The following is a 56,809-nucleotide window of genomic DNA, read 5'->3' as shown; positions in this document are numbered from 1 at the left end:
CGAATACTTTCAAGCCGTTCAGTGAGGGAAGTTTCCCCGCCATTGCATTGCACCGTGTATAGCAAACCTGTAGACAGACCACGCTCGTTAAGCGGTCGATTCGGCATCTCGCTGCCGTCATGACAATTTCTCATATCGTAGCAGGCGAGATGTCGTTTGCCAGGAGACCAGCTTGTTGCGATGCTTCGCGCTCGATCTGACCGCAACAGAAGGACCTAACTCATGAAACTCTATTTCGCCGCCAATGCGTGCTCTCTGTCGCCGCATATCGTTCTGCGCGAACTCGGCCTGCCGTTCGAACTGGTCCGCGTCAACAACAAGACGAAGCAGACGTCCGAGGGCCGCAGTTTCCTCGACGTGAACCCGAAGGGCTATGTCGCCGCGCTCGTACTCGACAACGGCGAAGTGCTCACCGAAGGGCCGGCGATTCTTCAGTACCTGGCGGACCTGAAACCGGAGAAGATGCTCGCGCCGGCGAACGGCACCTGGGAACGTGTGCGACTCCAGGAAACGCTGAACTTCATCACGTCGGAAATTCACGCTGGCTGCGCCCCGCTGTTTAGCAGCGAGATTCCTGGGAGCGTGAAGGACATCGTCAAAGAGAAGTTCTATAAGCGCCTCGACAATCTCGACGCCACGCTTTCGCGCAAAGACTACTTGCACGACGAGTTCGGCGTGGCCGACGCCTATCTGTACACGGTGCTGTCGTGGCTGCCGATATTCTCGATAGACATCAAGCGCTGGCCGGCACTCGCACGCTTTCAGGACCGCATTGGCGCACGCCGTTCAACTCGAGCCGCGTTGGCAGCCGAGGAAGCCGCGCCCGCGGTCTAAAGCTACGCGAGAGCGACAGTATCGCGATCGATCTGCAAATAGCTTGCGCTCTACGATGATGCCTGTTAGAACGTCGGCGATTTCCTATATGAGCGCGGATACAGCGTCCGATCCCAAGCGCGGCATAGAAGGATTGATGACCAGTAGTACCGAGAGAGAGATAAAAATGCAGCTTCAGTCAAACTACGCCAAGACGTTTAGATGCGTTCGGCAGAATGAAAGGCGCTTGCCTTATGACATTGGTTATCACCTCATTCAGCGCGACGACGGTACCTTCATCTATGGCTTTGAAATCGTACAGGAGAAGGGCAATGGTCGCCTCGCAAGCGGCGCGACTACGCTTGACTTCCGGGGATCGCTCGAAGAGGCGGAACGATACCTCGTAAACAAGCTGGAGCTGATAGTCGAGGGTTTGCCGGAGTCGTGGGAATCGGACCGATACAAGAACCGCAAGGAAACGGACGAGAGTGCGGTCAAGCATGCCTGGTTGATACGAAGTATCTTTGGTTATTGGCCCAACTTTCACGATGCCGAGGTACTTGAAGTAACCCTGCGCCGGGTGAATGCGAACGGAGCATGGCATACCGATATGGAGCTCGTAATCCGTCATAGTGGACAGGACAATCCGGCATGGAACGGGCATCATGCGCCTTGCAGGATTACATTCTTTCTTGAGGAAGTAGAGGGAAGCGGGTTCACAACTGAAAACGTGTCTGATCCGTCGTGGATTTATGATTTGCGGTTTTCTCACTGCGACGATGGTCGCATCCAGGTCGACCTGAATCCGTCGACAGGTTTGGACATTCTGCTTTACTGCCGTGCTGCAACCGTGACACGTATCGAGCCGTAAGTCATCTCGTCCCCGGGACTTTCCTGCTACCCGCCGCACGGCTCTTCACATGATCGATGAACGCGCGCAGCTTCGGCATGATCTGCCGGCGGCTCGGATAGTAGAGAAACACGCCCGGCATCATCGGTGCGAACCGCTCCAGCACAGCTACCAGTTTCCCGGTTCGCAGTCCTTCAGCGACCATCGGCTCAGGCAGTTGGGCAAGGCCTATGCCTTCGACGGCCGCGCCGAGCATCGTGGGGAAATCATGGGCGATGAAAGGGCCGCTTACGGCGATCTCGATCGCGTTGCCGTCGTCGTTGAATGACCACGGCGCCAGCGCGCCGCCGGACCTGCGCCATCGCAAGCACGCGTGCTGACGCAGATCGTCCGTGTGCTCGGGCCGGCTGCGCGCCGCGAAGTATGCAGGGCTGCCGACGACAACAAAACGAAACGGCGGCGTCAACGGCACCGCGACCATGTCGGCGTCGACGAACTGACCGAGCCGTATGCCGGCGTCGAACCCTTCGCTTGCAAGGTCGATCAGCTCGTTGCTTGCGGCGATCTCCACTTCGATCTCGGGATAAGCCTCGCAGAAAGTTGCGATCAAGGGTTCGAGGAGGATCGGCACCACCGCGCGCGGCACTGAAAGACGCAGCAATCCGGTGGGCCGCTGCCCGAGGCCACGCGCAACCTCGCTGGCGGCGACAAGCTCCTCGAAGGCGGGCTTCGCGCGCGCAAGAAATTGTTCGCCGGCTTCAGTCAGTCCGACGCTGCGCGTAGTCCGCATGAAGAGCGCTGCGCCAATGCGTTCTTCCAGTACACGCACCGCCTGGCTGATGGCCGACGGCGTCACGCCGAGTTCCGCGGCTGCCCGGCGAAAACTGCGATGCCGGGCAACGCTCAGAAACGCCTCCACGCCATCCAGCGCGCCCTGCCTGACTGTGAAGATCTGCTTCATAGCCCGTCAACATTGTGAGGAATAGTCGCTCGCGAGTGACGATGGTACACCTATGTCTGTCGACGAGCAGTCGCGCCAACGCCGGCTCGCAAGCCTTCGACAACCCGCCAGGACCGTGGAGAAACCTGCAATGAACGATGCACTGGATGACGTGCGCGGTTACTATCGCGCGACCGGCCTGACCGGGCGGCTGAGGGTCGCCCTCAGTGCCTTTGGACCGGAGGATCAGCCGCTAACACCGCAGCAATTGGCCGCCCTCGACCAGTTTCACACACGCGGTCTTGCCGCCACCGCCGAGCTTGCCGGATTGGCCCGAATCACCGCGGATATGTCGGTGCTGGACGTCGGTTCGGGCGTCGGCGGGCCGGCCCGTTTTCTGGCCGCTACGTATGGTTGCCGCGTGACAGGCATCGACCTCAGCGAGCCGTTCGTGGATGCCGCACGTTATCTCACGCAGCGAACGGGGCAAAGCGAACAGGTGTCGTTCCATACGGCGAGCGCGCTGGAACTTCCCTTCGAAGACGCCCAATTCGACGCCGTATTCCTGCAGCACGTGGCGATGAACATCACCGATCGCGCACGGCTTTACCGGGAGATCGAACGCGTGCTGAAGCCAGGCGGCAGGTTTGCGACGTTCGACGTCGTCGTTGCAAACGGCGGCGAACCACACTACCCCGTGCCTTGGGCACGAACGCCGGCAACAAGTTTTCTCCTGACCGCCGATGCAACGCGCGAGGCGATCGAGCAAGCAGGTCTTCGCACGCTGGCATGGCAAGACGACACCGACACTGCAAAGGCCTGGTTTGCAGAGCTGCGTGCGTCAGGGCCGCCGCCCTCGCCCAATCTCGGCGTGGTGATGGGTCCGGACTTCGCGCAGCTTACGACCAACCTTGGGCGAAATATCCTGGAAGGCCGACTCGGCATACTGACAGCGGTGTTCGAGGCGGCATCCGCGAAGACTGCGCATCACCTGGAGAATGGTCAATGACCGTCGTCCGCGTTCCCGTCGATAGCGTCTCGCCGGGTCCAGCGTGGCGCAGCCTGTTTTGGCTCGTCCCGTTGGTCGCGCTATGGATCGCGTTGATCTATTGGCAGCCGATCATCCCGACCAGCGGCGTTCCGACCACAGTTCATCAGTTGAGTGCTCATGCGCTGATTGCACTAGGTTTGTGGCTCGGCCTCGAAAGCACAGACCTCACGCCGGCCCAACGCCGTGCCACCTGGCTCGCGGTCATGATCCCAGACACGCTTTGGTTCGCTGTCGTCTGGAGCGCGGCGATCAATGGCGCTTTCCGCGCAGGCGTCTCACCATTGCCGTTGTTGCCGTTGGCGATCTTCCTGCCGGTGATGATCGGCGCACCGCTGTTGCTGTTGTCGAAGCGGGTGGGACGCGTGCTCGATGGGATGCCGGCCAGTTGGCTCGTCGCTCTTCAGCTTTACCGCGTATTCGGCAGTTGGGCGCTCGCTGCCTGGCTGCATGGACTGCTGCCAGGCGTCTTCGCGTTGCCGGCGGGAATTGGCGATGTGTTGACCGGCCTGTTCGCCGTGCCGGTGGCAATCGCCGTGGCGAGCGGTGCGAGTCGAGGGCGGAACGCTGCGATCGCCTGGAACCTCTTCGGCCTCGCCGACTTCGCCGTCGCGATTACTTTGGGGATGCTCACCTCGCCCGGCCCGTTGCAGTTGATCCATCCGGCTATGCCGAGCATCGGCGCGGGCGCTTATCCCGACGTGCTGACACCTGCGTTCGTGGTGCCGGGCTCGATCCTGTTGCACGCGTTGTCGCTGCGTCAGTTGATCCGGCGACGCGCCCGCTGATTTGCATCATGGACTTCAATGCGCGAGACAACATCTGACAGGAGGCAACATGCCACCGGAACACATGTTTCCGCGTTCTTTTTGCTGCTGCGCCATCAGCGTAAGGCGGCTCGCAGTTACTCGTCTTTCTGCAAGTCATGACATTGCCGAGGCATTTTCGGTCCGAATCAGCATGGCGCCAATCAACGAATCGCTAAAGAAAATTCGCGTTTTACCGAAATCCAATAAGAACGTTTTTTATCGATGCGGAAATTCATGAACTTGCGATTGAAATCCTGGCTACTGGCCCTCGCACTGAGCGCTGCCTGTGCCGGTATCGTGGCCTACGTCAATCTCATGCTCGTCAACCCAGGGCATGCCCAGCCGCTATGGCTGATGCAGCTGCATATAGTTTGTGCGTTCGTCGGGGCACTAACCGGTACCCGTTTCGTGCAAGGGGCGCCAGCCGCACTGCAGGGACCCACCTCGCGAGCCACGATCGCGCAGGGCGTCGTCGCCGATAACAGAACAGTTACCGTGAATTTCATCGTCCCCGGAAAGAGTGCCTTCTTCTCGACGGGCCGCTGCTTCATGATTCTCTGCTTTGTACTGTGCTTCATGGTGCAGTTCGTCACCGTCGGTGAGCCGTCCGACGACGCGCTGCGCTCGCCGACCGCCCCGGGTCAGCAAATGCGGAAGCTGAGCACGTGAGGCCGATTGGTAAGCCGCGCGAGGAATTGCCGGCGGCAACGGCGGACGTTCCCCGCAGGTCCCGGCTTCAAACGCTCGCTGTCTCCTTGCTCGCATTGGGCATCGCGTCGATCTGCTTCGGACTCTTCGGCCTGATCCAGGCGTTCGACGTTTTTGACGTTGCGATTGCGTTCAAGGTGTGGTTTTTGCGCGCCGTTGTCGCGCTTGTAATCGGCGTGATTGCCGTGCATTTCGGCGGTAAGTGTGTGGAAGCGCTTTAGGGGTGAGCTTAGCGAGCCGCTAGTTCTACTACGTTGAACGACTAGAACACCGCCAAGTCATCCGGTCGAAGTTTGCTCCGTTCTCGGAGTTGGAAAGAGACTCCAACGTTGAGCGATGTACTCCTGGCCGCCACCACTCCCGCAAACACTACCTACCGGCAATTCCAACTCCCCACACGCCATCCACTCACCTCGCCCGCAACGCATCCACAACATTCATCCGGGACGCGCGCAACGCGGGCAAAAAGCCGCCGACCAACCCCATCGTCACCGAGAACGCCAATGTCTTCCCGACAATCGCGGGCGTCAGGATGAAGCGGAACGACAGGTCCGCGAAGGTCTGGAAGTTGGTTGTCGAGAACGACGCGAACTGCATGAACGCTGCGCAGCCAAGCCCCGCGAGGCCGCCGACGAGCCCCAGTAGCATCGCTTCGATGAGGAACGCCGCGAGCACGTTCGCGCGCTTGAAGCCGAGCGCGCGCAACGTGCCGATCTCCGCCACGCGATTCGCCACGGACGCATACATCGTGATCATCGCGCCGATCATCGCGGCAATCGAAAAAATGGCCGACAGCGTGAAGCCGAGTATGTTGAGGAACGTCGACAGCGCCTTCGACTGGTCGCTGTAAAAAGTTCGCTCGCGTTTCGCGTCGTCGGCGAGGCGCGGGTCGACGTCGATATCGCTCCTGAAGCGCTCGAACTGATCGCTCTCTGAAAGCCGCACGACCATCGACGAATAACTCGTCCGGCGAAACGCCTGCATCAGCTGATCGGCATCGCCCCAGATCTCCGAATCGAAGCCGCTGCCGCCTGCGTCGAAGGTGCCGACCACGGTCCACTCGCGCTGCGCGAAACGCAAGTGCTCGCCGGGCTGCGTGCGCGCGAAGCCCTTCGCAATGCTGCTGCCGACCACGATCTCCGACGATCCCGGCGTGAAGAAGCGCCCCGATGCGAGCCGCACCTGCGGCCGCAAGCCGATGCCCGCCTGCGACACACCGCGTATCACCACGTTCGACGGTTTGCCCGAGCCGATTTTCGCGAGCGAGATCAGCACGACCGACTCTTTCGACGCGAGCCTTCGTCCGTCGCCGCCGATCGCGACGGCCGGATGCATCTCGATCACGTTGGCCTGATTGCGGTCGATCGCGCTCTGCACTTCCGTCTCCGCGCCCTTGCGGATCACGACGACGTTGTCCTCTTCGCCCGTCGAGACGAGCGTTTTCTTCAGGCCCGCGTCGAGCATCAGCACCGTCGAGAACACAAATACGACGAGCGCGAGTCCGCCCGCCGTGAGCGCCGTCGTCAGCCGGCGGGTCCACAGGTTGCGAGCGATATATGAAAGCGGAATGGCCACGATGCGCTACCCGATCGCCCGCAGGCCTTCGACGATCCGCACGCGCGCCGCCTGGATCGCCGGAATGATCGCCGCCGCCACGCCGACGACACCCGCACACGCCGCCTGCAACAGCACGGTGTCACGTGACACGTGGAAGACGGGGAATACACCGCCCGTCGCCTGCCGGAAGATACTGGCGGCGGGCGGCGTCAGCAGCATGCCGAGCCCGCCGCCCGCGATGCACAGCGTCAACGACTCGCCGAACATCAGCAGCGCGAGAAAGCCCGGTCCGAAACCGAGCGCCTTCAGCGTCGCGTATTCGACGGTGCGCTCGCGAGCGCTCATCGCCATCGCATTCGCCATCACGGCCATGATGATGACGATCACCACATACGACACGACGCGGATCGCCGCGATGATCTGATTCGACATCGCGACGAAGCCGAGCTGGAACGCCTGCTCCGTTTCGGTCAGCGTTTCTGCGAGGGAGTTTTTGAACACGTCGTCGACGTTGCGCGAGATCGCGGCGGCCTCCTCGGGAACAGCAATGCCCAGCACGTAGACACCGACCTGATCCGCGCGCCGCCCCGGCATTTTGCGCACCGATTCGTTCAGATAGTCCCAATGAAAAATGAGTTGCCGCGTGATCGTCGATTCGTCGCGGCCATCCATGATGCCGCGCACGACAAACTCCCAGGTGCCCGGATAGATCGTGCCTTTGATCGGGATGACGTCGCCGACCTTGAAGCCGAACTGCGTCGCGAGTTGCCGGCCGACGAGACAGCCCTTGCGGTCGCGTACGTAATCGCTGCGCTGTTGAGCGGGCACGATCAACTCGGGATAGAGGTCCAGATAGTTGTCCGACACGGCGAACTGCGCGAAGAAGTTCTTCGGCTCGCGATACACGCCGCCGAACCAGCTCGAGCGCGCAACCAGCGTCACGCCTTCCACGCCGCGAATGCGGTTCTCGTAGCTGAGCGGCAGCGAGAACGTCAGCGAAATGGCATTGCGCGTGACGAGGCGCGCGTTCGATGCGGCCGCGGCGCCCGCATACCACGCATCGACTACCGTATTGAGGAGCCCGTATGCGAGCACCGCGATGGTGAGCCCGAGCACCGTCAACGCAGTGCGCAGCTTGTGGCGCAGCGCGTTGCGCGTAATCAGCTTCAGCGCGTGCATGACAGGCTGCCGTCGCGCCGATCAGCGTGTGTCGCCATCGGTCAGCTCCCCTTTGTCCAGATGCACGAGCGCATTCGCGGCGCCTGCGGCATGCGCGTCGTGCGTGACCATGATGATGGTCTTGCCCAGTTCGCGGTTCAGACGTTGCAGCATCGCGAGGACTTCTTCCGCCGATGTGCGATCGAGGTCGCCGGTTGGTTCGTCGGCGACGATCAGCGTCGGATCGGTGATGACTGCGCGGGCAATCGCGACGCGCTGCTGCTGTCCGCCCGACAGCTCCGACGGATAGTGATGCGCGCGGTTCGCGAGATTGACCATCTCGAGCACCAGCTCGACGCGCTCGCGCCGCTCCTTGCGCGTGAGTCTCGTGAGCATCAGCGGCAACTCGATGTTCTCGAACGCCGTCAGCACCGGCATCAGGTTGTAGAACTGGAAGATAAAGCCGACGTTGGCCGCGCGCCAGTCGGCCAGCGCCGCTTCCGACAGTTGCGTGATATCGAGCCCGCCCACGCGCAGCACGCCGCCATCGGGCCGGTCGATGCCCGCAATCAGGTTGAGCAGCGTGCTCTTGCCTGAGCCCGACGGCCCCATCAATGCGATGAAGTCGCCTTCTTCGATCGAAAGCGTGATGTTCGACAGCACCGGCACCGTCTGCACGCCGCGCCGGTACGACTTCACGAGTTGCGATATCTCGACGAGCGGCGCAGCGCCATTCGCTCGGTTCATAGCTGGCTGCCCGCTCATGTTATGGCTTCGCCACGTTGACTTTCGCGCCGTCCGTCAACTGCGCGTCGGGCGCACGCACCAGCACGTCTCCTGCACGCACGCCGTCGAGCGCGATCAGATCGCCGAGTTTCGCGCCCGTCGTGACGGGCACCTGATGCACGGTCTCGTCCTTGATGACGAAGACGATGCTGCGTCCGTCGCGCTGAACGACGGCAGCCGGCTGCGCGGCGACGACGGGCCGCCGGTCCTGCGGCGGCACCGGCTTTGACAGGAAAGCGATCTTTGCGCTCATGTCCGGCAGCACGCGTGGGTCGCGATCGACGAAGCGCACCTTGACGAGCACCGTCGCCTTCGAGCGGTCGACGGTCGGCACGATGCGCGATACGCGGCCTGCGAGACGCAGTTCGGGGAGCGCGTCGAGCTGGATCTCGCAAGGCGCGTCGACGGCGATCTTCGCGATGTTCGATTCCGCGACATCCGCCTCGACTTCGAGCGTGTCCATGTCGGCGATGGTGACGACGGCCCCTTTGCTGTCGGACGCCTGAGAAAACGGCGTGATGTTGTCGCCGACGTTCGCATGCTTCTCGATCACCACGCCGTTGAACGGCGCGCGAATCACCGTCTGATCGACAGCAACCTGTGCGGCCTGCGCGTTCGCCTGCGCCGACACGATGGCCGCGCGGCTGTTGTCGATAGACGCCTGCGCCTTGTCGTAGCGCGCGAGATCGGCGTCGTACTGCGTCGCGGGCATCGCGCCGCTCGGCACCAGAATCTTAGAGCGGCGCAGGTTGAGTTCAGCGTTTTTCAGTTCGGCGACCTGCAGCGCGAGGTTCGCTTGCGCGACCTTCACCTGCGCCCTCGCCTGCGCCAGCGACGCCTCGACGTCCGCACTTTCCAGCCTGGCGATGACTTCGTCCTTTTTCACATGCGTGCCTTCGAGCACCCCGAGCCATTCGAGCCGCCCTTGTGCCTTCGACGCCAGGGCCGCCTTGCGTTGCGGCACGACGTAGCCCGTCGCGTTCAGCAAGGTGTAGCTCTGCGACGGATAAGCGGAGACGACCGACGTGGTTTGCACGGTGCGCGGGCTGGCGAAGCGCAAGCCCACGACGAGCGCGCCCACGACGATAAGCGCGGCCACCCCGTAGCCGGTCCAGTTGCGCCGACGGCGCGCAGTCACCGGCGCGCGGTCGATTTTGAGTCGTTTGAGATCGTGTTCAGCCAATTTTTTATCGGTTCGCCGGGCAGCGCTCGTGCTGCCCCGGCTACTCGCGCTATGGACGGGGAGTCAGTATAGCGCTGCGTCTGGCGTGGAAGCCTGCGGGTGGGGGACGGCGGCTCAAAACGACGATGCGCTGCGCGGCGGAGAAAGACTACGCGCCGCATTTCCCCTTCGGATGGCCGCTGCCTATCATTCTTTAGAAGGCCGAAGTGGCGGCATTGCCTCGCGGATAACGTCGGAAGAATCTGCGCCCGATGCAGGCTCTCACGCGCCGCATCCTGCGGCGCCTGCTGCGATGACGGCTTGCCACTGGCCGGCATCGTCGCGAGTCAAGTGGAGGTCCGCAATGAAATTCATTGTGCAGTGGAAGGGGCTACCGACGGCACAGCAATCGGCGATCGAACGTTTCATGAAGACGGGAGGCGCGCTGCCGCCCGATGGCATCACGATGCTCGGCCGTTGGCACGCAATCGGCGAGTTGAGCGGGTGCGCGATCGTCGAGGCCGACAGCACGGCCCCCCTGGCGGCGTGGGTGCTGCAGTTTGGCGATATCTTTACGTTCACCATTTCGCCCGCTGTCACCGACGAGGAACTCGGGAAGGCGTTGGCGGCGTTTCAGGCGGGGAGGTAAGGCCGGCAGACAGGGGCGTTAATCAGAATACCGATGCGCTTCTGTTTTTGTGTTCCAGGCTAGGGTCGGGCGCTGCCGATCGTCGTGCCCTCCACTCCACTCGGCCGTAGAATTGCTTAGCCCCTGCAGCGAGGGGTGCAAGGCGCTGATTTGGGCCGACTTGACCCAGTCACGCAAAGCCGCTGCTCATCCAGCACGCATCGACAGTGACCAGTCACCCTGTGCAATGTCTCCCCCAACCAAACTTCCACCGCTAACCGTCGGCTACCGAACGACACTTTCCCGCTCTCCGCACTGGCATACAACCCCACGCAGCCGCCGATAAAGGCACACCGTTCCATGGCACGGTCGATGCATAAACGACGCGGTCAAGAGTCGTCTATTGACCAACATCGGGCCGTACGAGGTGCGTCATGTCCAGTGCTCAGCAACAAGCCAGTCGCGGAACCCACCACGGCTTGCACGTCTTCTCCTGGCTGCGCGCCTTAAGGCTGATTTTCGGCGCGCCCAAAGCGTATTTGCCTTACGTGCTTCCGTGGCTGCTGGGAAGTCTCACTGTCGCGTTCTGCTATCTCGTCGTGCAAGGCGTGCTCAGGCAACAACTGCTGGTGCCGCCCGTGGCCACGCCGCCGTCTCTCGCCGAACGCGGCTACACATCCAGTTTCCTCGCCGAAAAGATCATGTCCGAGATGCGGGTGATCGGGCGCGATGCCGGTTCCATTCCCCACGACGCGCTGACCGCGAGCGAAGCGCAGCCCGACATCCAGATTCCCGGTCAGGACCTGTCCTATGCGACGACCGTGCGCTTTCTAAAAGAGGTCGTCGACCGGAAGGATGTGGTCGTTCATATCGGCATCACAAAGCTCGGCGATGCCGCGGATTCCTACATGGCTCACGTGCAGATCGAAGGCGGCGTGTTTCAGTCGCGCCAGGCCGAGGTGACGTTCGCGGGACGCGACATCGACAGGTTTGTGCGCGATATTGCCACTCAGGCGATGCGGCTTGCCGAGCCGAACATACTGGCCAGCCATCTGTTCACCGAAGTGCAGAAAACGAAATGCTCGCTTGCGCAATGCAATTACAGCGAGATCGTCGGCATCTACGATGAAGTGCTTGGGCTGCCCGCTTCGAAGCAGAGCGAATGGGCGGAGGCCGGCAAGGCGTGGCTGCTCGTGAGCCAGGGCCTCGCGAAAGACGCCGAAGCGCAGAGCCGCGAGGCGCTGCGCCGCTATGAAGGCTCGGCGATTCTGCGGGCCAGTCTTGGGATTGCGCTCGAGCAGCAGCACCGAATCGACGACGCGCTGGAACAACTCCAGGCCGGCGCAAAGAAATCATCGCGCACCGCCGAGAACTTGCGTCTCTTGGGCGACGTCATGTTGCACGCGCATCGTTATCCGGAAGCACTGAAGGCTTTCAGGGAAGCCGATCGTATGCAGCCGGACTCGGTCAACACATTGCACGACTGGGGTGAGGCGCTTATCGCGGTCGGGCGTCACAACGATGCGATTGCGAAGTTCTCTCAGGCCGTATCGCTTCGGCCGGATCTCGCGCCGTCGTATGCGGGATGGGGCCGTGCGCTCGAGCTAAGTGGCGAGATGAGCGAAGCGGCGCGCCGGTATGCGCAGGCATCGAAACTCGACAAGGATGTGCTCTCGCCGCACGAAGACCGTATCGCGCGGCTTAGCAAGGAGTATCAGGCGATCACGCGTTCCGACACGCCGGCTCCGGATGCGACGAGCCGCCCACGTTTAAATCAGCCCGCAAGACGTCAGCTCGAGGCAACGCAAAACCCGATCGCGATGCTGACGGCTTAGTGCAAAGGCATCCTCTTCAGCAATATCACGTAGCAGGCACGGAGACAGTAGATGAACAGCTTCGACGATGCGTTCAGGGCTCTGATCGGAAGCGAAGGAGGATATTCCTTCCATCCCGCGGACCCGGGCGGCGAAACGATGTGGGGCGTGACGGCACGCGTGGCGCGTAGCTCCGGTTATGCCGGCGCGATGAAGGACCTGCCGCTTGAAACCGCCAGGCAGATCGCCAAGGAAAAATACTGGGACCCGCTGCATCTGGATGAACTCGATCCACGGGTCGCCTTCCAGATATTCGATGCGAACTATAACGGCGGTCTCGTCGTGTTGTTGATGCAGAAGGCGTCCGGCGCTCAGGAAGACGGCAAGTTCGGCCCGGACACGCTGGACGCCGTCAAGAGCGCGGACCCGATGAGGTTTGTCCTGCGATTCGTGGCGTATCGGCTGCGGTATCTGCGAAACCTGCATACGTGGCCCACTTTCAGCCGCGGATGGACGGACCGTATGGCAACCAACCTTCTCCTTGGAGCAGCATGATGGACTGGTCAGAAGTAGCGTCGAGCATCGGCAGCACGGCCCCTTTGCTTGCGGGCCTGATAGGCGGCCCGAGAGGGTTGGGCGTGACTGCCGCCGCCGCCATCATCTCGCATACGCTTGGCATACCCAACGATCCGCACGCGATCGAAACCGCGCTAAACGACCCGACGGCACTCGACAAGCTCAGACAGGCCGAGCGCGCCAACGCGGTGCAGTTGCAGCAGTTGATGGTGACTGCGGCGCAGGCTCATCTTGCGCATGAGACCGACATGGCACGCATCCAGGCCGGCGATCGGGCCGACGCGCGCGCGATGGGCATTGCCAACAAGGATTGGGTGCCCAAGGCGCTCGCGATGGTGGTGACCGGCGGCTTCTTCGGCATCCTGCTGCTGATGGCCTTGAGGGAATTGCCTCACGAAAACCGCGATCTGGTGAACGTGGTGATCGGCGCGCTCGGCACGGCGTGGATCAGCATCATCGGCTATTACTTCGGTACGTCGGCGGGTTCGATGAGAAAGACCGAACTGCTCGCGAAGCCGAGTGTGCCAATCACCGCGGATAGTGCTGTTATGTTGAGGGAACCGGCGGCGGCGCCTCATCCGCATGCTGGGGGGAGTGCGCGGCATGTCGAGATGTTTCCGGCGTTTGTGCCGGGGGGACAGGGGCCGGTTTTTACTGGTGGAGCGTGAGGCGAAGGTGCGATGGTTGGTGTGTGCGGTTAGGAGTTGCGCTGGCGCGTGCGGTGAGACGGGAGTTGATATTCGCGGTTATCGCGATGTGCGAATGGCGGGCAAGCAATGTGTAGGCGGCTGGCTAACGACAATGCGCGGATGTGGGCAAAGGCAAAGATGGTGCCGGCCGCCGTGGGTTCATCGGTGCACGGCAGTTGAAGTTTGGAAGCCGCCGTTGATGTGCTGCGGGGTCCAACGGAGGTTGAGGAGCGTACGGAGCAGAGCGCGTTCGACGCAGGTCGGCCATCAAGCGACGTTCGCCCGCATCGGCACTTGGACATTCAGACGTCGAATCCGCCCTGCAAGCGGCCATTCAGCGCGCGGTCACACCTTGCTCCATCGGCGGTTGCGGTCATTTGTGGTGAGCGGCGAGGTCTACTTCCACGGCAGTAGCGACCGGGGTTAGACTTCGGTGCGCATTTATCGTGATTACTCTCGGGGAGCCTTGGTGGACCTACTGACTTTCACGCGGTGAGATCTGGTACCACGCAGACCAGCTGTCTGCGGCCGAAGCGAAGGCAATGGGTACTGAGCACGGTGCCGCCACGTAGCGACTTATATGTTCGGTGGCCCGGGATGTTCCCTGTGAAAGCGTATATGCTCTGCGCCGCTCATCTTGGGGTTCCCTTCCTTAAAGAATTTCCAAAGCGACTCGCAGGTATGCCCGGGCCACAGAAAATTGATCAAATGGATGTGGGGGCCACCTACCCGGAAGTGGTTTTCAAAAGGTGTGAGATCCCGGTTGTCGAAATAGAAGAAGTGCCAGTTTGAATGGTCCGCCGTATAGAACATATGGCCTACGAGGTAACGCCGATCCTGCAAGAGTTGGTGCCACTTCCGCCATGCTTTCATCGCAATTCGTGTCAGTGGACCTACAGTCGTGTGTCCAAGCGACTGACTATCTTCGTCGGTGTATTTGAGATTTGGCGGAAGAAAATCGCGATACGAGATCTGATGCCGCCACGGCAACTGACCAGCATCGCACGACGAAATAAGTGCGCCGAGTGCGTCCTCTGTGATGATCGCTGCTTTGCACAGCTTGCTCAAATCGCTTCTTTTATTGGCAACCAGGATTGCTAGGAGAGGCTCGATCTCCGTCATCGTCTGCTTTTGAAGGTCCATAACCCGCATCCAAAAACGCAATGCGTGCATTTTCGCATGGGCAGCATCGTCATCAGCATCGGACCGTGATCGGCCAGGAAGATACGTTGGACGGACCCGGAAGGATTATCGACAATCCACTCTCGCCTGCGGCGGCTACCATATGAATAGCCAAATCAGTCGCAATGATTGTTGAACGAAGGACAAATAGATGGCGCAATCTCACTCGACCACATACCCGCACGTAATTGAAATGAAGAACCTCACGCGGGATATTGATGGCCATTGGGAAACCATTGAGCCGCAGATTCAACAGTTTTGGCACAAGGTCCCAAAGGAATTGCGCCGTCGCGAATATGAACACGACGGATGCTCCGTTAGTGTGGATATCAATTGGCAACCGTTGGCGACCCGTCTTCGTCGTGATAACGAGCTTGTGCGGCCATTGAGAGAGAACCGGCCGCCAGTCAAAGATTGGCAGAAGAAGTTGTTACAGCCGACCCGGATCCGTGCAGAAGTCACCGTGAGCGGTGCCAACAAGGTTTGCTCCCACGATTGGTATCCAACTTTCTTTCTGGACACGTTCGTCCACGAAATATTCCTCATCGCTAATCTTTCCGTGCCCGGCTCGGCAGACTTTTACAGCGCGTCAATTGCTCGGCCGAACCAGCGCCATTCAACGGAAGTAAGACTGTCGGCGTTCGCATTTGATTGCGGCTGGACCGACTCACTGGATGGCGAGTGGCCCAGCCTGCAGGCGTTGCCACGCGAAGACGTCTGCAGATGGTTTGAAGCTTTGAACATCGGGTATAAGCAGCGAGCGGAAACGGGAATCGAAAGGGCGCTCTACGTGCTACTCCATTTGGCCCGCGACGATACACGAATCGACTCTGTGACGTGGCTCTTTCACGGACTTGAAGCATTAGTGTCAACAAAGGTTGGGGAAAGCGTCTCCGGGTTAGTGAGGCGCCTTGCAGCAGTTCTCGATCTCGACGAACTCAGCCAAAAGCGACTGAACAAGCGGTTACGCCAACTGTACGACTGGCGCAGTTCTTTCGTACACGGTGGTTACGCAGTGCCACATCCAGCCAGCAGCGAAGTGATTGACCGACGTCTGGACGCTCATCTGATGGAACTTCACAATCTCAGGCAGTTCGGTGCGTCTTTGCTCATCGCAACGCTTCAGGCTTTGATAAAAAAACGGATCGTTGAATTGCGTTTCGATGAACAGCTCGTGACCACGACCATTGGGGCTCGGATGGACGACAGATCAAAAACTTGATTTTGGATCCCGTCGGATTTGCTACAAAGTTAGGAGCCACTGGTTGACGAGCATCCCAGAGCGAAGAAAGCCCGCTTTTCTGTACGGCTAACTGCTTTCATAAGTGAACAAGACATCCGGAGCGTGGTGCATCCTCCTCGGTGAACGACCGCTTTTGAAAGATATGAGCATCTGCTCCGGGTCGATCTCGCCCCCTCACTGCCCCCCCATTTAACATTCCGAAGCATTCCCCCAACTCCCCCAAATTCAAGACAGTCCCACTCCCCTATAATCACCAAGTCGCCGGGAGACACCCAGCGACCAGGTTTAGCAGCCTGACGTTCCAACCGCACATCCGCCCAGGCGGGTGTGCGTCTACTGCTGCACGTCTATACTTTCTATGGGCGGGCTGTGGTGGGGGAGCCGCGAGGCTCGCCGGATTGTTGGAACGCCGGTCTGCTAACCCCGCCACGTGCCCGCTCACCCTTCCTCAAAAAAGCGCGTGTCCGGGCGATCCAAAGCAGCATCAGGGAGATCGCACCATGACCAAGCCCATCAAGAATCCCAAGCCTTCGCGCCCACCCGTCGACGCACTCCAGTACGAAAAACTCGCTCTATCCGCGTTCGATCTCTGCGACCGGCAGGTAGCGCAACTGGACACCTTGATCACACTTGCGTCGTCGATAGTTAGAAATCCTGCCGTTTCACGCGACGAAAGGCACCGCCGTCAAAAGCTCATCGAACTGTTGCTCGACACAGCAGAGCAGTATCAGCAGGAACTCGAATGCGACCGCGAGTTGTTCCAGGTGATCGCACTCGATGCGAAGGGCGTCCCGCGCAGCCGCATCACCGCGCAGCATGCGACGAAGCTGCTCACCGAAGCATCGCAGAGAGCAAAAGCCTCTTCGACCGCCGCGGACGGAAGCGCATCGCGCGGCAAAAACGCGTCCACGAAACGCGCCGCCTCCGTGACCGCAAACATCACGCAACCACCCGCAGCCGCACCACACTAAGTAACGGCCGCAACCCGCGCAAACTACAAACCAACCGCACAAGCAACAAAAAGCAAAATGCCAAAAAAATGGCCGCAGCACCCGCTGCGGCCATCATCCAAAAACCCAAAACCCAACTCAAACAATATTCATAGCCAACGCACTTTCCCGATAATGCAGGCTCGCCTTCTCCGCATCGCCAAGCTGCTCATGCAAGCGAGCCAACGCGCGATGCGACCGGATCTTCAGCGTCTCGTTATCGGCCAGCTTCAGCGCGCGCTCCAGGAACGACTGCGCCTTGCCCCACAACTGCTGATGCAGACACAAGCGCCCCAACGCGAACAACAAGTCGGCATCGTCGGGACGATCCTTCTGCCAGCCCTCGGCCTTCTGAATCAGCGGCAACGCGTCGCCGCCCGCCGTATCCGGATAACGACGCAACAAGCGCGCGTCCCAATTCTGCGCGAGCGCTTCCTCGACAATCTTGCGCGCTTCCTGCGGACGATTCAGCGCCACCAGCAGTTCGGCGGCGAGATCGGCGAGACGCGGCGAATGGCGCTCGGTCGGCGTCAGCGAATTCCATAGTTCGAGCAGCGCATCGGCGTTATGCCGACGATCGCGCAGCAGATTCTCCGCCGCGAGTTGCCGCAAACGGACGGCCACCGCCGGATGAATCGCCTCGCGCTTTTCCAGCGTCTTGACGAGCTTGAGCACTTCGCCCCAGTTCTTCAATTGCTGTTGCGCGCGCAACATGATCTGCTGCGCGTGAATGCGCCGCCCGCCCTGCGATTGCATTTCCTTGAGCGCGGCCAACGCGCCGTCGGCGTCGCGGCCGTCGGCGCGCATGTCGGCGGTGGCCATCAGACGCGCGTCCTGCCAGTCGGCCTCGTCGATCTGCGCGAGCCATTCGTCGCGCCGCGCATATTCATGCATGCGATGCGCCGCCGCCGCCGCGATCAGGCCAGCCGCGCCCTTGTTGTCGCCATTCGCGAGCGCGTCTTTCGCGGCCTTTTCCGCGCGCGAAAAACGCCCCGCGTACAGATTGCCGATCGCGTCACGCAGCGCGGCGTGCGCCTTCGCGACACGCGAGCGCGCGCGATACGCGGCCACGCGCTGCGGCATGCGCCAGATATTGCGCACGATGCGCAACAACGCATACAGCAGAATGAACAGCACCACGAGCGCGACCACGAACAGATTCAGCGACATGTCGACGCGGTACGGCGGATACACCAGCAGCACCTGTCCCATGTCGAAGCGTCCGACCACCGCCAGCACGACCGCGATGGTGAACAGCAACGCGAGCCATAGAAGTCCCCGGATCGCCATGATTAACCTCGGCTCCGGTATTGATTGACCGCCTGCAGGCTCGTATTCAGATTCGGCAATTCGACGGCGGCCGAACCGGCTTCCACCTGCTTGACGAGATCGGCCACGTTTTGCGTTTTCTTCGACGACGCATCGAAGTAGCGCGTCAGCGCCGTTTGCGCCGCCTGCAGGTCGGACTTGAGCGTGGTCTGGTTGCGCGACAACAGCGCGAGCCGCGCGGACAACAGACGCAGCTTCACGTTCTCACGCACGAAGTAGCCTTGATCGGGCGCGACCATCATCGCGTCCGCGTTGTCGATGCGGCGCACCTGCACGAGACTCGTCAACTGCTGGCCGATGCCGGTCGTCACCTCGCGCCACCACACTTTCCAGCGCGGCTCGCCAGTGGCCGCCGCGACCTTTGCCGTGTCGGCCCACGTCGCCGCTTGCGGCGTCGCGTGCGCGATCGGCGCCTCGCCCGAAAGCGGCAGACTGTCGATCTGATCGACCGCGTTGTCGAGCTTGATCGCGAGACCCGTGAGGTCGGTGGAAGGCGCGGCCTTCAGCTTGTCGATGTCCTGCGCAATCGCCTTGCGCACCGCAACCGCCTGCGTGCTGTCCGACGCGGCGAGCCGCGTGTCGGCGCTTTGCAGCGCGAAGAGCGCAAGCTGCGTGTTGCCGGTCAACTGCAACTGCTGACTCGCGGCCGACAGCATCTGACCCACTTCGGCGAGCGTCCAGTCGTCGCGATTGCGCGCGAGATCCGCGTATTGCTGTTGCAGCGCCTGCTGCCCGGCCTGCGCGTCGGCGAGCTTGCCTTCGAGCTGCGCGACCTGCGAGTCGGACTGGCGCACCGTGGCGAGCGCCTGCTCGGTCTTGATGCGCAATTCGTTGGCTTGCGTGTCGTTCGCCTGCTGACGTTGCGTAAGCTGCTGCTCGGTGCGCTCCAGCTTGCGGTTGAGCGCATAGCCGCCCACGCCCGCGGCGCAAGCCAGAATCACGACGACAAACCACAACAGCGGTCCGCTCGCGCTGCGGCGCTTTTGCGCTTCGTAGGGCGTGAAGGGTTGGTTCGGCGGCAAGCTTGCGGTCGCGGCCGGCTGGGGTGAAGCGTTCGTGGATGCGTTCGTTTCAGTCATGCGTGATTGAGCCGGTGAATGAGCCGGATTGGACGATACCGGTTGAACTACGGTCGGCAGGGCGGCGAGCAAGGCTTGGGCGATGCGCTCGTCGCCCGCGCCGGACACCGTAATCCTATCAAAACCCAATGCCCGCGCGGTCTGCGCGATACGGGGATGCGGCGCGACGATCGGCGCGCGCTTGAGCTGCGCGATTTCGTCGGCGGTGAGATGTTCTTGCGCGAGTTCGTGCAGGTTGCGCACGCCTTCGGAACTCGTCAGAAGCCATGCGTGCGGTTCGCCCGCCAGCAGTCGATGCACGCGCGCCCACGCCGCGATGGACGGCTCGGGCACGAGGCGCCGATACGCGGCGACCGTTTCGACTTCGGCACCGGCTTCGCGCAGGCGGTCGGCGAGCCATTCGCGGCCGCCGTCGCCGCGCACGATCAGCACGCGCTTGCCTTCGAGATTCGCCTCGCCGAGCGCCGCGTCGATCGCGGCGAAGAGGCCTTCGGAATCAAAGCGGCCGTTGTCTTCGTCGGCGTCCGACGCCGGGCTGATGACCTGGTGCGCCGGCGCATTCACGCCGTGACGCGCGAGCGCGCGCACGCTGCCGGGCCCGACCACGCCGACCGGCAATGCATGCGGCCAGATCGCGCCGCTCTGGGCGAACGCGTGATCGATTGCGTTCGGCGACACGAATACGACGAGCGCATAACGTTCGAGCGAGCCGAGCGCGGCGCGCAACGGCGCATCGTCGTCGACGGGGGCGATGTCGATCAGCGGAAAGTCGAGCGTGACGGCACCGGCCGCGGCAAGCCGCTCAATCAGTTCGTTCGACTGACCGGCCGGTCGCGTAATGACGACCGTGAACGCCGCCTTGCCGGCAGCCGGCGATAATGCCGACGCGTTGCCCGATGTGTCGGTATGGGCGGCCATCAGTCGCCGGATACCGCGCTGTTCGCCGCGCCGTTGCCGGACGATGCCGCGGCGCCATCCATGGCGCTCGCCGTACTCAACGCGCGGACGATGTCCATCGCGCCTTGCTGTTCGAGCGCGCTCGCCACTTCGCGGCCCAATGCGATGGCGCGCTCGGTGGTCGGCGCGGGGGCCGACGCCTGCGCACTCAGCACGCGTTGACCGTCGGGCGTGGCGACGATGCCGCGCAGATGCAGCGCGCCGTCATGCCATGTCGCGTACGCAGCGAGCGGCACTTCGCAACTGCCGCCGAGCACGCGCGACACCATGCGCTCCGCCTCGACGGCCGCCGCCGTATGTTCGTGATGCAGCGGCGCGAGCCACGCCGCGAGTTCCGCGCGGTCGGCGCGAATCTCGATGCCGAGTGCGCCCTGCCCGGCGGCGGGCAAGCTGTCTTCCGGATCGAGCAGCGCACGGATGCGGCCTTCGAGACCGAGGCGCTTCAACCCCGCCGCCGCGAGAATGATCGCCGCGTAATCGCCGCGGTCGAGCTTGGCGAGACGCGTGTCCAGATTGCCGCGCAGCGGCCGCACTTCGAGATGCGGATAGCGCATGCGCAACATCGCTTCGCGGCGCAGGCTCGAGGTGCCGACCACGGCGCCGGCCGGCAGCGCGGCGAGCGAGTCGTAATCGTTCGAGACGAGCGCATCGCGCGGGTCTTCACGCTCCATGATCGTGGATAGTGCAAAGCCCGCGGGCAATTCCATCGGCACGTCTTTCAGCGAATGCACGGCGAGGTCGGCGCGGCCATCGGCGAGCGCGGCTTCCAGTTCCTTGACGAAGAGACCCTTACCACCCACCTTCGACAGCGTACGATCGAGAATCTGATCGCCACGTGTCGTCATTCCGAGGATTTTTACGTCGCAAGATGGATATAATTTGTGCAGCGCACATCGCACATGCTCCGCCTGCCACATCGCAAGGCGGCTCTCTCGCGAAGCAATCACAAGCGTGTGGGGTGGCGCGGCAAACGTCTCGGTGTTCATTAGCTTGTCGATTGAATGACGGGATGGAATAACAAGGAATGTTAGCACGCGCTCCTGCGTTCTCCCCCTCGGTTCGCCCGCCTGCCGCCCTTACGGATCAAGGCTCGAGTAGAGGTCGAAGGGGCGCCGTGCCGACGCGGTATCGATGGAGGAGACGGGCGTCGCGCCATGCGCGGCTGCCCAGGACGTTGTGCGTGCGAAATACGGGCGACTTGCGGCTGTGGTGCGTTTGACTTTGCAGCAAGCTCTTCACGCACGGTCGTTCGCGCATCGCGGCGCCGCATGCGCGATGATTCAATGCGGCGCAACATGCGCCGTATGCGGACCTCGTCACGCGCGGCCATCCTCTCCGGCGTATCGCCATCGGTGCATACCGCTTCATGCAGTTCACGTTGCCGTTTCAGTGCAGTTCGAGTTCCGCAGTAGCAGTTCATCACTTAACAGACCCTGGCTTCCCTGAGGAAACCCATCGTGACGTCTTCCGGATCGGCGCGCTCCGCCCGCCGCAACACTGCATCGCCCAACGCTTCCACTGCCGACGTCGACGCGTCGACGGCTTCCGCCTCGTCCGCCGCGGACGCACACGCCACGCAGCCGGCCAAAGCCAAACGCGCGACGGCTGGCGCGAAGCCTGCGAAAGCCGCGAAGGCCGCCACCGCCGCGAACGCCGCCAAAGCCATCAAGGCCGAGAAAACCTCCGTGCCCGTCAAAGCGGAAAAGACCGTGAAGACATCGAAGGCGGGCAAAGCGAGCGAGGCCGCCTCCGCGATGAAGAACGGCAAAGCGAACGCGAAGGCGAAGACGAAGAGCAAAGCCGAAGACAACGCGGCGAACCTGCAAGCCGTGTCCTCGGAAAGCATCGTCATCGCCGCGCCCAAAACGAACGGCCGCACGCGCGACGACAAGGATCATCCGCTCTTCCAGGACATCCGCTATCTCGGCCGCCTGCTCGGCGACGTGCTGCGCGAACAGGAAGGCGACGCGGTGTTCGACGTCGTCGAAACGATCCGGCAGACGGCCGTGCGTTTTCGTCGCGAGGACGACAACGCCGCCGCGCAAACGCTCGACAAGAAACTGCGCTCGCTGAGCCCTGAGCAAACGGTGAGCGTGGTGCGCGCGTTCAGCTACTTCTCGCACCTCGCGAATATCGCCGAGGACCGTCACCGCAACCGCCGCCATCGTATTCACGCGCTGGCGGGCTCGGCTCCGCAGCCGGGCAGCATCGCCTATGCGCTGGAGCGGCTCGTCGAAGCGGGCGCCGCGGCAACGCCGGTGTTGCAGCAGTTTTTCAACAACGCGCTGATCGTGCCCGTGCTCACCGCGCACCCGACTGAAGTGCAGCGCAAGAGCATTCTCGATGCGGAGCACGACGTCGCGCGCCTGCTCGCCGAACGCGACCAGCAGTTGACCGACCGCGAACGCGCGCAGAACGAAACGATGTTGCGCGCGCGCGTCACGTCGCTGTGGCAAACGCGCATGCTGCGCGACTCGCGGCTGACCGTCGCGGACGAAATCGAGAACGCGCTGTCGTACTACCGCGCGACCTTCCTCGAGGAAATTCCCGCGCTCTACGCCGATGTCGAAGAAGCGCTGAAGGAGCACGGTCTCGAAGCGCGCCTGCCGCCGTTCTTCCAGATGGGTAGCTGGATCGGCGGCGACCGCGACGGCAATCCGAACGTCACCGCCGAAACGCTCGAGCACGCGATCTCGCGCCAGGCCGAGGTCATCTTCGAACACTATCTGGAGCAGGTGCACAAGCTAGGCGCGGAATTGTCGGTGTCGAATCTGCTGGCCGGCGCAAGCGATGAACTCAAAGCGCTGGCGGAAAGCTCGCCGGACCGTTCGCCGCATCGCACGGACGAACCGTACCGGCGCGCGCTGATCGGCATGTACACGCGGCTCGCGGCAAGCGCGCGCGTGCGTCTCGGCGAAGGCAGCGTGCCGCTGCGCAGCGCGGGACGCGGCGCGGCGCCGATTCGCGCCACGCCTTATGATGACGCCGCCGAATTCGCGCGCGACCTGCATGTGCTGATCGATTCGCTCGCCGAACATCACGGTGCGCCGCTCGCCGCGCCGCGTCTCGCGCCGCTGGCGCGCGCGGCCGAAGTGTTCGGCTTCCACCTTGCGAGCATCGACTTGCGTCAGAGTTCGGACATCCACGAAGCAGTGATCGCGGAGCTGTTCAAGCGCGCGGGCGTCCACGACGACTACGCGGCGCTCGAAGAAAGCGAGAAGCTCGACGTGCTGCTCGCCGAACTCGCGCAGCCGCGTCCGTTGCGCCTGCCGTATGCCGACTACTCGGACCTCGTGAAAAGCGAACTCGGCGTGCTGGAGCAAGCCCGCGTCACGCGCGAGAAATTCGGCGCGCGCGCGGTGCGCAACTACATCATTTCGCACACGGAGACGGTCAGCGATCTCGTCGAAGTGATGCTGCTGCAAAAAGAAACCGGCCTGCTGCAAGGGCGGCTCGGTGACGCGAACGATCCGGCCAAAGCGGCGCTGATGGTGATTCCGCTCTTCGAGACGATTCCCGACTTGCGCAACGCGCCGCACATCATGCGCGATCTGCTTGCGCTGCCGGGCGTCGATTCGATCATCGAACATCAGGGCAACGAGCAGGAAGTGATGCTCGGCTATTCGGACAGCAACAAGGACGGCGGCTTTCTCACGTCGAACTGGGAGTTGTACCGCGCCGAACTCGCGCTCGTGTCGCTCTTTAACGAACGCGGCATCACGCTGCGCCTTTTCCACGGACGCGGCGGCACCGTCGGCCGCGGCGGCGGCCCGACCTATCAGGCGATTCTGTCGCAGCCGCCTGGCACCGTCGACGGCCAGATCCGTTTGACGGAGCAAGGCGAAGTGATCGCGAGCAAGTTCGGCAACCCGGACATCGGCCGGCGCAATCTGGAAACGGTAGTGGCGGCGACGCTCGAAGCGTCGCTGCTGCCGCACGGCAATGCGCCCGCCGAACTGCCTGCATTCGAGCAAACGATGCAGCAGTTGTCCGACGCGGCGATGGCGTCGTATCGTGCGCTCGTGTACGAAACGCCCGGCTTCAAGGAGTATTTCTTCGAGTCGACGCCGATCTCGGAGATCGCGGAGCTGAACATCGGCAGCCGTCCGGCGTCGCGCAAATTGCAAGACCCGAAGCAACGCAAGATCGAAGATTTGCGCGCGATTCCGTGGGGGTTTTCGTGGGGCCAATGCCGGCTGCTGCTGACGGGCTGGTACGGCTTCGGCAGCGCGGTCGCCGCCTTTCTCGACGGCGCGCCGAGCGACGCCGAACGTGGGCGCCGTCTTGCGCTGCTCAAGAAGATGCACAAGAGCTGGCCGTTCTTCTCGACGCTGCTGTCGAACATGGACATGGTGCTCGCCAAGACCGACCTCGCGGTGGCCTCGCGCTACGCGGCGCTCGTCTCCGACAAGAAGCTGCGCAAGCACGTGTTCGAGCGGATCGTCGCGGAATGGGAGCGCACCTCGAAGGTGTTGTCGGAGATCACCGGCAAGAGCGAGCGGCTCGCGGAAAATCCGCTGCTCGCGCGCTCGATCAAGAACCGTTTTCCGTATCTCGATCCGCTCAATCACTTGCAGGTGGAATTGCTCAAACGCCATCGCTCGGGCGATACCAACGCGCGCGTGCGGCGCGGGATTCATTTGACGATCAACGGGATTGCGGCGGGCTTGCGGAATACGGGTTAACGGTGTGCGGCGGCGTTTGAGAATTGGGAACGTTGCTGCCGTGCGGTTGAAATAAAGCCGGGCGTCGGCCGATTGCGGTCGCGTCCGGCTTTAGTTTTTTCAGCAAGCGGTCGTGCCGCGTTTAACTCGCGTCGATCATCAACGCGTCGAGCTTGAACGACCCATCTTCCTTCACGTCGAAATACTGCCGCACCTCATCCGGCGAACCGCGCCACAGCGACTGAATCGCCACGACGCGCGGCTCCGGCGTGCGCATGCGCGCGATCCACGAACTGAATTCGAGGTCGATACGCCAGCGCTCGCGAATCGACGCCTTGAAGCCCGCGGCTTCGAACATCGCGATCCATTCGTCCGCACGGTAATCGCGAATGTGCGAACCGTCGCGCAACAGTTCGATTGCCTGAATGTGCGTATCGAGCAGCGGATGATCGATGCCCGCAATGTCGATGAACAGCACCCTGCCGCCCGGCTTCAGCACGCGCCGCACTTCGGCAAGCGCGGGCGCCACGTCGTGCCAGTGATGCGCGCTCATGCGGCTCACGACCCAGTCGAAGGTGTGAGCGCCGAACGGCAGTTTTTCGGCGGCGCCTTGCTGCGTGCGGATATTCGCGAGGCCGCGCTCCTTCGCCGCGCTTTCGACGATGGCGAGCATCGGCGCGGCAATGTCATACGCGACCACCTCTTGCGCATGCGGCGCGACGGCGAAGCTCGCGTGGCCCGCGCCGCAACCCATGTCCAGCACCGTCGCGCCCGGCGTCGCGGCGACCGCTTCGGCCAGCGTGCGCAGATCGGCGCCGGTGGCATGCGTCGGACTCGTCAAATAAGCGGCGGCGGTCGAGCCAAAGGCGTCGGCGACCTGATCGTGATGCTTCATGGATAGCTCCGTTGTCAGCGTGGGATGTCGTGTCGTGTGAATCCGCATGTAGCGCGCGGGCAGCGCGGCCTGCCGTTCGAGTCGCTACGCCGCTACAATAGAGCCCGCCGTGTACCGGTACAAGTTAAGCAATTATTCTGGTATCTATAACACCACCCCGCCACCCTCCTCACGCTCAGCAAGAACCGAATGACCCCGCCCTCTTCCGCCGACCAGCCGCCGCCGCTCGACGCCACGCCCGCCCGCGCGCTCGGCGACTTTATCCGCGCGCATCGCGAACGGCTGTCGCCGCAAGCGGTCGGCCTGCCGCCCGGCCCGCGCCGCCGCACGCCGGGCTTGCGCCGCGAGGAAGTCGCGCAACTGTGCGGCGTGAGTCCGACCTGGTACACGTGGATCGAGCAAGGCCGTCCGGTTTCCGCTTCCGCCGATGCGCTCGCGCGCATCGCCGTCGCGTTGCAACTGTCGCGCGCCGAGCGCGCGTATCTGTTCGAACTGGCGGCGCAGCGCGATCCGGCCGAACCCGATCCGGCCGCCGCCGACGCGCCCGCCACGCTGCTCGAAACCGTGCAACTGGTAAACGCGCCGGCCTACGTGCTGGACCGTCAATGGAATGCGCTGGCCTGGAACGAGCATGCGGCGGGGCTTTTTGTCGGCTGGCTCGACGGCGCGCACGACCGCAATCTGCTGCGCTACACGTTCACGGAAGCGGCGGCGCGCGAGCTGATCGTCGATTGGGAAACGCGCGCGCGGCGGCTTGCGGCTGAGTTTCGAGCGGATTCGATCCGTCATCTGAACGATGCGCCCACGCGCGCGCTGATCGATTCGCTGACCGCCGCAAGCGACGCGTTCGCGCGCTTCTGGGCGTCGCAGGACGTCGGCGGCCGCGAAGGTGGACGGCGCGAATTCAACCATCCGCGCGACGGGCGGCTCGTCTACGATCAGATCACGTTCAAGCCTGCGCATCGTGAGGATTTGAAGCTGGTGGTGCTGGTGCGGGAGTGAGCGGTTGTGGTTGCGTCGCGTTGCGTTGCGGGAGCTTCCGCTCGGATGAAATGGCAAGCGCCCGGCCGTTCGATCGTCGGCCAGGCCTCGCGCCAGTGTTAAAATCGCTGTCTTTCTTCGCTTCGGCGACGCTGCGCGCGGTCATGCCGCGTGCACTGCGCCGTCAGCCTTATCGCCGCTCGCTCAACCGCCAGGTAAGCCCCGACTAAGCGCCACTTTAACCGCCGCATAACTGCCCAACACCATGACGTCCCAACTGCACAAAAAAGGCGAAGCCTGGTCGGCTCGCTTCTCGGAGCCGATGTCGGAGCTCGTCAAACGCTACACGTCGTCGGTTTTCTTCGACAAGCGTCTGGCGCTCGTCGACATCGAAGGGTCGCTTGCGCACGCCTCGATGCTGGCCGCGCAAAAGATCATCGCCGCCGACGACCTCGCCGCGATCCAACGCGGCATGGCGCAGATCAAGGGCGAAATCGAGCGCGGCGAGTTCGAGTGGCAACTCGACCTGGAAGACGTCCACCTGAACATCGAGGCGCGTCTGACCGCTCTCATCGGCGACGCCGGCAAGCGCCTGCACACGGGCCGCTCGCGTAACGACCAGGTCGCGACCGACATCCGCCTGTGGCTGCGCGGCGAGATCGACCGCATCGGCGGATTGCTGACGGAACTGCGCACCGCGCTGCTCGACATGGCGGAGAAGAACGCGTCGACCATCATGCCCGGCTTCACGCACTTGCAGGTCGCGCAGCCGGTCACGTTCGGCCATCATCTGCTCGCCTACGTCGAAATGTTTTCGCGCGACGCCGAGCGCATGCTCGACTGCCGCAAGCGCGTGAACCGCCTGCCGCTCGGCGCGGCGGCGCTCGCGGGCACGAGCTATCCGATCGACCGTCACGCGGTCGCGAAAACGCTCGGCTTCGACGGCATCTGCGCGAACTCGCTCGACGCCGTCTCCGACCGCGACTTCGCGATCGAATTCACGGCGGCGTCGGCGCTCGTGATGACGCACATTTCGCGCTTCTCAGAAGAACTCGTGCTGTGGATGAGCCCGCGCGTCGGCTTCATCGATCTGGCCGACCGCTTCTGCACCGGTTCGTCGATCATGCCGCAGAAGAAGAACCCGGACGTCCCCGAACTCGCGCGCGGCAAGACCGGCCGCGTGAACGGCCATCTGATGGCGCTGCTCACGCTGATGAAAGGCCAGCCGCTCGCGTACAACAAGGACAATCAGGAAGACAAGGAACCGCTGTTCGATACCGTCGACACAGTGGCCGACACGCTGCGCATCTTCGCTGAAATGGTCGCGGGCATTTCAGTGAAGCCGCAAGCGATGCGCGACGCCGCGTTGCAAGGCTTCTCGACGGCAACCGATCTGGCCGACTATCTGGTCAAGCGCGGCCTGGCGTTTCGCGACGCGCACGAAGCCGTTGCGCTCGCCGTGCGGATCTGCGCGGATCGCGGCATCGACCTCGCAGACCTGACGCTCGATGAAATGCGCGCGGAGCTGCCGAACGTCGCGCATCTGATCGGCGACGACGTGTTCTCGTATCTCACGCTCGAAGGCTCGGTCGCGAGCCGCAATCATCCGGGCGGCACGGCGCCCGACCAGGTGCTGGTGGCGGTTCAGGCGGCACGGCAAGCGTTGAAGTAAAACGCGGAGCGCGCCGTTCTCCGGCGTGCAAATGCATGGCAGATCGCGAAGGCGAACTCGTTAGCGAGTTCGCCTTTTTTATGCGCGCGCGTGCGTGCTCAGCAAGGGCGAACGCGGATTGAAACCGCGCGGTTTTTGACTACCATCGAAACAGGTTCCGCTCTCTTTCGTGGTTCATCATGCTTACCCGCACGCGCTTCCTTCATCTTCTGACTGAATGCGGCGCTTGCCGCGGTTCGTCATCATGGCCAACGCGGCGCGGCACGGCGCTCGCGGCGTTGCTCGCGCTCGCCGCCGCCGGCTGCACGATCACGCCGCCGCCCCGCGCGGTCGTCCCGACGCCGCCCGCCGCGGTCAACAGCGCGACGCTCGATCAATACCGCGAGGCCGTCGCGCGGCGCATCGTCGAGCGCAATCCTTCGTATGTGCTGCGCGGCAAGCCTCAGGCGATGCTGCGCTCGCTCGTCGTGGTGTCGTTCACGGTCGACCGCAATGGACATGTGGTGGACTCGTCGGTGTATCGCACGAATGGCGACGACGAAGCCGAAGGCACCGCGCTCGCCAGCTTGCGGCGCGCGTCGCCGCTGCCCTTGCCGCCGGGCAAGCTGCTGAACGGCCGCGGCCAGCTCGAACTGTTCGAAGACTGGCTTTTCAACGACGACGGCAAGTTCCAGTTGCGCGAGCTCGCCTCGCCGCAGGCGCTGACCATCGACTGAACGCGGCCTGGCCGATCGGCCAGCCGCCTTGCTGCGCAAGCGCCGCGCTCGCTATAATTTTCCGATTCCCGCGCCGGAGCACTCCGGCACGGCTCAGGCCGCCTGCTCATCCGCGGGCGTGCTAGCAGCCGATCCTGGCGGCGCCGCGCCATCCGCGCGCGCCGTGCAAGCGCTTTGTGCTTGATGTCGTGGCGTGCTGTGGCGTGTGTTGCACGCGGCGCGGCGCGAGCCTCTATCATCGACACGAGCGCGCCACCACCTCAACAAAGATGCCGACTGATCTTGCCGCTGTCCGCGACTGACCGCGGTCGACCGCGCCGCTACCAGGCGCACGCAAGCCGGCATCACGAAACATGGAGACCCTGCATGTCCACATCGCCGATTTCCGCGGCCAAGCCCAATGCGGCCGGGCAGACCAACAGCGCGCGGATCATCTTCGCGAGCTTCATCGGCACCGCGATCGAGTTCTACGATTTCTATGTCTATGCGACCGCCGCGGCGCTCGTCATCGGCCCGGTGTTTTTCCCGCACGGCTCGGCGACGGCGCAGGCGTTGTCCGCCTTCGTCACGTTCGGCATTGCCTTCGTCGCGAGGCCAATCGGCTCGTTCCTGTTCGGGCATTTCGGCGACCGCATCGGCCGCAAGTCGACGCTCGTCGCCTCGCTGCTCGTGATGGGCGTGTCCACGACGCTGATCGGCTTCGTGCCGGGCTACGACTCGATCGGCAGCCTTGCGCCGATCCTGCTGTGCATCTTGCGCTTTGGCCAGGGCATCGGCCTCGGCGGAGAATGGGGCGGCGCGGCGCTGCTCGCCACCGAAAACGCGCCGGCCGGCAAGCGCGGCTGGTTCGGCATGTTCCCGCAACTCGGGCCGTCGATCGGCTTTCTCGCGTCCAATGGCCTCTTCTTCGCGCTCGCGATGTCGCTCACCGACGAGCAGTTCCGTAGCTGGGGCTGGCGCGTGCCGTTCCTCGTCAGCGCGGTGCTGGTCGCGCTCGGCCTTTACGTGCGTCTGAAGATCGCCGAGACGCCGGCCTTCCAGGCCGCCATCGAACGGCAGGAGCGCGTGAAGGTGCCGATCGCCACGCTGCTGTCGCGGCATTGGCTGCCCACGTTGCTCGGCGCGCTCGCGATGGTGGTCTGCTACACGCTGTTCTACAACGCGACGACGTTCTCGCTGTCGTATGGCGTGTCGGTGCTGCACATTCCGCGGCAGACGTTCCTCGGGCTGCTGTGCGTCGCCGTCGTGTTCATGGCGCTCGCCACGCCGCTGTCGGCATGGGCAAGCGACCGCTATGGCCGCAAGCCGGTGCTGATCGTCGGCATCGTCGCGGCTGTGCTGTCGGGCTTTACGATGGCGCCGCTTCTCGGCAGCGGACAAACGTCGCTCGTGCTGCTGTTCCTCGTGATCGAACTGTTCCTGATGGGCGTGACCTTCGCGCCGATGGGCGCGCTCCTGCCCGAGCTTTTCCCGACCAACGTGCGTTATACCGGCGCGGGCGTGTCGTATAACCTCGGCGGGATTCTGGGCGCGTCGGTGGCGCCGTATATCGCGCAAATGCTGGCCGCGCGCGGCGGCTTGCCGTGGGTCGGCGCGTATGTGTCGATTGCCGCGGCCGTCAGCATGATCGGCGTGCTGTGCATGCGCGAAACGCGCGACTCCCGGATGATGTGACGCGAGCGGTCCGCGAAGCGGCGCGCTTGAGCGGCTGATCGCTCAGGCGGCTGCCTCGCGGCGCTTTGCCTCGCTTCGCTGGGTGGTTCCTCTGTCTTGCGCGTCTTTTTGACTTGCCTATACTCGAATTCAAATAACTCCATCGCAAGCAGGGAGGCCCGCATGAATTTCCATCTTCACAATGCGGATGTCGTGATGATCATCGCGCTCGCGCTTCTGTGTTCGTTGCTGCTCGCGCTGCGCTTCAAGCCGGCCAGTTGGAAAGGCATTGTCGTCGAGGCGCTGGCGGCGAACGCGGCTGCCATTACGGCCGTGCTCGCGTTCGAAATGCTAATTGCCTGACGGTCCGCCGCGCTCTTGCCTGAGGGTGCTTCGCGACGGGCCGCCCGTTGAGTCGGCTCAACTGTCTTAGCGGTAGTAATAGCCGTGATGGTGGTAATAGCCGCCACCGCCACCACCACCGCCGTAGTAATAGCCCGGCGCCGGAGCGACGATGCAGCCGCCCAGCATGCTTGCGAGCACGGTGCCGGCGATCAGGGTGAGGATCAAGCGTTTCATGTCGTTCTCCGTCGAATCAGATTATTCGAGCTCAAGCCCCGAATGACTCGATTGAACACGACGCGCGCCTGCTTGAACGTTGCCAGTTGTAAGGGAAGATCACGCCGGTGTTACAGGTTCGCCGACGCCGGCGGGCTTTGCGAAGCGCTTTCCACCAAGCGCCGACATTCTCGAAACAACCGACGAAAACACCGCCTATACTGACTTGCATGTGCCAAGCGCCGACGCCGCCTTGCAGGCGTTGCGCCGCGGCGTGGCAAAGATGAGAGCGAGCCCGCCGCCACACGGCTGGCAACCGGCCCATGTGGGCGCATTGGTGGCACAAACCGGCACGAACCGGCGCGAGCCCCACGCGCAACCGGCGTGACGGCCAACGAAAAGCGACAGATTTAACAACCGTGTAATGCGGCAACACGGCGTGTAATCCGCATCCTCTTCGCCCGACGTTCCCCGACGCGGGCGTTTCAGGGCGTCACGTGACAGGGCCGGTTCGCATAGGCACTCTGCGCGTGACGCCCTTTTCTTTTGAGCAAACGATTGCGCGGCCAAAGCCAACCGCGCTCAAGCCGCCGCCGAGCCCTGCTGTGCGGCGAGAGTCTGCGTTGGCCGCGAATGGAATAGTCTTTGCTGAACCGGGGAAAGGCCGTCCAGCGGATTAACAACGGCGTCCTGCAGCGCTCGCCTTACAACATGCCTTTTCACTCTATTTCAGCAGGCTTTCATACGTTTTAGAGCCATCCGCGGGCTTTATACTTTCCCCTTTGCTTCCCAGATACTCATGCCACGAGCGCAACCTTTTCTTTCTTCCGGGATTCTGCGTCGAGGCAAGCGCCTTTGGCGTCAATACGGCATTTTCTGGCTCGGCGCGATCGCGGTCGGATTCGTCGCGGTGCTTTACGCGCGGCTGATCGACTGGGGTTATGACGAATTCCGCGCGGTGCAGCGCGAGCATGTGTGGGCGCCGCTCATCATCACGCCCGCCGTGGCCGCGCTCGCCGTGTGGCTGACGCGCAAGTTTTTCCGCGGCGCCGAGGGTAGCGGCATCCCGCAGGTGATCGCCACGCTTCATGCGAAGCCCGGCGAATATGGCGCGCGGCTGCTGTCGTTTCGCATCCTGCTCGGCAAGATCGCCGTGTCGTTTCTGGCGATTCTCGGCGGCTTCACGATCGGCCGCGAAGGTCCGACGGTGCAAGTGGGCGCGGCGCTCATGTTCAATCTGCGCAGGCTTTATCCGCGCTCGAATGCGCTGATCGAGCGGCAACTGGTGCTGGCCGGCGCGGCAGCGGGTTTGTCGGCGGCTTTCAACACGCCGCTTGCGGGCATCGTGTTCGCCATCGAGGAACTGACGCGCAGTTTCGAAGCGCGCGCGAGCGGCGTGCTGATTACGGCGATCATCATCGCCGGCGTGATCGCGCTCGGCCTGAACGGCAACTACACGTACTTCGGCACGATTCAGATCGGCGCGCACTTTCCGAATCTGCTCGCGCTCGCGGTGCTGCTGACGGCCATCGTCACCGGCATTGCGGGCGGCGTGTTCGGCTGGCTGCTGCTGAACACCGCGCGCTGGATTCCCGCGCCGCTGCGCCGGCTGCACGGCGAGCGGCCCGTCGTGTTTGCGGCGTTGTGCGGCCTGGTAATAGCGGTGGTCGGCATCGTGTCGGGCGGCACCACGTTCGGCAGCGGCTACGCGGAAGCGCGCGGCCTGCTCGACGGACATGAACAGCTCTCCGTGTTCTATCCGTTTCTCAAGATGATCTCGATGGTCGGCTCGTACCTGCCCGGCATCCCGGGCGGGATCTTCGCGCCGTCGCTGTCGATCGGCGCGGGCTTCGGCAATCTGCTGCACATGGTGTTCGGCTCGATGCAACTGCCGATGCTGATCGCGCTTGCGATGGTCGGCTATCTCGCGGCCGTCACGCAATCGCCGATCACGTCGTTTGTCATCGTGATGGAGATGATCAACGGTCACGCGCTCGTGATTTCGCTGATGGCGACCGCGCTGATCGCGAGCCGCGTGTCGCGCATGTTCGCCCCAGCGCTTTACGAAGCGCTCTCCGAGCGCTATCTGGCGCCGCTGCCACGTCCGGCGCCCGCTCCGGTGCCGGAAGTGCCGGAAGTCGATGCGCCGGAGGCGGCGGAGGCGAGCGCTGCTGAATCTTCCGGTGAGGCGCCGGGGAATGCGCCGGCTGATGTGTCGGCTGATGCGTCGACTAATGCACCCAGTGAGGCGCCCGGCAAACACACCCACTAAAGACGGCTCGGCCACGAATCGTCGGTAAGCGGCGTTCGCGCGTCGCTTCATTCGCGACGCGCGTCGACATGCGCGCCGCCAGAAAATCCTGTCACGCCACGCAAAGACCGACGACCCGATCGGCCCCCCGCACCACGCGTCTGCCGCCAGGAATTCAGCGATCCCGAGATTGACGCCACCGCCGCGCCCTACCACCTTCGCGCAATCTCCATCTTGATCCAGAGCAACCAAAGTCTGTCGCCAGCTAACAAGCTGACGTCGCGTCCTCACGTCCGCTCGTCAGAAACACGACCCCTTAGACGCCCGCTTGCAAGTTTGCAAACTATGCACTGACTTTTAGGACTGGTCCGATAAATCAGTCTACCTAATTACTTAATAATCTGTCCGCCCTTACGGGAAGCTTAGCGACTCAACCTCGGGATTCGGCAGCCAAGACCGAAAAATCGCCGGCGCCGGCGCGTGTTCCGGTTCGGTGCGCTATGTGTCGTTCATCAACCTACCTCGGTCAACACCCTGGAGTACATCTCAATGAAAAAAATCGCATTCCCCCTGATCGTCGCGGCAATGGGTCTCGTTGCTTCAGCAGCGCACGCTGCACCTGCCAGCAACGGCGGCGTCCTGACCATCACCGGCCAGTTGACGGCGAACACCTGCACGGTGAGCGGCAATGGTCAGGGCAACAACTTCGCGGTCACGCTGCCGACGCTGTCTGCCGCGACGCTGTCCGCCGCGGGTTCGACGGCAGGCTCGACGGGTTTTAACATCGCTCTGAGCGCCTGCACGCCGTCGACGGGCACCGTCCACACGTTCTGGGAATACGGCGCGAACACGCTGGCCGACGGCAACCTGCGCAACAACGGCACCGCCGCGAACGTGGAAGTGCAACTGGTCGACTACAACGGCACGCAAAAGGTCCTCGACGTCAGCAAGGCCGACGGCGCGCAGAACGCACAAACCGCCACGATCACGGGCGGCAGCGCAAACCTGCAATATGCGGCGCAATACGTGTCCCCGGCCGGCGGCGCCACCGCTGGCAGCGTGACGACCAATGTCACGTACTCGATGATCTATCAGTAATCAACATGCTCTGAACGACAACTTCGCGTTACGTCGTTTTTTAGTATGACTAAGCACATGCGGCGTTATCCGCGCCGCGTGTCGCTACAGCCGATGAGGCCTGTATGCGATTGCTTATCTGTCCTTTCAGGCATTGACTCGCTGTGGGAGCGCCGATGTCCTGGCGCGCGGCGCCGCGCAATCTTCGCGGCGCCATTTCACCGAAGTCCGTTTTTCAGGTTGAGCGTTATGAATATCCGCAAACTCCTTGGCAGCGCAATGACCGCTAGCGTGCTCGCACTGGGCGCACTGCTGCCCTTCTCGGCGCATGCTTCTGTCGTCATTGCCGGTACGCGTGTCGTCTATAACGCGACGGACAGCGAAGTCACGCTGAAGCTCTCGAATGTCGGTAAGTCCCCCGCCCTTGCGCAGGTGTGGCTCGACAAGGGCGACCCGAAAGTCGACCCGAGCAAACTCGACCTCCCGTTCGTGCTGACGCCGCCGCTGGCTCGCATCGATCCGGACAAGTCGCAGACCCTCCGCATTGCCTATACCGGTGAAGCGATGCCTAGCGACCGCGAAACCCTTCTGTGGTTCAACTTGCTGGAAGTCCCACCCAAGCCCGCAGCGGCAGAGGTTGGAGCGAACTATGTGCAGCTCGCGTTCCGTTCGCGCCTGAAATTCTTCTTCCGGCCGGCCGGCCTGCAAGGCAAGGCCGACGACGCACCGGCCAAGCTCGTATGGCGCCTCGGCACGCATGACGGCAAGCCGGCCCTGCTGGTCTCGAATCCCACGCCGTTTCACGTCACGATCATCGAGGCCCTCGTCGGCGAAGGCCCGAATCCGGCGAAGTTCGACGAAGGCGGCATGGTCGATCCTGGCGGCGAGCTTGCACTGCCGCTGTCGGCTACCCCTGCTGCCGGCAAGGTCTCATTCACGACGCTCAACGACTACGGCGGTCCCATGAAACACGAGGCGACGCTGCAATAAAGCCGTGGCCTGCCAGAGCGCGGGTGAAACGGATCGACGCTGCGAAGGAATCCGAACTTTCGTCAGCCGGACGGGGTGCGTCGGGTCGAAATGACCCTGGCGCGCAAACAGGATCAATTGTCGCGGTCAGCGGGTGCGTGCCGATGTGTTGACAGTCGGCCGGGCGCCCTGTTGCCCGCGATTCCGGCACCACCATGAACAATAGCAATTCGAAATCCAGTTCCCGGCGCGCTCAGGCCGAGCCGTTATCCTTGAGCCGGGCTAGCATGGCCGTTCTGCTGGCATTCACCGCCGCACGCGCGCATGCCGATGGCCTGTCAATCGGAAAGACCCCTCCGTCGATGGCGTCCCTGCTTCCCGCGGAAGCCGGGCGCACGCCGCAATCGCTGCCCGACCCCACGATGACTCCCGCGCCGGACTCCGCGGATGCCGCAGCGAGCGCCGTGAACGTCGCGCAAGCCGGGGCATCGTCGGACATGCAGGCGGGCCGTCACCCCGCTTCGCCCGATAGCCAGGCCGTCAACACCGCGCATGCGGCGATGGCCTCGCGGCTCGCGCCCAGCGAGATCACCGCTTCCACTTCCACTTCCGCCGCCGCGCCCCAGACCGTCGAGTTCAACTCGCAGTTCCTGACCGGCAGCGGCGCGGCGAACGTCGATATTTCGCGGTTCGACCAGGGCAACGTCGCCTTGCCGGGACACTACCGGGCGGCGCTCTATGTGAACGGCGTCTGGATTGGCGTAGCGGATGTTAACCTGCGTGAACTGAACGGCCAGAAGCGCAACGTCCAGCCGACGTTCGACCGCGACCTGCTTACGCGCGCGGGCGTGGACCTGACGCGTCTCACCGACGCTGCACGCGCGAAGCTCGACAGCGCAGCGAATCAAGGCGCCGCGGCGCTGCTGCCGGACCTCATCCCGCAAGCGACGGCGAGTTTCGACGCGGGCGAGCAGCGCCTCGACGTGACCATTCCGCAGGCCATGATGAGCCGCAACGCACGCGGCTGGGTCGACCCCAAGTTCTGGGACGACGGCGTGCCGGCCGCGACGCTTCAGTACAACGCCAACCTGTATCACACGAACGGCAGCGGCCTGTCGACCACGCAGGGCTACCTCGGCATCAACGCGGGCGTGAACGTCGGCGCGTGGCGCTTCCGCTATAACGGCAACGTCACGAGCGGCAACATGTCGGGCACGCATCTGCAAAGCATGCAGACGTACCTGCAACGCTCGTTCGAACCCATCAAGAGCCAGTTGACGATCGGCGATTCGTACACCGACGGTACGATCTTCGACAGCTTCGGTGTGCGCGGCGTCCAGCTCACCACCGACGACCGCATGTATCCCGAGTCGCAGCGCGGCTATGCGCCGACTGTGCGCGGCATCGCGAACAGCAATGCGAAGGTCGAGGTCAAGCAGAACGGCAACATCATCTACACGACCACGGTCGCGCCGGGGCCGTTCGAGATCAACGATCTTTATCCCACTGGCTATGGCGGCGACCTCCAGGTCGTCGTGACGGAAGCCGATGGCAGCCAGCATGCGTCGGCAGTTCCGTATGCGGCGCCGGTGAACGCGCTGCGCGAGGGTCGCTGGCGCTATAGCACGGCGCTCGGACAGTACCGCAACACGAGTCTGCGGAACCATCCGGTTGTGTTCGAGGCCGGTGTGCAGCATGGCCTGAACAATTTCGTCACGTTGTATGGCGGGACGATCGTCGCGGAGAATTACGTCTCCGGCGCGATTGGTGCGGCACTGGATACGCCGATCGGCGCGTTCGCGGCCGACCTGACCCAGGCCAACTCGAACTTCAGGAACATTCCGGGCCGCAACGGACAAAGTTTGCGGATTTCGTATTCGCGCGTCATCGCGCCTACGGACACGAGCGTCACGCTCGCCGCTTATCGCTACTCGACCAACGGCTTCCTGAGCGTGCAGGACGCGATGAATCTGCGCGACCTGGCGCTGCGCGGCATCCCCAATACGAACGGCGGCATCCAGAAAGGACGGCTTCAGCTCACGCTGAACCAGAACCTGAAGTCCTGGGGCTCCATCTACGCTTCCGGCTTCACGCAGAACTACTGGAACAAGCCGAATCGCGATACGTCGTTCCAGGTTGGCTACAACACGAACGTCGGGCGGGTGGGCGTGGGCGTGTCGGCGTCGCGGGAACTCGACATCAACACCACGCGCTGGAACAACCGCGTGATGCTGAACCTCAACATTCCGCTCGACATCGGTTCGAAAGTCGCCAACACGACGACGAGCTTCGCCCACGACTCGCGCGACAACAGCAATCAGATTCAGGAAGCGTTCACGGGCGCAGCCGGCGTCGACAACGAGTTCAATTATGGCGTCTCGACGGGCTACGACTCGGCGAGCGGCAACGGCGGCAGCATCAACGCGAATGCGGGCTATCTGAGCCGGTACACGCAGGTGCGCGGCAACGCCGGCTATTCAGGCGGCTACACCCAGGCCGGCGCAGGACTCTCCGGCACGATCGTCGCCTATCCGGGCGGCGTGGTGCTCTCGCCGCAGACGGGCGACACACTCGCGGTCATCGAAGCGAAGGACGCCGTGGGCGCGCGGGTCGCCACCGCGCCAGGTGTGCGCGTCGATGACAACGGACTCGCTGTCGTGGCCGGCATGCAGCCGTACTCGCTGAACACGGTCGAGATCGACACCAAGGGCCTGCCGATGGGCGTCGATCTGAAGAGCACCGAACAGCACTTCGCGCCGACAGCGGGTGCCGTCGTGCGCGTGAAGTTCGACACCGAGAATCGCGGCCAGGCGACGTTGCTGCGCCTCAGCCGCCCGAATGGCGATCCGGTGCCGTTCGGCGCCGACGTGCTTGACGACAAGGGCAGCAACGTCGGCACCGTTACGCAGGGTAGCCGCGCGATGTTCTACACGAAGGCAGTGACGGGCGAGTTGCTCGTCAAGTGGGGCCAGGGCGTTGGGCAGTCGTGCAAGATCAGCTACGGACTGCCCGTCGCGCAGAAAGACAAGCCGGCGGCAACGGTGTTCTCGGACGCGAGCTGCAATTGAACGAACGCGAACAATCGACGGCCTGGCGAAAGCCCGCTCGGAGCGATGACAGTGTCATCGCGACCGACGCGGCTTGCCATTGAGCGACCATAGACAAGGTATTGTATGAACGCTTTTAAGAGATTCCTTTCCCGATCCAGACGCTTGCATCTGACGATGTCGTGTCTGATGGGACTTCTGTGCGGCGCAGTAACGCCGCTGGCCCACGCCGATAGTTGTTCAGGAGGCGGGCAGACTATCACCCTGCCATTCCCGTCCACTCTGACCGCACCCAGGGATGCCGTGGTCGGCGCCGTCATCTCGCCGTGGGTGTCCACGCCGTGGCAAACCTTCTCGTGCAGTTCGACGAAGATCCAGGCCGCTACCTTTATTACGGCGTCGTTGCTGATGTCGTCGAACACCGGTTATTCGGTGTCGTACTCTGGTTACACATTTCCGGTGTATGCCACCAACTATCCGGGCATTGGCATTGCGGTCGGTTGGCAGGACATGCAGGGAGGATCCGTTGTAACCAACGACGGGCCCATCAACCCAAGCGTAAATAACGGCTATGGCTACAACGGCAGTACATCGGTGCGAGGCCTGATATACGCCGCCTTCGTCAAGACCGGCCCGATCAGCGGGGGAACGCTCGCCGGGCAATCGGTCGGGCAACTGACACCGGGTACGTGGTCCTACGTGACGACGCCTCCGACTAATGTGTCGGTTATGTACTCTCAGTCTGACACGGCCGTATTCCCGACGCTTAACGTGGTGAACGCCTCGTGCACCACCCCGGACGTCTCCATACCGCTCGGCACGTTTCCCACGACAGGCTTCACTGCGATCGGCCGAACGACCACTACCGCCAACTTCAGCATCAGTCTGAACAACTGCCCCGCCGGCATGAATTCGATCAAATACCGGATCGATCCGACGACGACCGTGCTGAACAGTTCGCAGTCGGTGGTGGCGCTCGACAGCACTTCGTCGGCCACAGGCGTCGGCGTGCAACTGCTCAACAGCGCCGGCTCGGCCGCGTTCCCGCTCAGCAGTCTGCAGACGTTCAGCGGCTATAGCTCGAGCACGGGCGGCAGCTATACGATTCCGCTGGCCGCACGTTACTACCAGACGAGCGCCACGGTCACGCCTGGTCCGGCCAATACGTCAATGACCGTGACCATGCAATATCAGTGATTCCGCAGGCAGACAGGCGCGGCAACGCCGACGCAACGAACCGGACCTATGCAACGGTCCGGCTCATTGCACGTTTTGCAGCGACTCGACGCCCCGCAGGGCCGCATTTGCCAAACGACGCAGCGGCCCCTTCCATCCTCAAATTGAACAACCCGACCATGCGAAAGATTTTGATGCTCCTGGCCGCTTCCGCCGTGATCGCCGCGATGGGCGCGGGGTCCGCCGGGTCCGCCCTCGCGGCGGACGCGAACCTGAACTTCACCGGTCTGATCACGCAGCCGTCCTGCACCGTGGATAGCTCGACGGCCAATCAGACCATCAGTCTGGGCAGCGCGCCGATCATGAATTTTCCGGCGATCGGAAGCACCGGCAACCCGACCGCATTCAGTCTGAACCTGCTGAATTGCTCGCCGGGCACGGCGGTGACGATGTCGGTGGCGGGAACGATAGATACGGTTGCGAGCGTGTTGCAGAACACCGGTACTGCCACGCAGGTGGGCGTGCAGATTCTGAAGGCGGCCACTGTGGGCGCGACGACGGGCACGCCCGTCACGCTCAACAGTACGAGTTCGCTCGGCACGGTCGACAACACCAATACGATGACCGTTCCGTTCGTCGCGCAGTTCTACCGGCTCGGTACTTTGACGGCCGGCTCGGTGACGACAACCGCAACGGTCAACTTCACGTACAACTGATCGGCTGGGGTCAGTCGATCAGGTCGATCAGATGGATCAGCAGACGCCGCATCGACCGGCGCCGCTCTGCCTTGTGAATATCGGCCGGATGGCGCGCGAGCCGCGCGCCAGTTCCTGCGAGCCCGTCAGGTCTGCGGGATCTCGATCTTGACCTCGAGCACCTCGAGGTCGTCCTGACGCTCGAGGCTCACGCGGATGTCGTCATCCGAGATCCTCACGTACTTCGAAATCACGGCCACCAGTTCGCGTTGCAACGCAGGCAGATAATCGGCGGGAGCATGACCGCCGGCGCGCTCGTGCGCGATGATCAACTGCAGGCGTTCCTTCGCTACCGACGCGGATTTCTTCTTCTCGCCCAGCAAAAACGAAAGAATCGACATAACGTGCGCTCCCCTTACTTGGTGCCGAAGAGGCGCTGCAGCAGCCCGGGCTTCTGGTAATCGGTAAAGCGAAGCGATTTCTGCTCGCCGAGAAAACGCGATACGACGTCTTTGTAGGCTTCCGCCACGTCGGTGCCGTCGAGGTGCACGGCCGGCAGGCCCTGGTTCGACGCGTGCAGCACCGCTTCCGATTCCGGAATCACGCCGATCAGGTCAATACGCAAGATTTCCTGGATGTCCGTCAACGACAGCATCTCGCCTTCGCTCACACGCTTCGGGTTGTAGCGCGTGATGAGGAGATGCTCCTTGATCGGCTCCTTGCCTTCAATTGCACGCTTGGTTTTCGACGACAGAATGCCGAGGATGCGGTCCGAGTCACGCACCGACGACACTTCCGGGTTCGTCACGATCAGCGCTTCGTCGGCGAAATGCATGGCGAGCAGCGCGCCCGATTCGATACCGGCCGGCGAGTCGCACACGATGAATTCGAAGTCCATCGCGATCAGATCGTTGATGACCTTCTCGACGCCTTCCATGGTCAGCGCGTCTTTGTCACGCGTCTGCGAAGCCGGCAGGATGAACAGGTTCTCGCACTTCTTGTCCTTGATCAGCGCCTGGTTCAGATTCGCTTCGCCCTGAATCACGTTGATCAGGTCGTACACGACGCGGCGCTCGCAGCCCATGATGAGATCGAGATTGCGCAGGCCGACGTCGAAGTCGATCACGGCGGTCTTGCTGCCCCGCAACGCGAGGGCCGATGCAAAACTCGCGCTCGTGGTCGTCTTGCCCACGCCACCCTTGCCCGATGTCACCACAATGATTTTTGCCATTACCCTTACCTTGTGTTCGTCAAATTCGTCAAATTATGTGCGGCCATATTTCGAGCAGAACGCCGCGCGCCGCAAAGCTCCAGGACGGCGCGATTCACAGCGTGCTTTCCGCGCTCAAGTGAGCCGCAATGGTTCGATCATCAACTTTTCTTCTTCGAGCCAGATCTGCACCGGTTTGCCGAGTACATCGGCCGGCAGCGGGTTCTCGGTCGTTCGATAGATGCCCGCGATCGAGATCAGTTCCGGTTCGAGACACGTACAGAAAATGCGCGCGTCGTGGTTGCCCTGCACGCCGGCGAGCGCGCGGCCGCGCAACGGCGCATAGATATGGATATTGCCTTCCGCGATGACTTCCGCGCCGTAGCTGACCAGCCCGAGCACGACGAGATCGCCCTTTGCGTAGATGCGCTGGCCGGAACGCAGCGGCTTTTCGACCACCATCGTTTGCGAAGACGTGGCAAGACGCACCGGCTCGGCGGCGGGCGCAGGTTCGAGCGATGCGCTTGCCGTCGCGCCCGATGCTGCGTTCGTGGCTGCCGTGCTTGCTGCGCTTGCTGCGTTTACCGTGCTTGCTGCGCCGTTCGCGGCTTCGCCCGAATCCGCCGTGGACGTGCTCGCCGATTCTTCGTCAGCGGGCTTCGCGGCCGCGCCGCGGCGGTCGCGCGCTTCGAGGAGCGGCAACGCCGATTCCGTCGCCCACGACTGCTGCGTGTCAGCGACCACGCCGACCGGACGCATGCGCACGCTGTCGAGCAGTTGCGCGATCTCGGCGAGCGGCACGCGCTCGTTCTCCGCGAGACGGCGCACGTCGATCGCGACGACGTCGTTAGCGAAAAATTCGGGGGTCGCCTCGAAGCGCCGGGTCAGCTCGGCACGCATGGCATCGAGGTCGGTTGTCTTGACCACAAAGAGGAGCGTGTCGACGGAACCGCTGCGGAGTTCGAAAAAGGGCGATTTCTTGGGCGACATAGCGTTCGGCAAAAAATTTTGCGTATTTTACAGGCGTCCACGCGTGCGGCGAGATTTTTTGCCCGCGCGCGCGGCGATATGCGCGTGTTGTGCATGTTGCGCGAGCAGGAACGATCACGCCGCGCCGCGCAAGAACGGGCGAGGCAGGACATCTGTGGAGATACGGCTGCGGATGCGAGCAGGGAAGCAACAGAAACGCGCAACGGAAACGCACAACAGAACCGCGCAAGAGATCCGGAACGGGCGGCAAACTGCTGCGCCGCTCGGCGGATCACGAGTCAACTGCGGGTGACGTGGACGGCACGTGGCGAACCAGCAGGCTTTCGACCTGTTCCGGCGCGCGCGTGACGCGCCGATGTTCGCCGGTCGGTCCGAAACCGAGCGCTTCGTAAAAGCGCATGGCGGTGCGATTCGAATCGGCGACCCATGCGTAGATTTCGGCGGCGCCTTCGTTGGCGAGCCAGCCGCTAGCGGTGTCGACCAGCAACTCTCCGCCACGCAGATGACGAACCGCCGGCGCCACCCACAACTCGCAAACGAATGCGCGGCGCTCGGGGGTCTCTTCGAAATGCGCTTCGATGAGTCCCGCCGGATGACCCTCGGTATAGAGAATAAAAGTGCTGACGGTAAGAGAAACCGCGTGCTTCGCGGCGATGACGTCAAAGCTGGCGGCGTCCGCGGACAAGGCGTCCTCTAGCGTCGCGCCGAAGGCATAAGGCGCCTCTCGCAGCGACGCAGTACGGAGTTCGCGAAAAACAGCGCCCTGATCAGCGGCGATACGGCGAACGGTCAATGACGGACTCATGCAGACGAAAACCCCTTGAAGCCTTAAGGCGTAGCTTTAACCGAACCGGCGCGCGAGTCAAATCATTCTTTGCCGGGGGATCTTATCGCGTGAGCCGGTTCTGGCAAAGCGCGCATCGAGTTCTCAGCATTTGCCGCGCCCGGTGTCTCTGAGCTCGGCCCACTCGCGATGGAAGCGTTTCGGGCTAAGGCGCCTCGTAGCTGCCGGTGCCGTCCGGCCAGGGCGTGAGGAGTTCGTAGCCGTCGTCGGTGACGGCGATCATGTGTTCCCATTGCGCCGACAGCGAGCGGTCTTTCGTGACCACCGTCCAGCCATCGCGCAAGACGGTGGTGCCGGCGCGGCCTGCGTTGATCATCGGCTCGATCGTGAAGACCATGCCGGGCTTCAGACGCACGCCCTGCCCCGGCTGACCGTAATGCAGAACCTGCGGGTCCTCGTGATAGACCTTGCCGATGCCGTGGCCGCAATAGTCGCGCACGATCGAAAAGCCGTCGCGCTGCGCGACCTTCTGAATCGCATGGCCGATGTCGCCGAGCGTCGCGCCCGGCTTCACTTCGCGGATGCCCGCGAGCATCGCTTCATACGTCGTGTCGATCAGTTGACGCGCGACCGTGCTTGGCTCGCCGACGCAATACATGCGGCTCGTGTCGCCGAAGTAGCCGTCCTTGATGATCGCGACGTCGATGTTGATGATGTCGCCGTCCTTGAGCACTTCGTTGCGGCTCGGAATGCCGTGGCAGACAACCTGATTGACCGATGTGCACACCGTCTTCGGAAAACCCAGATAGCCGACGTTCGCCGGAATCGACTTTTGCGTATTGACGATGTAGTCGTTGCACAGTGCGTCCAGCTCGTCGGTGGAGACACCGGCCTTCACGTGCTCGCCGATCATGGCCAGCACGTCGGCCGCGAGGCGGCCTGAAATACGCAGCCTGGCGATGTCTTCGGGAGTCTTGTAGGTAATGGCCATGAATTCGGTCGATGGGTTCGAAGGTAGGTCGATATTCAATCGAACGGCCAATTGTACAGAGGATCGCGGAGGGGTCGGGGGAATGGGGGTGCGGGGGGGATGGCGTGCCCATCGCGCACGTTTGTGTAATTCAACTTTTCTGTTTTTTGCTGGCCACGGAAGCAAGGAGAAAGGTAGGCTGGAGCCACGCCCGAACTTCCCACTTCGCCCCTAGCGATATTCGTCGATCTCGATGGTCCCGCCCATCATTTCCATCATTGCGCGAATGTCATCCGCCACGTCCGGCATGCGGTGATCGGTCTCGTTTTTCCAGTAGCAGAAAAAGCGCATTTTTGCGCCGACGCGCTCGACCATCTCGCGAAGATCGGCTCGCGGAAGCGCCAGCTGCTCGATCAGGTAGCGCAAATGAGGTTCGAGCAAATCGCTCTGAATAACGGCTTTGCTTCGCACGCTCCATACGCCGGTCCGTCCGGGCGCGCTGCTGATACGGCCGGCCGGGGTTATGAATGGCTCGTTCTTAGTGACGGCAATATCGGGGTCGACGCCAAAATAACGGGTCCAAACGTGAGGCGTTACCTCGTCGCCGTAAATCGAAAACGACGCATGTGCCAGTTGACGGGATTTCATATCGACGTTCTCAATAGTCGTGCATGTTACCGATGACCTTGCCCTTGAACTCGATCTTGCCGTCGTCGTGCCAGATAACGTTATCGGCCCCGCCGAGCCCAAGACCGTCTTTCATATCGTGGATCATGTCGCCGAACGTATCCCGGTCATAACCGAGCATTTTGGCTGCATAGTCCGGATTAGTTGTCCTGGCCGCTAGCTCATCGACGTCACCGCTCACCGCATCGGGGGTGTAGTCAAACAGCTGCGCATCGCCAAACGGCGTAACAGTTCCGGCGACATCGCCTGCCTGGTCGGCGAGTGACGACGAGGCCACATTGGGCACACGGGCTGCCCTTGCGTTGACCCTGTCCACCATATCGTTGTACCAGTCGATATAGTCGGTCGCAGCGTCGTACGACATGCCCTGCCCGGTCATCAACGACTCGCGGAAGGTGGGCAGCTTTTGCGCTCGGGGCGCGGTACTGTAGCTCGCGCCGGCCGTGCGCGACTGCTCGGCAACCAGTACAACGCTCTCTCCGCGGATCATGGATTGCAACGTCTGTACGACCTCAAGGTCGGCGCCCTGCGTCGACAAGCGCTGATGCCAATAGAAGTTCTGTCCCAGGAACGAACGCACACGCCGTACAAGCGCAGGATCGCGAGCCCATATATCGGCGTACGCGCGTTGCGCAAACTTCTTGCCTTCCTCGACCGCTTGCTTCTGCTCGGCGGTAACGAAGATGCGCCCACTTTCGTAGGCGTCCCTCTTGTACATCATCCACCGCTGCTGCGAATCAGTTTTGAGTTCAGTGCCGTCCATTGCCCGTTCTTGTCGCCTGTGACCGCGTGACGCTAACAGATGGCTGCGGTTCTATGTTTTTGGGATGTGGCAAAAAGGCCGGGGTGATGTGGAAGCCGTCGAGTCTTCCCGCGGTGCGGCACGTACACAAACCGGAGAAGCGTTGACAACCAGCCAGAAAACAAAAAACCCGCAAGCCTTTCAGCTTGCGGGTTTTTCTAAATCTGGCGGAAAGGGTGAGATTCGAACTCACGGTACCCCTAAAGGTACACCGGATTTCGAGTCCGGCGCATTCGACCACTCTGCCACCTTTCCGGGTTTTCTAACTAGCCGCTGCCGTATGACGCTGGCGCGGTTTTGTCAGATCCAAGCGGGTCGCTGCTTGGGAGAGAAAGATTATAGAACAGTGAATCTGGATTTCCAAGTCCCTCGCCGAAAAAATTTCAGAGGGACGTACGTGAATCGTACAACACGACTCAAGCGGCCGGCACTTCCAGCCGCTCCACACCGCCGAGGTACGGGCGCAGTGCAGCCGGCACCGTCACCGAGCCGTCGGCGTTCTGGAAATTCTCCAGCACCGCCACGAGCGTGCGGCCGACCGCGAGCCCCGAGCCGTTCAACGTATGCACGAGTTCCGGCTTGCCTTGCGCGTTCCGATAACGCGCCTGCATCCGGCGAGCCTGGAACGACTCGGTGTTCGAGCAGCTCGAGATCTCGCGATAGGTGTTTTGCGCCGGCAGCCACACCTCGAGGTCGTAAGTCTTGGTGGCCGAAAAGCCCATGTCGCCGGTGCACAACGTGATCACGCGATACGGCAGCTCGAGCTTCTGCAGAATCGTCTCCGCGTGGCCGACCATCTGTTCCAGCGCGTCATAAGACGTTTCCGGCGCCACGATCTGCACCATCTCCACCTTGTCGAACTGATGCTGGCGGATCATGCCGCGCGTATCGCGCCCATACGAGCCCGCTTCCGAACGGAAGCACGGCGAATGCGCAGTCAGCTTGATCGGCAGCGCATTACCTTCGACGATGCTGTCGCGCACCGTGTTCGTCAGCGAAATTTCCGACGTCGAAATCAGATATTGCGTGACCGTGTTTTCGCCGCCGCCCTTCTCGACGCGGAACATGTCGTCCGCGAATTTGGGCAACTGCCCGGTGCCGTACAGAATCTCCGGATTCACGATGTACGGCGTGTAAATCTCCGTATAACCGTGCTGCTGCGTATGCGTGTCGATCATGAACTGCGCAAGCGCGCGATGCAGCCGCGCTATCTGCCCACGCAGCATCGTGAAGCGCGCGCCCGAGAGCTTCGCCCCGGTCTCGAAATCGAGGCCGAGCGGCGCGCCCACATCCACGTGATCCTTCACTTCGAAATCGAACTGACGCGGCGTGCCCCAGCGGCGCACTTCGACGTTCTCCGCCTCGTCGCGGCCAACGGGCACGCTCTCATGCGGAAGATTCGGCACGCCGAGCAGAAGATCCGACAGGCGCTTCTGAATGTCGTCCAGCTTTGCCGCCGACGCCTTCATCTCGTCGCCGATGCCGCCGACTTCCGCCATCACCGCCGACGTGTCCTCGCCCCGCCCTTTCATCGCGCCGATCTGCTTGGACAGGCTGTTGCGGCGCGCCTGCATTTCTTCGGTGCGGGTCTGGGTATCGCGGCGTTCCGCTTCGAGCGCGGTGAACGCCGCGACGTCGAGGCTATAGCCGCGGTCGGCGAGGCGTTTCGCGACGCCGTCGAGGTCTTTGCGCAGCAACTGGATGTCGAGCATGGGATGGGGCGGGTATTCGTTGTATGAAGGTGGGATTTTAGCGCACCGGCGCGCCGCGCCGGAGACTCTCAGCCCTTCTTCGGCTTGTTCTCGCTGCGCCATTGCGCGTCGAGTTCGGCAAGACGCGCCATCTTGTCGCCGATCTTGCCTTCCAGACCGCGCGGCGTCGGCGTGTACCAGTGCGGATCGCGCATGTTCTCGGGCAGATAGGTCTCTCCGGCCGCATAGGCATCCGGCTCGTCGTGCGCGTAGCGATACTCGTGGCCGTAGCCGAGTTCCTTCATCAGCTTGGTCGGCGCATTGCGCAGATGCACGGGCACGCCGCGCGACTTGTCCTTGCTGACGAAGCGCCGCGCCTCGTTATACGCGTTGTAGCCCGCATTCGACTTCGGCGCGACCGCCAGATAGATGATGGCCTGCGCAAGCGCAAGCTCGCCCTCGGGCGTGCCCAGGCGCTCGTAGGTTTCGGCGGCGTCGAGCGCGATGCGCGCGGCGCGCGGGTCGGCGAGACCGATGTCCTCCCACGCCATGCGCACGATGCGCCGCGCCAGATAACGCGGGTCCGCGCCGCCGTCGAGCATCCGGCAGAACCAGTAGAGCGCGCCGTCCGGACTGCTGCCGCGCACCGACTTATGCAGCGCGCTGATCTGGTCGTAAAACGCGTCGCCGCCCTTGTCGAAGCGGCGCAAATTTTCGGCGAGCGCGCTGCCGAGCAACGCGCCGTCAATCTCCGTCGTCTTCTGCTGCGCAGCGGCGCGCGCGACGATTTCCAGGTTGTTCAACAGCTTGCGGCCGTCGCCGTCGGCGGAACCGATCAGCGCGTTGCGCGCTTCGTCGGTGAACGTGAGGCCGCCGAGTTCGCGCTGCGCCCGCTCGAGCAGTTCGCGCAACTCGTCCTCGTCGAGACTCTTGAGCACATAGACCGCGGCGCGCGACAGCAACGCGCTGTTCACCTCGAACGAGGGATTCTCCGTCGTCGCGCCGACAAACACGAACAGCCCCGACTCGACATGCGGCAAGAACGCGTCTTGCTGACTCTTGTTAAAGCGATGCACCTCGTCGACGAACACCAGCGTCTGGTGCCCGTTCGCGCGATGAATCTGCGCCGTCTCGACCGCCTCGCGAATGTCCTTCACGCCCGAGAGCACCGCCGACAGCGCGATGAACTGCGCGTGAAACGCGTCCGCCATGAGCCGCGCAAGCGTGGTCTTGCCGACGCCCGGCGGGCCCCAGAGGATCATCGAATGCGCCTCGCCGGATTCGAACGCGACCCGCAGCGGCTTGTTCGGACCGAGCAGATGCTTCTGACCGATCACTTCGTCGATATTGCGAGGCCGCAGGCGTTCGGCGAGCGGGACATTGGCACGGGTTTCTTCGAACATGACGTTTTGGGGATAATCTCGGCTTTTCCGGACGCGGTTCGCGCGACGGTATCTGCGATGGTCGGAAGGCGGCGTGCTGCCGGACAAGCGCAAAGCCTGCACGAGAAACGCGCGGGCAACGTCCTGCATTATGACAGTGACGGAGCGTCGGCGAGCGCGGCGTGTCGTCTACCGAATGCGAACACGAGCGCGAACGCGCAGGCAAACCAAAGCAACAGACACACACTCACGGACAACACCCGATGGCACAAGACCCGCTCACCGGCGACGCCGGTTCCACCTACGCACCGCTCACGCCGGTGCCCGACGCGCGCCGCGCATTCCGCACCGGCGACGCCTTCGCGCTCTGGTTCTCGCTCGGCATCGGCCTGCTGGTCGCGCAAGCCGGCGCGCTGCTCGTGCCGGGCTTGTCGCTGCCGCACGCGCTCCTGGCGATTGTGATCGGCAGCGCGATCGGCGTGGTGCTCCTCGCGCTCGCGGGCGTGATCGGCACGGACACGGGGCTCGCCGCGATGTCGTCGCTGCGTCCGACGCTCGGTGTGCGCGGCGCGTCGGTGCCCGCGGTGCTGAACGCGGTGCAACTGGTCGGCTGGGGCGCGTTCGAAGTGATCGTGATGCGCGATTCCGCCGACGCCCTCGCGAAGCAGGCGTTCGGCTTCTCGATGCCGCTCGTCTGGACCGTCGTGTTCGGCTTGCTCGCGACGCTGCTTGCGATCAGCGGGCCGCTGTCGTTCGTGCGGCGCTTTTTGCGCACGTGGGGCATCTGGCTGCTGCTCGCGGGCGCGGCGTGGCTCACATGGAATCTGCTCGCTCAGCACGACTTGAGCGCGATGATGCGCCGCCCCGGCACGGGCGAAATGCCGTTCGGCGGCGCCATCGATCTGGTGGTCGCGATGCCGCTCTCATGGCTGCCGCTGATCGCCGATTACACGCGCTTTGGCCGCCGCGCCGGCGACACGTTTCGCGGCACGCTGCTCGGCTACGGCATCGCGAACATATGGTTCTATGCGCTGGGCGCGATCTACGGTCTCGCCGCGGGCGGCGGCGATGCGCTGCTCACAAGCGCACTCGCGCAAGCCGGCGGCGGCCTCGCGCTCTTGCTGATCCTGATCGACGAAGTGGACAACGCATTCGCCGACATTCATTCGGCAGCCGTGTCGACCGGTACGTTCTGGGCGCGCGGCAGCGTGCCGATGCTCTCGGCGGCGTTCGGCGCGCTCTGCACGTTGATCGCGCTGCTCGTGCCGATGGCGAAATACCAGAACTTCCTGTTGCTGATCGGCTCGGTGTTCGCGCCGCTCTTCGGCGTGGTGCTGGTCGATCACTTCATCGTGCGCAAGCGCCGGATTGAAGCCGCCGTGCTCGCCGACGTGCGCGGCCGCTACGGCTTTTCGGGCGGCTGGCATCTGAGCGCGTTCATCGCGTGGGCGATCGGCATTGCCTCCTATCAGGCGATCAATCAGTGGCTGCCGAACCTTGGCGCGACGTTGCCCTCGCTGGTGATCGGCGCGGCGTGTTATCTCGCGTTCGTGTCGACGCGCAAGACTGCTTACGCGTAAGCGCTCGCTGCACTTCTAAATGCAGAAAAGGCCCACAAATGCAGGCCTTTTCGTTGCTGACGGCGCGCCGCAAGAGCTACGTGGCGAACGGATTCACCGAGCCGCGGCAGTCCGGTATTCGACGCCCGGCAGCACGCACAGCAACTCGAACGCGAGGTTCGCGCCGAGCAGCGCCGTGGTGCCGAACGGATCATACGGCGGCGCCACCTCCACAAGATCGCAACCGACGATATTCAGGCCGTGTGCGCCGCGAATGATTTCGAGCGCCTGCGGCACCGTCAGCCCCGCGATTTCAGGCGTGCCGGTGCCGGGTGCAAAGGCCGGATCGATCCCGTCGATGTCGAACGTGATGTACACCGGACCATCGCCCATGCGTTCGCGCACGCGCGCCATCAGCGGCGCAAGCGACTGGTTCCAGCACGCTTCCGCCTGCACGACCTCGAAGCCCTGATCGCGGCACCAGTCGAAATCTTCCGCCGCGTAACCGGTGCCGCGCAGACCGATCTGCACGACACGCTCGCAATCGAGCAGGCCCTCTTCGACCGCGCGGCGAAACGGCGTGCCGTGCGCGATTTTCTCGCCCATCATCGTGTCGTTGACGTCGGCGTGAGCATCGACGTGAATCAGCCCGACCTTGCCGTGCTTGCGATGGATCGCGCGCAAGGATCGGCAACGCGATCGTGTGATCGCCGCCGAGCGTGATCGGCTTGCAATCGTGCTGAAGGATCTCGTCGTAGGCGGTTTCGATCCGCGCGATCGAGTCGTGCAGGTTGTACGGATTGATCGCGACGTCGCCGAGATCGGCGACTCGCAGCGAATCGAACGGCGCGGCGCGCGTCGCCATGTTGTACGGGCGCAGCAGCACGGATTCGCTGCGGATCTGGCGCGGCCCGAAACGCGCGCCCGTGCGGTTGGACGTGCCGAGATCGAACGGCACGCCGACGAAGCAGGCGTCGAATCCCGCCGCCGAGCCGACGTTCGGCAGGCGCATCATTGTCGCGATTCCGCCGCAGCGCGGCATCGCATTGCCGGACAGCGGCTGCGGCCGCTCGCCGGCTTCGGGAGAAATGAAGGAGGAAGTATTCATCGTGGCTCGGCAATGAAAAGTCCCGGCGGGCGGGAATCGGCGAAACCGGCACGGAACAGGTGTCTGGCAAGCGGCCAGAAGCTATTCAAGCCGGGCGAACTTACATTCTTGAGCAGTTCGGGTGAACGTCCAATAGCTGCTCAAAAACCTTCGCATTGATCCCGAGCGATGTATCCTGACGCATGTTCTCCCAACTCACCGACCTCGACCTGCGGCTCATCCGCGTCTTTCTCGCGATCGTCGATGCGGGCGGCGTCTCGCCGGCGCAAGCCACGCTCAACGTCGGTCAGTCGACCATCAGCACGCAACTGGCCACGCTCGAAACGCGCCTCGGCTACCGGCTATGCGAACGCGGCCGCAGCGGCTTTCGCCTGAGCGCGCGCGGCGCGCAATTCGTCGATGCCGCTCGCGCGCTGCTCGATGCCGTCGACAGCTTCGGCATGCAGGCGCGCAACGTCGGCCGCAAGCTGGTCGGCACGCTCGACATCGGCATGATCGGGCACACGCCGGTATCGGCCAGCGCGCGCATCAGCGAGGCGATTGGCCGCTTTCGTTCGCGCGATCAGTCGGTGCGGTTTTCGATTCTCGTGCGCTCGCCTGGCGAACTCGAAGAGTTGCTGCTCAACGGGCGAATTCAGATCGGCATCGGCTATTTCTGGCATCGCGTGCCGTCGCTCGAATACACCGAAGTGTTCGCTGAAGACCAGTTCGCCTACTGCGCAAAAGAGCATCCGCTCTTTGCTCGCGCGGGTGAAGTCACGCCCGCGCAGGCCGCCGCGCATGAATGGGCGTGGCGCAGCTATCCGTTGCCGGAGGCTGAAAGTTCGACGGCCGGGCGCAACGTCACCGCCGTCGCCGACAACATGGAAGCGGTCGCGATGCTCGTGCTCTCGGGGCATCACCTCGGCTATTTACCGGGACATTTCGCGGCGCCGTTCGTCGAACAAGGGCTGCTCGCCGCGCTGAATCCGGCCGTCATGCGCTATCGCGTCGCGTTTCATATGGTCACGCGCGCACGGCAGCATCGAACGGATATTGTCGAAGCGTTTCTCGAGGACATGAAGGCCGCGCATGCAATCGAAGCCGAGAAATAGCGCGGCCCGTTTTGCATCGGCGATAAAAAAGCCGCGCATTCAGCGCGGCTTTCTTCGTCAACATTGAACGTGCAGCTTGAACGTGCAGCGGCAATTTAGCCGTTGATCACGTCCGCGCCCTTCGGCACGGTGAACTTGAACGCGTCAGCAGGCAGCGGCGGATTCTTCTGGATGTTCGAGAACGTCAGCAAGGTCACGTTCCCGAACACATCGTGCAATTCCATCGCTTGCAGATTGCCGTCCTTGAAGCCGATGCCCACGCGCTGGAATTGCGTGTCCTTTGCTTTCGGCGTGAGTTCGAGCCAGTCGATGCCGGCCTTCACGCCCGCATCGCGCAGCGTGAAGTTCTTGTCGAGATCGTTGCTGCCGAACAGGATCGCCGCCGGGCTCGCGCCAAGCGCGCCGCCCAGGCTTCGCACCGTCACCTGGTTCAGGTCTTTGTCGTAGACGTAAAGCTTGTCGCCGTCCGCTTGCAGCAGTTGTGCGTAGGGCTTTTCGTATTGCCAGATGAACTTGCCGGGACGCGCGAACGTGAATGTCCCACTCGACGTGCTGTTCTTGCTGCCGCCCGTGGTGGAGAGCACGCCGCTTGCGCCGCTCCCGCCACTCCCGCCGCTCGCCCCTTGCGCCTTGCCCGGCGCGCGCACTTCCTGCTGGACGAAGGTGCCGCGCGCCGAGTGAACCTGCGAGACGAACGCCTTCAACTGTTCGGTGCCGCTCGCGAACGCCTGCGAAGCGACCAGCACGGATGCGCCGATCGCCACCGTGCCCGCAGTGCGCGCAAGCGCGCGAGCCAAATGCGCAAAGCGGCCGACGCGGCCGGATTGTGCATGCTGCTGTGCGAATAGCTGCATATGTTTTTCTCCCTTGATCTGAATTCGTTGAGCGGCCGCGATGTTGGCGGCGCATCGTCATGAGCGGTGTTGCCGCGCAAGACTGCGGTTTTGCGCGAAGCTTAGGCAGGCAGCCTTAAGCGAGTCTTAGGAGCGAACCTTTGGAAACGAACGTTACAAGCGGTGAACAAGCGGTGAACAAGCGGCGAAGAAAGCGAAAAAGACCGAGCGGTAAAGGCAGCCGACAAAAACCCAACGCCTCACCGCAGCATGCCTTAATCAGCTTCACGTGGCCTCACTCCGCCTCGCGCGCCGGCGCGAGAATCTCGCGATTGCCGTTCGACGACATCGCCGACACCACGCCGGAGTTTTCCATTTGCTCCAGCAGGCGCGCCGCCCGGTTATAGCCGATGCGCAAATGCCGCTGCACCAGCGAGATCGACGCGCGCTTGTTCTTCAGCACGACGTCCACCGCCTGATCGTAAAGCGGGTCCGACTCGCCGTCGCCCGATCCGCTTCCTCCGGCGCCCGCCGAGCCTTCGTCGCCCTCGCCCGTCACGCCGCCTTCGAGAATGCCCTCGATATAGTTCGGCTCGCCCTGCTCCTTGAGCTTGTCGACAACGCGATGCACTTCCTCGTCCGACACAAACGCGCCGTGCACCCGCACCGGCAAGCCGCTGCCGGGCGGCAGATAAAGCATGTCGCCCATGCCGAGCAGCGATTCCGCGCCCTGCTGATCGAGAATCGTGCGCGAGTCGATTTTCGACGACACCTGGAACGCCATGCGCGTCGGCACGTTGGCCTTGATGAGGCCGGTGATCACGTCGACCGACGGACGCTGCGTGGCGAGAATCAGATGGATGCCGGCCGCGCGCGCCTTCTGCGCGATTCGCGCGATCAGTTCCTCGACCTTCTTGCCGACCACCATCATCAGGTCAGCGAGTTCGTCGATCACGACGACGATGTTGGGCAGACGCGTGAGCGGTTCCGGCTCGTCCGGCGTGAGGCTGAACGGGTTCGGCAGCTTCTCGTCACGCTTCGCCGCTTCGTCGATCTTGTTGTTGTAGCCGGCGAGGTTACGCACGCCGAGCTTGCTCATCAGCTTGTAGCGCCGCTCCATTTCGGCGACCGCCCAGTTGAGCGCGTGGCCGGCCTGGCGCATGTCCGTCACGACCGGACACAGCAGATGCGGAATGCCTTCGTAGACGCTCATTTCGAGCATCTTCGGATCGATCAGGATCATGCGGACCTGGTCGGCGCTCGCCTTGTAGAGCAGCGACAAAATCATCGCGTTGATACCGACCGACTTGCCCGAACCGGTCGTACCGGCCACCAGCAAGTGCGGCATTTTCGCGAGGTCCGCGCAAACGGGCTTGCCGCCGATGTCCTTGCCGAGACCCATGGTGAGCGGCGACGCGGCATCCGCATAAACCGCCGAGCCGAGAATCTCGGACAGGCTCACGGTCTGGCGGCGCTGGTTCGGCAACTCGAGCGCCATGAAGTTCTTGCCCGGAATCGTTTCGACCACGCGAATTGACACGAGCGACAGCGAACGCGCGAGGTCTTTCGCCAGATTCACGATCTGGCTGCCCTTCACGCCGGTGGCCGGCTCGATCTCGTAACGCGTGACGACCGGGCCCGGATAGGCGGCGACCACGCTCACTTCAACGCCGAAGTCCTTGAGCTTTTTCTCGATCAGACGCGAAGTGAATTCGAGCGTATCGGCCGAAATGGTTTCCTGCGCGGCGGGCGCGGGATCGAGCAGCGAAATGGGCGGCAACGTGGAATCGCCCGGCAGATCGGTGAAAAGCGGCACCTGCCGTTCCTTCTCGACGCGCTCCGACTTGGCCGGCGTGACGACCGGCGGCACGATCACGACCGGCTCATGTTCCTCGATGCGCACTCGCCCCTTCTCGACCTTGCCCTCGCGCTTGACCGCGGCAGCTTCGCCGAGCTTGCGGTCGCGCCCGGCCTCGCGGCGCAGCTTCGCAAAAGTCACGGCGGAGATAATCGATTCGCCGACTTTCTCCGACACCGACAGCCACGAGAAACGGAAATACAGCGACAAGCCGATGCCCAGCACGATCAGCAGCGCGAGCGTGCCGCCCGTGAAGCCGAGCGCATGCGACACGCCGCGCGCGACCGCCTCGCCGATCACGCCGCCCGGCGCGCGCGGGAGTTGAACCTTGAGCGACCACATGCGCAGCGCCTCGATGCCGTCGCAGGCGAGCAGCACGAGCATGAACGCGAAGGCGTCCGCGAGCCAGGTCGTGTCGCGCGGCGCGTCTTCGTCCGGTTCGTCCTGACGGGTAATGCGCTTGTAGTTCGCGGAAATGTGCCGGCCGAGCAGCACGATCCACCAGTACGCGGAGAGGCCGAACAGCAGCAGCAGAATGTCCGAGGTCCACGCGCCCACGCGGCCCGCCCAGTTGGCGATGTGATCGACCTGCGCGGCGTGCGTCCAGCTCGGATCGCGGCGGCTGTAGCTGACGAGCGCCATCAGCAGGAACACGCCGAGCGCGACCTGCAGAATCCAGCGGATTTCGGTGAAGAGGCGCGACATGCGGTGCGGTAGTGCCTGCGCGCTCGCGGAATAAGGAGCTTTTGCCATTGATCCTGTTGCTTGTGTGGCCGATGCGTGGCCGATGCGTGTTGCCAATTCTATTGCCGGGCCTCGGGTCGAAGCCGTTCGGCGCGGCAGAGAGCCCGGCGCCGTCGACCCGAAAGACCCGAAACTTCGATCCGGCCTATTGTAAACGCAGTGCCCCGCATGAGGCTGTAAATGACGGTAACCTGGCCGATCGGCCACGCGCGCTGATCGCTTAGGCCCCGCGCCGGGCTATCGCCGCGATCGGAAAGCTTCATGGAGCAGGCCGCGGCCCCGCCCTTTATAATGCCCGACTGATACCCATCTACAGTTTCAGCCAAGTCGCGTTGCCCGCATGGGCGGGCAGCGCGCCGTAAAAGGATTCGATCATGCCCGCAACTTCCACGAAACACGCCAAGGTTCTGATTCTCGGTTCCGGCC

General features: G+C 63.0%; 50 protein-coding genes, 1 tRNA gene and 1 pseudogene (2 of these 52 only partly in view). 27 read left to right on the top strand and 25 right to left on the bottom strand.

The genetic code is table 11. The features are described from left to right. Positions 1 to 43, bottom strand: partial view of a transcriptional regulator GcvA gene (locus ABIE53_RS06490; protein WP_258196081.1) — the beginning only. 932 nt of this gene lie to the left of the window's left edge; only the first 43 of its 975 coding nucleotides appear in the window; the start codon lies at positions 41 to 43; the stop codon falls past the left edge of the window. A 179-nt stretch (positions 44 to 222) separates the two neighbouring features. Here ABIE53_RS06490 and gstA point away from each other — a divergent pair, with 179 nt between their 5' ends. Both gstA and ABIE53_RS06480 read left to right on the top strand, forming a co-directional pair. Then, on the top strand, positions 223 to 834 hold the full coding sequence (gstA, locus tag ABIE53_RS06485) for a glutathione transferase GstA (protein WP_107707170.1): 612 nt from the start codon (positions 223 to 225) through the stop codon (positions 832 to 834). Between the two features lie 88 nt (positions 835 to 922). Further along, entirely contained in the window at positions 923 to 1,684 is a 762-nt protein-coding gene (locus ABIE53_RS06480; RefSeq protein WP_165919804.1) for an Imm50 family immunity protein, read from the top strand. A 1-nt stretch (position 1,685) separates the two neighbouring features. On the opposite strand, the gene ABIE53_RS06475 is transcribed toward ABIE53_RS06480, so the two are convergent. Beyond that, a complete protein-coding gene (locus ABIE53_RS06475) occupies positions 1,686 to 2,624 on the bottom strand; it encodes a LysR family transcriptional regulator (RefSeq protein ID WP_029970053.1) in 939 nt (312 codons plus the stop codon). Positions 2,625 to 2,754: 130 nt separating this feature from the next. Here ABIE53_RS06475 and ABIE53_RS06470 point away from each other — a divergent pair, with 130 nt between their 5' ends. The 4 genes from ABIE53_RS06470 (at position 2,755) to ABIE53_RS06455 (ending at position 5,389) form a co-directional block, all read left to right on the top strand. Next, positions 2,755 to 3,612 (top strand): class I SAM-dependent methyltransferase, encoded by an 858-nt coding sequence (locus ABIE53_RS06470; protein ID WP_107707171.1) that lies wholly within the window; start codon positions 2,755 to 2,757, stop codon positions 3,610 to 3,612. After that, entirely contained in the window at positions 3,609 to 4,439 is an 831-nt protein-coding gene (locus tag ABIE53_RS06465) for a DUF8737 domain-containing protein (protein WP_107707172.1), read from the top strand. The genes ABIE53_RS06470 and ABIE53_RS06465 overlap by 4 nt, the downstream gene beginning before the upstream one ends. A 255-nt stretch (positions 4,440 to 4,694) precedes the next feature. Beyond that, a complete protein-coding gene (locus ABIE53_RS06460) occupies positions 4,695 to 5,129 on the top strand; it encodes a hypothetical protein (protein ID WP_107707356.1) in 435 nt (144 codons plus the stop codon). Beyond that, entirely contained in the window at positions 5,126 to 5,389 is a 264-nt protein-coding gene (locus ABIE53_RS06455; RefSeq protein WP_258196082.1) for a hypothetical protein, read from the top strand. The genes ABIE53_RS06460 and ABIE53_RS06455 overlap by 4 nt, the downstream gene beginning before the upstream one ends. A 187-nt stretch (positions 5,390 to 5,576) precedes the next feature. Here ABIE53_RS06455 and ABIE53_RS06450 read toward each other — a convergent pair whose 3' ends face one another. Genes ABIE53_RS06450 through ABIE53_RS06435 form a run of 4 tightly spaced genes read right to left on the bottom strand, consistent with a single transcriptional unit; the run spans position 5,577 to position 9,852 of the window. Beyond that, on the bottom strand, positions 5,577 to 6,743 hold the full coding sequence (locus tag ABIE53_RS06450; protein ID WP_006048456.1) for an ABC transporter permease: 1,167 nt from the start codon (positions 6,741 to 6,743) through the stop codon (positions 5,577 to 5,579). Between the two features lie 6 nt (positions 6,744 to 6,749). Then, positions 6,750 to 7,904 (bottom strand): ABC transporter permease, encoded by a 1,155-nt coding sequence (locus ABIE53_RS06445; RefSeq protein WP_006048457.1) that lies wholly within the window; start codon positions 7,902 to 7,904, stop codon positions 6,750 to 6,752. A 21-nt stretch (positions 7,905 to 7,925) separates the two neighbouring features. Then, positions 7,926 to 8,630: an ABC transporter ATP-binding protein gene (locus tag ABIE53_RS06440; RefSeq protein WP_107707173.1), complete on the bottom strand. Its 705-nt coding sequence runs from the start codon at positions 8,628 to 8,630 to the stop codon at positions 7,926 to 7,928. Positions 8,631 to 8,649: 19 nt separating this feature from the next. Beyond that, positions 8,650 to 9,852, bottom strand: coding sequence for an efflux RND transporter periplasmic adaptor subunit (locus tag ABIE53_RS06435; protein WP_107707174.1), 1,203 nt, complete (start codon positions 9,850 to 9,852; stop codon positions 8,650 to 8,652). A gap of 343 nt (positions 9,853 to 10,195) precedes the next feature. Here ABIE53_RS06435 and ABIE53_RS06430 point away from each other — a divergent pair, with 343 nt between their 5' ends. The 4 genes from ABIE53_RS06430 to ABIE53_RS06415 all read left to right on the top strand — a co-directional run bounded on the left by ABIE53_RS06430 (position 10,196) and on the right by ABIE53_RS06415 (position 13,517). Further along, positions 10,196 to 10,480, top strand: coding sequence for a DUF3303 domain-containing protein (locus ABIE53_RS06430; RefSeq protein ID WP_053857709.1), 285 nt, complete (start codon positions 10,196 to 10,198; stop codon positions 10,478 to 10,480). A gap of 413 nt (positions 10,481 to 10,893) precedes the next feature. Then, positions 10,894 to 12,294 (top strand): tetratricopeptide repeat protein, encoded by a 1,401-nt coding sequence (locus ABIE53_RS06425; protein WP_107707175.1) that lies wholly within the window; start codon positions 10,894 to 10,896, stop codon positions 12,292 to 12,294. A gap of 51 nt (positions 12,295 to 12,345) precedes the next feature. Beyond that, positions 12,346 to 12,828, top strand: coding sequence for a glycoside hydrolase family 108 protein (locus ABIE53_RS06420; protein WP_107707176.1), 483 nt, complete (start codon positions 12,346 to 12,348; stop codon positions 12,826 to 12,828). After that, positions 12,828 to 13,517 (top strand): hypothetical protein, encoded by a 690-nt coding sequence (locus ABIE53_RS06415; protein ID WP_107707177.1) that lies wholly within the window; start codon positions 12,828 to 12,830, stop codon positions 13,515 to 13,517. The genes ABIE53_RS06420 and ABIE53_RS06415 overlap by 1 nt, the downstream gene beginning before the upstream one ends. Before the next feature lie 597 nt (positions 13,518 to 14,114). Here ABIE53_RS06415 and ABIE53_RS06410 read toward each other — a convergent pair. Next, positions 14,115 to 14,681 carry a hypothetical protein gene (locus ABIE53_RS06410; protein ID WP_132384548.1) on the bottom strand — a complete coding sequence of 189 codons (567 nt, stop codon included), beginning with the start codon at positions 14,679 to 14,681 and terminating at the stop codon, positions 14,115 to 14,117. 190 nt (positions 14,682 to 14,871) lie between these two features. On the opposite strand from ABIE53_RS06410, the gene ABIE53_RS06405 reads away from it, so the two are divergent. Continuing rightward, positions 14,872 to 15,942, top strand: a complete 1,071-nt coding sequence (locus tag ABIE53_RS06405; protein WP_107707179.1) for a hypothetical protein — start codon at positions 14,872 to 14,874, stop codon at positions 15,940 to 15,942. A gap of 521 nt (positions 15,943 to 16,463) precedes the next feature. Beyond that, a complete protein-coding gene (locus ABIE53_RS06400; protein WP_192700159.1) occupies positions 16,464 to 16,934 on the top strand; it encodes a hypothetical protein in 471 nt (156 codons plus the stop codon). A gap of 117 nt (positions 16,935 to 17,051) precedes the next feature. Here ABIE53_RS06400 and ABIE53_RS06395 read toward each other — a convergent pair whose 3' ends face one another. Genes ABIE53_RS06395 through hemC form a run of 3 tightly spaced genes read right to left on the bottom strand, consistent with a single transcriptional unit; the run spans position 17,052 to position 21,303 of the window. Then, positions 17,052 to 18,242, bottom strand: coding sequence for a heme biosynthesis protein HemY (locus tag ABIE53_RS06395; RefSeq protein ID WP_192700158.1), 1,191 nt, complete (start codon positions 18,240 to 18,242; stop codon positions 17,052 to 17,054). Positions 18,243 to 18,244: 2 nt separating this feature from the next. Beyond that, positions 18,245 to 20,278: a fused uroporphyrinogen-III synthase HemD/membrane protein HemX gene (hemDX, locus tag ABIE53_RS06390; protein WP_107707181.1), complete on the bottom strand. Its 2,034-nt coding sequence runs from the start codon at positions 20,276 to 20,278 to the stop codon at positions 18,245 to 18,247. Continuing rightward, entirely contained in the window at positions 20,278 to 21,303 is a 1,026-nt protein-coding gene (gene hemC, locus ABIE53_RS06385) for a hydroxymethylbilane synthase (RefSeq protein ID WP_107707182.1), read from the bottom strand. The genes hemDX and hemC overlap by 1 nt, the downstream gene beginning before the upstream one ends. Positions 21,304 to 21,774: 471 nt before the next feature. Between hemC and ppc the strand changes: the two genes are divergently transcribed. Then, positions 21,775 to 25,002: a phosphoenolpyruvate carboxylase gene (ppc, locus tag ABIE53_RS06380; RefSeq protein WP_107707183.1), complete on the top strand. Its 3,228-nt coding sequence runs from the start codon at positions 21,775 to 21,777 to the stop codon at positions 25,000 to 25,002. Between the two features lie 121 nt (positions 25,003 to 25,123). Here ppc and ABIE53_RS06375 read toward each other — a convergent pair whose 3' ends face one another. Beyond that, positions 25,124 to 25,876 (bottom strand): class I SAM-dependent methyltransferase, encoded by a 753-nt coding sequence (locus ABIE53_RS06375; protein ID WP_192700157.1) that lies wholly within the window; start codon positions 25,874 to 25,876, stop codon positions 25,124 to 25,126. 189 nt (positions 25,877 to 26,065) lie between these two features. On the opposite strand from ABIE53_RS06375, the gene ABIE53_RS06370 reads away from it, so the two are divergent. The 5 genes from ABIE53_RS06370 (at position 26,066) to ABIE53_RS06350 (ending at position 31,261) form a co-directional block, all read left to right on the top strand. Then, complete coding sequence (locus tag ABIE53_RS06370) at positions 26,066 to 26,878, top strand: helix-turn-helix transcriptional regulator (RefSeq protein WP_107707184.1); 813 nt, start codon at positions 26,066 to 26,068, stop codon at positions 26,876 to 26,878. A gap of 244 nt (positions 26,879 to 27,122) precedes the next feature. Beyond that, entirely contained in the window at positions 27,123 to 28,529 is a 1,407-nt protein-coding gene (argH, locus tag ABIE53_RS06365; protein ID WP_107707185.1) for an argininosuccinate lyase, read from the top strand. 179 nt (positions 28,530 to 28,708) lie between these two features. Then, the gene (locus ABIE53_RS06360; protein ID WP_006048479.1) at positions 28,709 to 29,245 is read left to right on the top strand and encodes an energy transducer TonB family protein; all 537 of its coding nucleotides are present in this window, start codon (positions 28,709 to 28,711) and stop codon (positions 29,243 to 29,245) included. Between the two features lie 366 nt (positions 29,246 to 29,611). Next, positions 29,612 to 30,919, top strand: coding sequence for an MFS transporter (locus ABIE53_RS06355; RefSeq protein WP_029971900.1), 1,308 nt, complete (start codon positions 29,612 to 29,614; stop codon positions 30,917 to 30,919). 162 nt (positions 30,920 to 31,081) lie between these two features. Continuing rightward, positions 31,082 to 31,261 (top strand): hypothetical protein, encoded by a 180-nt coding sequence (locus ABIE53_RS06350; RefSeq protein ID WP_006048481.1) that lies wholly within the window; start codon positions 31,082 to 31,084, stop codon positions 31,259 to 31,261. A gap of 66 nt (positions 31,262 to 31,327) precedes the next feature. Here ABIE53_RS06350 and ABIE53_RS06345 read toward each other — a convergent pair whose 3' ends face one another. Then, complete coding sequence (locus ABIE53_RS06345; RefSeq protein ID WP_165919805.1) at positions 31,328 to 31,477, bottom strand: hypothetical protein; 150 nt, start codon at positions 31,475 to 31,477, stop codon at positions 31,328 to 31,330. Between the two features lie 778 nt (positions 31,478 to 32,255). On the opposite strand from ABIE53_RS06345, the gene ABIE53_RS06340 reads away from it, so the two are divergent. From ABIE53_RS06340 to ABIE53_RS06315, 6 genes are all read left to right on the top strand, one after another. Beyond that, a complete protein-coding gene (locus ABIE53_RS06340; protein WP_107707186.1) occupies positions 32,256 to 33,728 on the top strand; it encodes a chloride channel protein in 1,473 nt (490 codons plus the stop codon). A gap of 528 nt (positions 33,729 to 34,256) precedes the next feature. Further along, positions 34,257 to 34,805 carry a fimbrial protein gene (locus ABIE53_RS06335; protein WP_029971898.1) on the top strand — a complete coding sequence of 183 codons (549 nt, stop codon included), beginning with the start codon at positions 34,257 to 34,259 and terminating at the stop codon, positions 34,803 to 34,805. Positions 34,806 to 35,063: 258 nt separating this feature from the next. Next, positions 35,064 to 35,774, top strand: a complete 711-nt coding sequence (locus ABIE53_RS06330) for a fimbria/pilus periplasmic chaperone (protein WP_374710146.1) — start codon at positions 35,064 to 35,066, stop codon at positions 35,772 to 35,774. Between the two features lie 341 nt (positions 35,775 to 36,115). Next, positions 36,116 to 38,821: a fimbria/pilus outer membrane usher protein gene (locus ABIE53_RS06325; protein ID WP_258196083.1), complete on the top strand. Its 2,706-nt coding sequence runs from the start codon at positions 36,116 to 36,118 to the stop codon at positions 38,819 to 38,821. A 144-nt stretch (positions 38,822 to 38,965) separates the two neighbouring features. Continuing rightward, a complete protein-coding gene (locus ABIE53_RS06320) occupies positions 38,966 to 39,997 on the top strand; it encodes a fimbrial protein (protein ID WP_207909681.1) in 1,032 nt (343 codons plus the stop codon). Positions 39,998 to 40,155: 158 nt separating this feature from the next. Further along, positions 40,156 to 40,692 carry a fimbrial protein gene (locus ABIE53_RS06315; RefSeq protein ID WP_216649247.1) on the top strand — a complete coding sequence of 179 codons (537 nt, stop codon included), beginning with the start codon at positions 40,156 to 40,158 and terminating at the stop codon, positions 40,690 to 40,692. A 125-nt stretch (positions 40,693 to 40,817) separates the two neighbouring features. Here the strand turns inward: ABIE53_RS06315 and minE are convergent, their stop codons facing one another. The 10 genes from minE to ABIE53_RS06265 form a co-directional block, all read right to left on the bottom strand. Continuing rightward, positions 40,818 to 41,072, bottom strand: a complete 255-nt coding sequence (minE, locus tag ABIE53_RS06310; protein WP_006048489.1) for a cell division topological specificity factor MinE — start codon at positions 41,070 to 41,072, stop codon at positions 40,818 to 40,820. A gap of 14 nt (positions 41,073 to 41,086) precedes the next feature. After that, complete coding sequence (minD, locus tag ABIE53_RS06305; protein ID WP_006048490.1) at positions 41,087 to 41,902, bottom strand: septum site-determining protein MinD; 816 nt, start codon at positions 41,900 to 41,902, stop codon at positions 41,087 to 41,089. Between the two features lie 114 nt (positions 41,903 to 42,016). Beyond that, entirely contained in the window at positions 42,017 to 42,871 is an 855-nt protein-coding gene (gene minC / locus ABIE53_RS06300; protein ID WP_006048491.1) for a septum site-determining protein MinC, read from the bottom strand. A 271-nt stretch (positions 42,872 to 43,142) separates the two neighbouring features. After that, on the bottom strand, positions 43,143 to 43,676 hold the full coding sequence (locus ABIE53_RS06295; RefSeq protein ID WP_006048492.1) for a GNAT family N-acetyltransferase: 534 nt from the start codon (positions 43,674 to 43,676) through the stop codon (positions 43,143 to 43,145). A 184-nt stretch (positions 43,677 to 43,860) separates the two neighbouring features. After that, the gene (map, locus tag ABIE53_RS06290) at positions 43,861 to 44,646 is read right to left on the bottom strand and encodes a type I methionyl aminopeptidase (RefSeq protein ID WP_029971892.1); all 786 of its coding nucleotides are present in this window, start codon (positions 44,644 to 44,646) and stop codon (positions 43,861 to 43,863) included. 210 nt (positions 44,647 to 44,856) lie between these two features. Continuing rightward, positions 44,857 to 45,273, bottom strand: a complete 417-nt coding sequence (locus tag ABIE53_RS06285; RefSeq protein ID WP_107707190.1) for a DUF4279 domain-containing protein — start codon at positions 45,271 to 45,273, stop codon at positions 44,857 to 44,859. Positions 45,274 to 45,283: 10 nt separating this feature from the next. Then, positions 45,284 to 46,075: a hypothetical protein gene (locus ABIE53_RS06280; RefSeq protein ID WP_310075809.1), complete on the bottom strand. Its 792-nt coding sequence runs from the start codon at positions 46,073 to 46,075 to the stop codon at positions 45,284 to 45,286. A gap of 204 nt (positions 46,076 to 46,279) precedes the next feature. Continuing rightward, positions 46,280 to 46,369: transfer RNA gene (locus ABIE53_RS06275), tRNA-Ser, on the bottom strand. Positions 46,370 to 46,530: 161 nt separating this feature from the next. Next, positions 46,531 to 47,826 (bottom strand): serine--tRNA ligase, encoded by a 1,296-nt coding sequence (serS, locus tag ABIE53_RS06270; RefSeq protein ID WP_029971890.1) that lies wholly within the window; start codon positions 47,824 to 47,826, stop codon positions 46,531 to 46,533. A gap of 68 nt (positions 47,827 to 47,894) precedes the next feature. Continuing rightward, on the bottom strand, positions 47,895 to 49,208 hold the full coding sequence (locus ABIE53_RS06265) for a replication-associated recombination protein A (protein WP_107707357.1): 1,314 nt from the start codon (positions 49,206 to 49,208) through the stop codon (positions 47,895 to 47,897). Between the two features lie 242 nt (positions 49,209 to 49,450). Here ABIE53_RS06265 and cytX point away from each other — a divergent pair, with 242 nt between their 5' ends. Further along, positions 49,451 to 50,767, top strand: a complete 1,317-nt coding sequence (cytX, locus tag ABIE53_RS06260; RefSeq protein ID WP_107707193.1) for a putative hydroxymethylpyrimidine transporter CytX — start codon at positions 49,451 to 49,453, stop codon at positions 50,765 to 50,767. Positions 50,768 to 50,860: 93 nt separating this feature from the next. Here cytX and speB read toward each other — a convergent pair. Next, a pseudogene (gene speB / locus ABIE53_RS06255) lies at positions 50,861 to 51,854 on the bottom strand (agmatinase). Between the two features lie 182 nt (positions 51,855 to 52,036). Here speB and ABIE53_RS06250 point away from each other — a divergent pair. Continuing rightward, the gene (locus ABIE53_RS06250; RefSeq protein WP_006048498.1) at positions 52,037 to 52,948 is read left to right on the top strand and encodes a LysR family transcriptional regulator; all 912 of its coding nucleotides are present in this window, start codon (positions 52,037 to 52,039) and stop codon (positions 52,946 to 52,948) included. Positions 52,949 to 53,043: 95 nt separating this feature from the next. On the opposite strand, the gene lolA is transcribed toward ABIE53_RS06250, so the two are convergent. Further along, positions 53,044 to 53,802, bottom strand: a complete 759-nt coding sequence (gene lolA / locus ABIE53_RS06245; protein WP_006048499.1) for an outer membrane lipoprotein chaperone LolA — start codon at positions 53,800 to 53,802, stop codon at positions 53,044 to 53,046. Between the two features lie 274 nt (positions 53,803 to 54,076). Then, positions 54,077 to 56,392, bottom strand: a complete 2,316-nt coding sequence (locus ABIE53_RS06240) for a DNA translocase FtsK (protein WP_029971885.1) — start codon at positions 56,390 to 56,392, stop codon at positions 54,077 to 54,079. Between the two features lie 365 nt (positions 56,393 to 56,757). On the opposite strand from ABIE53_RS06240, the gene trxB reads away from it, so the two are divergent. Beyond that, positions 56,758 to 56,809 carry the beginning of a thioredoxin-disulfide reductase gene (gene trxB, locus ABIE53_RS06235; protein ID WP_192700156.1) on the top strand. 950 nt of this gene lie beyond the right edge of the window, so the window shows 52 of its 1,002 coding nt (coding positions 1–52); it begins with the start codon at positions 56,758 to 56,760; its stop codon lies beyond the right edge, outside the window.

Origin of the sequence: Paraburkholderia sp. OAS925 (assembly GCF_040543975.1) — a bacterium.
In the GTDB taxonomy this organism is placed as follows: Bacteria; Pseudomonadota; Gammaproteobacteria; order Burkholderiales; family Burkholderiaceae; genus Paraburkholderia; species Paraburkholderia graminis.
The sequence above is the reverse complement of the archived record's forward strand: the minus strand, read 5'-3'. Positions and strand labels throughout refer to the sequence as shown.

What these genes read in the sequence shown, in the direction of transcription:
- gstA (WP_107707170.1), top strand. Translation starts at nt 223, where the DNA reads ATGAAACTCTATTTCGCCGCCAATGCGTGCTCTCTGTCGCCGCATATC.
- ABIE53_RS06480 (WP_165919804.1), top strand. Translation starts at nt 923, where the DNA reads ATGAGCGCGGATACAGCGTCCGATCCCAAGCGCGGCATAGAAGGATTG.
- ABIE53_RS06475 (WP_029970053.1), bottom strand. Translation starts at nt 2,624, where the DNA reads ATGAAGCAGATCTTCACAGTCAGGCAGGGCGCGCTGGATGGCGTGGAG.
- ABIE53_RS06470 (WP_107707171.1), top strand. Translation starts at nt 2,755, where the DNA reads ATGAACGATGCACTGGATGACGTGCGCGGTTACTATCGCGCGACCGGC.
- ABIE53_RS06465 (WP_107707172.1), top strand. Translation starts at nt 3,609, where the DNA reads ATGACCGTCGTCCGCGTTCCCGTCGATAGCGTCTCGCCGGGTCCAGCG.
- ABIE53_RS06460 (WP_107707356.1), top strand. Translation starts at nt 4,695, where the DNA reads ATGAACTTGCGATTGAAATCCTGGCTACTGGCCCTCGCACTGAGCGCT.
- ABIE53_RS06445 (WP_006048457.1), bottom strand. Translation starts at nt 7,904, where the DNA reads ATGCACGCGCTGAAGCTGATTACGCGCAACGCGCTGCGCCACAAGCTG.
- ABIE53_RS06440 (WP_107707173.1), bottom strand. Translation starts at nt 8,630, where the DNA reads ATGAACCGAGCGAATGGCGCTGCGCCGCTCGTCGAGATATCGCAACTC.
- ABIE53_RS06430 (WP_053857709.1), top strand. Translation starts at nt 10,196, where the DNA reads ATGAAATTCATTGTGCAGTGGAAGGGGCTACCGACGGCACAGCAATCG.
- ABIE53_RS06425 (WP_107707175.1), top strand. Translation starts at nt 10,894, where the DNA reads ATGTCCAGTGCTCAGCAACAAGCCAGTCGCGGAACCCACCACGGCTTG.
- ABIE53_RS06420 (WP_107707176.1), top strand. Translation starts at nt 12,346, where the DNA reads ATGAACAGCTTCGACGATGCGTTCAGGGCTCTGATCGGAAGCGAAGGA.
- ABIE53_RS06415 (WP_107707177.1), top strand. Translation starts at nt 12,828, where the DNA reads ATGGACTGGTCAGAAGTAGCGTCGAGCATCGGCAGCACGGCCCCTTTG.
- ABIE53_RS06410 (WP_132384548.1), bottom strand. Translation starts at nt 14,681, where the DNA reads ATGGACCTTCAAAAGCAGACGATGACGGAGATCGAGCCTCTCCTAGCA.
- ABIE53_RS06405 (WP_107707179.1), top strand. Translation starts at nt 14,872, where the DNA reads ATGGCGCAATCTCACTCGACCACATACCCGCACGTAATTGAAATGAAG.
- ABIE53_RS06400 (WP_192700159.1), top strand. Translation starts at nt 16,464, where the DNA reads ATGACCAAGCCCATCAAGAATCCCAAGCCTTCGCGCCCACCCGTCGAC.
- ABIE53_RS06395 (WP_192700158.1), bottom strand. Translation starts at nt 18,242, where the DNA reads ATGGCGATCCGGGGACTTCTATGGCTCGCGTTGCTGTTCACCATCGCG.
- hemDX (WP_107707181.1), bottom strand. Translation starts at nt 20,278, where the DNA reads ATGGCCGCCCATACCGACACATCGGGCAACGCGTCGGCATTATCGCCG.
- hemC (WP_107707182.1), bottom strand. Translation starts at nt 21,303, where the DNA reads ATGAACACCGAGACGTTTGCCGCGCCACCCCACACGCTTGTGATTGCT.
- ABIE53_RS06375 (WP_192700157.1), bottom strand. Translation starts at nt 25,876, where the DNA reads ATGAAGCATCACGATCAGGTCGCCGACGCCTTTGGCTCGACCGCCGCC.
- ABIE53_RS06370 (WP_107707184.1), top strand. Translation starts at nt 26,066, where the DNA reads ATGACCCCGCCCTCTTCCGCCGACCAGCCGCCGCCGCTCGACGCCACG.
- argH (WP_107707185.1), top strand. Translation starts at nt 27,123, where the DNA reads ATGACGTCCCAACTGCACAAAAAAGGCGAAGCCTGGTCGGCTCGCTTC.
- ABIE53_RS06360 (WP_006048479.1), top strand. Translation starts at nt 28,709, where the DNA reads ATGCTTACCCGCACGCGCTTCCTTCATCTTCTGACTGAATGCGGCGCT.
- ABIE53_RS06355 (WP_029971900.1), top strand. Translation starts at nt 29,612, where the DNA reads ATGTCCACATCGCCGATTTCCGCGGCCAAGCCCAATGCGGCCGGGCAG.
- ABIE53_RS06350 (WP_006048481.1), top strand. Translation starts at nt 31,082, where the DNA reads ATGAATTTCCATCTTCACAATGCGGATGTCGTGATGATCATCGCGCTC.
- ABIE53_RS06345 (WP_165919805.1), bottom strand. Translation starts at nt 31,477, where the DNA reads ATGAAACGCTTGATCCTCACCCTGATCGCCGGCACCGTGCTCGCAAGC.
- ABIE53_RS06340 (WP_107707186.1), top strand. Translation starts at nt 32,256, where the DNA reads ATGCCACGAGCGCAACCTTTTCTTTCTTCCGGGATTCTGCGTCGAGGC.
- ABIE53_RS06335 (WP_029971898.1), top strand. Translation starts at nt 34,257, where the DNA reads ATGAAAAAAATCGCATTCCCCCTGATCGTCGCGGCAATGGGTCTCGTT.
- ABIE53_RS06330 (WP_374710146.1), top strand. Translation starts at nt 35,064, where the DNA reads ATGACCGCTAGCGTGCTCGCACTGGGCGCACTGCTGCCCTTCTCGGCG.
- ABIE53_RS06325 (WP_258196083.1), top strand. Translation starts at nt 36,116, where the DNA reads ATGGCGTCCCTGCTTCCCGCGGAAGCCGGGCGCACGCCGCAATCGCTG.
- ABIE53_RS06315 (WP_216649247.1), top strand. Translation starts at nt 40,156, where the DNA reads ATGCGAAAGATTTTGATGCTCCTGGCCGCTTCCGCCGTGATCGCCGCG.
- minE (WP_006048489.1), bottom strand. Translation starts at nt 41,072, where the DNA reads ATGTCGATTCTTTCGTTTTTGCTGGGCGAGAAGAAGAAATCCGCGTCG.
- minD (WP_006048490.1), bottom strand. Translation starts at nt 41,902, where the DNA reads ATGGCAAAAATCATTGTGGTGACATCGGGCAAGGGTGGCGTGGGCAAG.
- minC (WP_006048491.1), bottom strand. Translation starts at nt 42,871, where the DNA reads ATGTCGCCCAAGAAATCGCCCTTTTTCGAACTCCGCAGCGGTTCCGTC.
- ABIE53_RS06295 (WP_006048492.1), bottom strand. Translation starts at nt 43,676, where the DNA reads ATGAGTCCGTCATTGACCGTTCGCCGTATCGCCGCTGATCAGGGCGCT.
- map (WP_029971892.1), bottom strand. Translation starts at nt 44,646, where the DNA reads ATGGCCATTACCTACAAGACTCCCGAAGACATCGCCAGGCTGCGTATT.
- ABIE53_RS06285 (WP_107707190.1), bottom strand. Translation starts at nt 45,273, where the DNA reads ATGAAATCCCGTCAACTGGCACATGCGTCGTTTTCGATTTACGGCGAC.
- ABIE53_RS06280 (WP_310075809.1), bottom strand. Translation starts at nt 46,075, where the DNA reads ATGGACGGCACTGAACTCAAAACTGATTCGCAGCAGCGGTGGATGATG.
- serS (WP_029971890.1), bottom strand. Translation starts at nt 47,826, where the DNA reads ATGCTCGACATCCAGTTGCTGCGCAAAGACCTCGACGGCGTCGCGAAA.
- ABIE53_RS06265 (WP_107707357.1), bottom strand. Translation starts at nt 49,208, where the DNA reads ATGTTCGAAGAAACCCGTGCCAATGTCCCGCTCGCCGAACGCCTGCGG.
- cytX (WP_107707193.1), top strand. Translation starts at nt 49,451, where the DNA reads ATGGCACAAGACCCGCTCACCGGCGACGCCGGTTCCACCTACGCACCG.
- ABIE53_RS06250 (WP_006048498.1), top strand. Translation starts at nt 52,037, where the DNA reads ATGTTCTCCCAACTCACCGACCTCGACCTGCGGCTCATCCGCGTCTTT.
- lolA (WP_006048499.1), bottom strand. Translation starts at nt 53,802, where the DNA reads ATGCAGCTATTCGCACAGCAGCATGCACAATCCGGCCGCGTCGGCCGC.
- ABIE53_RS06240 (WP_029971885.1), bottom strand. Translation starts at nt 56,392, where the DNA reads ATGGCAAAAGCTCCTTATTCCGCGAGCGCGCAGGCACTACCGCACCGC.